Origin of the sequence: uncultured Algoriphagus sp. (assembly GCF_963974365.1) — a bacterium.
In the GTDB taxonomy this organism is placed as follows: Bacteria; Bacteroidota; Bacteroidia; order Cytophagales; family Cyclobacteriaceae; genus Algoriphagus.
Window position 1 is genome coordinate 1 of record NZ_CAXBBX010000007.1, and the last position, 57,671, is coordinate 57,671.

Genomic DNA, 57,671 nt, shown 5'->3' on the forward strand with positions numbered 1-57,671 from the left:
ATTGAATAGAAAAGGCTATTTTAAATTATGAAAATCAATATGAGACAGCCTCATTCATCTATGCTTAAATAAATTTATGCCGCGTTTCTAGCCGCATTGATAATTCCGAACATACTTCTCAAGATTAGCTTTTGAAGCACATCTGTAGATTTACCTGTTTCAAGGATTTGCTGAATGGCGTATTGCTGCACTGTAATCAATGGCAATACAATTCGCTCACGGATTTCAATTGACTTTTTGATCACTTTATTATCTCCCATCAATTCGTCCATGGAAGAAACTTCTTTGAGTTTTTCGATGGATCTCAAGTATTCATCGTACATGATCTCCCAGAATTCCCCGTAGTTTTTATCCTGCTTTAAATAAGCCGTTGCTGGATAGAAACACTTGGTCAATGACTGCATAGAGTTGCCAAGAAGGGCTCTGAAGAAAAGACTGTCATTGTACAGAGCTTTCAATTCACCCAGTTTCCCTTTCTTTTCCAAGACTTCCACTGCCGCTCCCACTCCATAGAAACCTGGAATATTTTGTTTCATTTGCGCCCAAGAACCTACGAAAGGAATTGCGCGAAGATCTTCAAATTTCAATCCTTCACCTTTCCCTCTTTTCAAAGGTCTGGAGCCAATATTGGTCATCCCAAAATACTTCAGCGGAGTTACATGCTCCAGGTATGGAACGAACTTCGGATGGCTCTTGAATTTTTTATAGGACTCATAAGCCTCTCCGGCTAATTCATCGATCAAAGCACGCTGCTCTGTATTTAGATTCTTGTCAGCTCCACCATATAGGTGATTTTCCAAGCCTGCACTCAGCAGTTGTTCAAAGTTATAAGTACAAGAAGCCTGCTTACCGTAATTAGCAGAAATCGTCTGACCTTGAATCGTAACCTGGATCTCAGAGTTCTCTACTTTTTCACCTAAGGAAGCGTAGAAATTATGCATGTTTCCTCCACCACGAGCGGGAGGCCCACCTCTACCATCGAAGAACACGACTTCAATGCCATTCTCTCTGGAAACTCTGGTCATCTCCTCTTTTGCTCTTAGAATCGACCAGTTCGCCTGAAGGTATCCTCCATCCTTTGTTCCGTCAGAGAATCCAAGCATGATTGTTTGCTTATTTCCTCTGAATTCCAAATGCTTTTTGTACTCAGGCATATTGTAAAGACTGGTCATGATCTCTGGCGCTTCCGCCAAATCATCAATCGTCTCGAAAAGAGGGACAATATCCAAAGGCATATTTTCCTTGCCTTTACCCAGCGATAATTTATTTAATTTAAATACTTCAAGGAGGTGCTTTCTGGATTGACAATTGGAAATAATGTACCTATTCATGATTTCCTCACCACTTTCCTGCTGAATTGAGTCAATCACACCCATGGACTTCAATATCTCTTGGTTGAATTCATCCTGCAAAGAATCGATTTCTGGCAGTTCAGTAAGGCTCATGATCTGAGCGATTTGCTCATCTTCTGTACCCTGAAGTTCCTTTCCTTGAAGTGCAAAAATCTCTTCAATCAATGCATCGTGCTTGCGGCTATCCTGACGCATGTCCATGCAGGCGAAATGGAAACCAAAGATCTTTACTTTAAGAATAAACTGATCCAAAACATCCAAGAATAGTCCTTCATGGTATTTGATCAAGCCCTCTCTTGCAGCAAGCAAATCTGCTAGCAATTGGTCTTTGGTTTGATAAACAGGATTATTTTCAAAAAGAGTGGAGTAAAGACCACGCTCAATTTTTATCAATATCTCTTCAACATGCTTGAAAGTAAGTCTTCTGCGCACCTTACGAACATCTTTGTAATAGCATTTTATAACCCATTTTTTCAAGCGAGCTGCTACTTGCTTAGTGATCTCGTGCGTCACAAATGGATTACCATCTCTATCTCCTCCTGGCCAAAATCCGACTTTAAGCAGACCTGGATTGTCCCAATCGTGAAGTGGAATATCCAATGATCCAAGTAAACGAACCATGATGTCCGAAATGCTCTCGTAGAATATGTTTTCGAGGAACCAGATCAAACTCACTGCTTCATCGTATGGAGTTGGTTTTTCACGCTTGGTGAAGCCTGTTTTCCCAAGTTGCTGTAACAGTGAATTGATCTTACCTAGATCATCTGTACGGATGGCATTCTCCAGATCAGTGATTATTGCCAGGACATTGCCAGGATAAAACTGTGTAGGATGGGCAGTAAGTGTAAGACGTACCGAGAAAGTTTTCAACTTTTCAATCAGCTCTTCGCGCTTATTGTCATTATCAGTTCTATCGACCAAAGCTTTGATCGTTCCTTTACCTTTCAGATCATGGATTTTCTCATAAGCAGCATCCTCAATGGAGTCAAACAAAACAACTTGACGCTCCACGTACTGAATCATCTGAAACAGCAAATCAGATTGCTGCTCTGCAGTAGAATCCGGCATCAATTCATCGAAAAACCCTGCAATAATTTCCTTGGGCGTCAACCCCTTTTGGAAACCATTTTGACATGCTGTACCTAAAATCGGAAGTAGAGTTCCGGTTCGGTAGATGTCATTGAAGGGAAGATCTAAAAATAAACTGTTGTAAATGGTGAAGCGCTTGGCTACTTGGGTATCATAGGTTTTATACATTATTCATCTTCCGTTTTAATGGTTAAGCAAATTAATAAAAATTCTAAAAACTGAAATAACTATTGTGTTTTCATTAACAAATAATCTCATTCTCTTACTTTTTAGCAATCAAAAGCTCAATTTTCCGATAAAAACACAAAATCATCATTTCATATAATTCAATATCTTTCGGTTATGCAACGATCACTTTTAGCGGCAGTCATACTCGCCATCTCTTTCTCCTGTAATACGGAAAAAACAACTGAAATAATAGAAACACCTATGACGTACTCCTTTCTGGTAGGCACCTATACTGACGATGCTAGTCAGGGACTCAATCAACTCGATTTTACTCCTTCGGAAAACAAATTAGAAATCAGAACGATTTTTCCAGGAATCCAAGGCCCTTCATTTGTTGTGGTAAACTCAGCCGGAGACAAGGTCTTTACTTTAGAGGAAATAGACAATGGTCCAGGCGGAAATATTATTAGCCTGAATCGTAGCACTGACAAGCCAACACTTTCGAAAATAAGTGAATTACCGAGCTTTGGAGATCATCCGTGTTATTTGGCTCTTTCTCCAAATGAAAAATTCCTGACTGCCGCCAACTACAGCGGCGGAAATTTTAGCGTTTATAAAGTTGATGAAAAAGGTAATTTAAGCCATCTACAGTCCATTCAACATGAAGGAAGCAGTGTTAATAAAGGCAGGCAAAGCTCGCCACATGTACACAGTACCGTGTTTAGTCCGGATGGCAAATACTTACTTGTGGCAGACTTAGGAACTGATGAGGTATATGTTTATAATTTTGATGCAAATTCTCCTGAGCCTCTGACGCTGAACAATGCCTATAAAGTAACCCCCGGAGATGGGCCGAGACACTTAGTTTTTTCTGCAGATGGAAAAGAGATCATGCTTGTACAGGAGATGACAGCAGCCCTAGATATTCTCAATTTTGATAAAGGAAAAATAATTCTAAAACAGCGCATTTCATTGATTGCTGATGATTATGAAGGAGCTGTGGGAGCCGCTGAAGTCCGACTTTCTTCAGACGGAAAAAACATCTATGTATCCAATCGTGGAGACGCTAATAGCCTTTCGGTTTTCGCTAAAAAAGATGATGGGAATTATTGGCTGATACAGCAAACAACATCAGGAGGTATCATGCCTAGAAACTTCAATCTAACATCTGATGGCAAATACCTACTTGCAGCACATCAGGCAAGTGATGATATTGTTGTTTTTGAAAGAGACGAAGAAACAGGAAAGCTGACACAAACAGATTGGAAAGTAAGTGTACATAGCCCCGTATACCTATTTAGACTAGGTGACTAAGAAGGTTGCTCCCAAACAATCTGGGAATTGTAGCGAATGTGGCCTTGATCGATTTCGAGTGGAGATTTCAGGTTATTTTGATACAATTTTCCTGTGCCCAGACCTTGTGGAATCGAAGCTCCCAAACTATCAGCAAGTTGTGCGATTGCATTTAAACCAATATTGCTTTCCAAGGCAGAAGTCATCCACCAGCCAATGTTACGCTCTTCAGCAATCGTTATCCATTCTTTGGTTTCTAAGATCCCTCCTAGCAAGGTTGGCTTTAGAATAATATGCTGAGGCCGAATTGCGTCTAATAATTCACCTTTATTTTCCACACCAATCAATTCCTCATCCAGTGCGATTGGTAATGGAGTAGCTTCGCAAAGCTTACTCATTGCCCCCCAATTCCCCGCTGCTATAGGTTGCTCTATGCTGTGCAGATCAAACTCTGCTAATTCATTTAGTTTAGCTAAAGCCTCCTCAGGCGAAAAAGCGCCATTTGCATCTACCCGAAGTGTGATTTGATCTTTTGAATATCGTTCTCTGATATAAGAAAGAAGCTCCAATTCCTGCTGAAAATCAATGGCTCCAATTTTCATTTTGATGCAATCAAAACCTTGCTCAAACTTTTCATTGATCTGCTCAAGCATAAAATCTTTTTCTCCCATCCATATCAATCCATTGATTGAAATAGTTCTATTTCCTTCAAAAAAATCCTGGCCTAGGATCTTCTTTTTTCCTCCATTGAGAAGATCAAGAATTGCTGTTTCTAATCCGAATCTAATGCTTGGTAAATAGACAGGAATTAATTGTCCCAATTGGCTGAGCACTTCGTTTTCATTTTGGCTCCATGCGATAGTTGCCATCTGCTCAAGAGTTTGCTGCAATATATTCTCAAAATCCGGACGGTCATCCAAACTTAATTTCACGAGGGGCGCAGCTTCCCCCCAGCCAGCAATTTCTGGCTGATCTGGATAAAAGGCTTTTATCCAAAACACGTCCTTTGTCTTCAAAATACCTCTGGATGTTCCCGCATCAAACTTAAAAATCAGTGTTCGTTTCAGGTATTCAAAAGTGATCTTAGATGTGCTATGCATCGATAAAGAAAGGTTTTGGAAGGTAGTTGAAATGACTTGGGCTATATTTGCAGGCAGAATTAGAGACCATATGCAAATCCCAGCAATTGATTTACGCGATTACGAATATACATTACCCGAGGAAAAAATCGCGAAGTTCCCATTGGAAAAGCGTGATGCATCGAAGCTATTACATTATAAAGACGGGCAAATTTCGCATTTGAATTTTTCCAATATCGTGGACTTGCTTCCTTCAGACACGCTACTTGTCTATAATGATACCAAGGTGATTCCTGCACGTTTGATTTTTCAGCGGGAAACTGGCGCCCGGATAGAGATTTTTTTACTACAACCAATTTCACCTACGACTGTAATTTCAGAAATCATGCTAGCAAAGCATCCGGTGATCTGGGAAACGATGATAGGAAATTCTAAAAAGTGGAAGGATGGAGAAATCCTAAAAGGTCAAATCCCATTTCAAGGAAGCGCAATCAATCTTTTTGCAAAATTAATCGACCGGGAAAGTCGCAGAGTAGAATTCTCTTGGGATAACGCCGATATAGCATTTGTAGATGTAGTAGAAGCGAGCGGAGAAGTCCCTCTTCCACCCTATTTGAATCGCAAGCCTATTGACGAAGATAAATCCCGATATCAGACGGTTTATTCGGTGAGAGAAGGCGCAGTCGCTGCTCCAACAGCCGGCTTGCATTTCACTCCTGAGATTCTTGAAAAACTACGGGAGAAAGGAATCAAAGAAGCTCAAGTAACACTTCATGTGAGCGCGGGTACTTTCCAACCTATAAAAGCAAGCCAGGTTACTGAGCACCCGATGCATAGTGAACAGATTCATGTCAACCGGGAAACGATAGAAAAGATTCTGTTGAATCTTGGAAATGTGGTGACTGTAGGGACTACCTCAGTCCGAACTTTAGAGACTCTTTATTGGTATGGAGTAAAATTACTTGAAGGAAAAGGAGATGAATTGAAAATTGAGAAGCTTTTTCCCTATGAAAATAGAGAAAGTTTGCCTTCGGCACAAAAAGCTTATGAAGCGATACTTGTGTTCATGAAAGAAAAAGGAATGCAAACAATCATGGGAACCACAGAGATTTTTATTTTCCCTGGATATGAATTTAAGATTGTGAAAGGGCTAATCACCAACTTCCATCAGCCAGGTTCTACGCTTGTTTTACTAATTGCAACCATCCTCGGAGAGGACTGGAAGCGAGTTTATGGAGAGGCTTTGGCAAATGAGTACCGATTCTTGAGCTACGGAGATAGCAGTCTCCTATGGATCGCATAATCCTAACTTTCGAAATTAAAGAGTTTTATAGAAAGGCTTTGTCTAAATCCATACTTAAGCCATTTGAAGACTGAACTCTACAAATTCCGAATAGTCTATTTCCTTTACCATTAAGATCATGGCATTGGCGAATTCCTGCTTACAGGGTTGAATTTCATAGGAGTAAAATAAATCCTCAGTTAATGAGATCTCTAATGATCCAAAAAAACGATTAAGCTCATCTTGGGAATTAGAGCGAATAGACACGCATCCTTTTTTCGATTCACTTTTCTCGATAAGAAAATTTGCAGTAGAAGTCTGAATTATCATTACGTAAGCTTTGTATGGAATTCAAAATTAGGCTGTGAATAGTTGATATTTATACCCTATACAGGGTATTTTTCAATTTCCGAGACAGATTGTGCCAAATTATTTTATTTGATATTCAGTAGATTAGGTAAAAACCTCTATTCATTGAATTCCTATCTGCATATGGCTTGTTAATATCTGATCAATTGACTTATATTTGCATCGCTTTACATGATGGAGCTGAGCGAGAAATCAACCACAGTTCCTGAATTTCATTTAAAGGATGATTTTGTAAAACGAAAATTAAGCAAAATAAAAATATCTAGAGAGTTGGGTGAGTGGCTTAAACCAGCAGTTTGCTAAACTGTCGTACGTGTCAAAGCGTACCGGGGGTTCGAATCCCCCACTCTCTACATCTTAAAACCCTAACTATCTGAAATACTGATAGTTAGGGTTTTGTTTTTTTACATCAGTAGCGAAATCAGTAGCGAATTAGTTTTAATTTTGGCAAAAGGCAGGCTACTGAAAAGTTAAAGGATTTGGGTGGATAAAATTTTGTTTGAATAAGAATTGGACAAAATGTACTTCTTAGGCTTATTTTTTCCTGTGGATTACTCGAATTTTTCAAAGATTATTACAGCAGAACTCAACGGCATTAATTATCAAATTCATCTAGAACAGTTCAACTTTCATCTTAAGCAACTTCAAGAATAAAAACTCAGCTCATAGATTTTTTTAAAAAAAGGAAAGCTCTCAAAATTTCGAAATGTGGTGTAGGGTATTTTCTTAAAATCAGAATGTATAAAAGTGCTTAGAGGATGGCGCTATTTCTAATTTCTTTCCTGCCTCGAATAGTTCGTACGGTACGAGGTGTACGAACCGTACGACTGGTACGATTCCCCACTAATCTGAATATCAAACTGGAGGCACCTTCCTGAAATTCCCTTTAAGTAATGAGTTAATAGTAGAGAAGAAATTATAGCCAAAAAATTCATTGGATCGTTTTCGCTGATAGAAAAATATTAATGCATAAATAGATACGCTATTGTTCTAAAATCAGTATACATTTCCTGTGAATGTTCAGTGAATTTGTTTTGGAGATTACCATATCAAAATCCTCTCAAGTGTGGCACTTTCTTTCAAAAAAAGTAAATTTCCATGCACTCTTGATTACTGGCATTTATGTTAATGTCCGCCACATATCACCATTTCAAGTCAAAAATGAAGAGTAGGTATATTAAGAGAACATTGAGTAAAAAAATCCACTATTCTACCGAGTAAGAATATTAGTATCAATACTAAACAGATGATGTTTTGACATATTTTTTCAAGCTTTTGGTTGCTAAAACTATCAACGCAATTGCCAATACAAAAAGAAGTGCTGCTATGATTGAAAGGACATAAACTTCGTCTTTGAAGTTTTTCCAGGCAAAAAGTGCCAATGATGATAGCGTAACGGTAAACATGAAAAACATTGGAATGGTCACGAAGAGTGCGTTGATATTTTTCTTGATCAACCAAACGGCGATGGTCAAAAGGGCAAGAGCAGCAAGCAGCTGGTTTGCTGAGCCGAAGATTGGCCAAAGTGTGGTGAACTCACCTGAAAGCAATAAAAGAATAGAAAAGACTACTACAATACATGTAGAAACGTAGCGGTTTTTGGCCAAGAACTGACCAGCCGGCTGAGGAACATCTTCGAAGTATTCCTGTAATGTAAACCGAGCCAGTCGAGTACATGTATCCAAAGTAGTAAGTGCGAAAGCTGATACAGTCAATGCCAGAAATCCGACTGCAAAATCCTCAGGAATCCCCAGACTAGCGATCATCGCTCCCAATCCGGTGGAAAAAAGTGCCACAGGGCCTTCAGTAGATAATCTGTCTATATATTCTGACCTAGTCAAAATGACAACGGCAATTACCGAGATGATTGCCAGAAATGATTCTATGAGCATCCCGCCAAATCCTACCAACTTGGCCTCCGAGACTTTATCGAGTTGTTTAGAAGTAGTGCCTGAGGCGACTAATGAATGAAAGCCACTGATCGCCCCACAGGCAATCGTCACAAAGAGAACAGGGAAAATGTATCCAAGATTTTCGTCCGCAACATGGATTTCATTTGTCATTTGCATTTCCGGACTAGAGATGAATACCCCTAACACAGCAGCAATGATCATCCCGTAGAGAAGAAAACTATTAAGATAATCTCTTGGCTGAAGAAGCATGCTGACGGGTGTCACCGAAGCAATAAATGCATAAGCCAATAATACCAAAACCCATATTTTATAATCTAAAACAAATGGCAGTTTCATACCCAGAAACACGAAAAAATACATCAAAGCCACACCAATTACGGTGATTGCAATAAATGTTATTTTCCTACTTCCCACAAATCTGTTTACCCAACCAAAAACTATCGCTAATAGAATAAAAAATATAGAGGCTGAGGCTACGCCCGGATTTGTAACAAAAGTTTTGGCGATAATGTCCGCAAAAACTCCAATAATCAGAATTAAGGTAGAAAAACTGAAAATAATGAAGAGTTGCTTGCCCCTCATTCCAATTTGGTTTCTGATAATTACGCCAATAGATTTTCCTTCAGTTTTCAGAGATGTGGCCAAACTTCCTAAATCATGTACAGCTCCAAAAAATATACCTCCAACCAAAATCCATATCACGGCTGGAATCCAGCCAAATGTTACAGCGATAATAGGGCCTACTATCGGGCCAGCACCTGCAATGGAGGCAAAGTGGTGTCCTAGAACTACAATGGGCTTACTTGGCTCGTAATCCACACCATCCCTGTGCGTATGTGATGGAGCTGGTTTTTCATCACTTAAGCCGAATTTTCGGTACACGTATTTGCCGTAAATTTTATAAGCTAAGAATAATATAACAGCAGAAATGAGAAGAAGAACGGTAAGGTTCATGAGTGGATGTTTGGGTATTGATAGGGTTTTCGGAGTAAAAATCTACCCTAATTACTTGATGTCAAAATAAGATCCTTTATAGTTCTTTCTAAAAGGAAGGATCTGTTTTTAACCACTTTGAGACTTTTGAGCATGGTTTTAAAACTCAATAAATCAGCATGTTTTATTTTTTCATTAGGTATATCCATTTTATGCCAATAACATACTGCTAATCAATTGATACTGGCTAGCTAGGCTATAAATAATGGAGTATATTAATATGGAAGGAAAAAATGCGGAATTACCGCACTTTTCCCTCCTCTTTCAAGAATGATATAATGGTTATTTAATTTGATCCACTATATTCAATACTTGTCCATCTTTCATTAATTGATCTTTCAAATTCTCATAAGGAAGATCCTGCACGCTGATTCCTTGATCCAGTGCCATTACCGCAGCAGTAGCACCGGATTGCCCCAAGATCATAAATACTGGTTCCATACGAATGGAACCAAATGCAATATGACTCGCCGAAACAGCCACTGGAACTACCAGGTTTTTGATTTCTTCTTTTTTGGGTATGATAGATCCATAAGCTATCTCATAGGCTTCTGGCAGTCCTACCCCTATATCCCCTTCGTTTTGAACATGCCCTTTCTCATCGACAAAGCGCTGGATATTATGAGAATCAATGGTGTAAGAACCCATTCCCACTGACTGTGGAGTGGGCTTTTTTTGGAGCAATTCATTCTCGGTCATTACGTAATTGCCGATCATCCGGCGTGCTTCTCTCACATAGATTTGATGAGGCCAGTTTCCATTATCGATAAATTCATCTTTGGCCAGTCCCCAATTCTGAAATTCTTCTTGGATTTCCTGAGGCACTCTTGGATCATTAGCCACGAAGTAGAGTAATCCTTTTTGATAGTCTTCATGCTCTTTAATAATCTCCTTTCTACGTTCATAGCTAGCTTCAGGGTAGTCATAGTTCATTCCAATATTATCAGAGCTAAAAGGCCCATGGTTATTGGTATCTGTCTTTCTATTAGGAATCATATCAAATTTCCCAAACCATTCTCTCCAACCAGCATCGAAAATTCTTACCAATAGCTCATATTGAGTAGAATCATAATTATCGGGTCTTGGAAATGGCACCCTATTATCAGGATGATTAGACATACAAGTTCTAAAACAATAAGCCTGAATCTTATTATCTCCCTCTCCTTTTACTCCAGGGTCTTCACCACTGATTTTTGGAATCAAGCCTGAGGAAGGATCACCTGGAGTCCAATATGGATCAATAGGATGATCCAACACTTTGAAATGGTGACGATGGTGAAAAACGCCTGTTTGGATACCATTCCATTCCTCATTATATACGCTACTACCTTCCCTGCCCACATGATAATTTACCCCTGCTGCTGCCATCAAGTCCCCTTCATAGGTAGCATCAATAAACATTTTTCCTTTAAACTCCTTTCCGCTCAGTGTTCTTATGGAGGTGATTTCCCCATCTTCCACAGTTACGCCAGCTTCTCTATCCAACCATTCATCACGGTAAAGTTCTATCCCCAATTCTTTTACCCATTCATCAAATACTTCTTCTGCGATATGGGGTTCAAAGATCCACATCGTCCGGAATTCTCCGTCTATTGCAGGTGTTCCCTGTCCTTTATTCCCGAAATCTGACTGATCTTCCCACTTCCAGCCATCCACGGTTTGATATTTGTCATATACTCTCTGATAGAATTCACGGGAAAGCCCACCGATAACCTCTTTTTTACCTGTATCAGTCCACCCTAATCCTCCGGAAGAAAGACCTCCTAAGTGAGTATCCGGTGAAACCATAATGACAGATTTCCCCATTTTCTTTGCCTGAATCGCTGCGGTCACTGCTCCGGAAGTACCTCCATAGACAATCACATCAGTGATAGTTTCCTGTTTTTCATTTCCTTTTGGGCTACATGACCCAAAAGCATGAATTATGAAAAATGCCAAAAGGCAAATTTTTATGCTAGCTATAATTTTCATGTTTTATAATGGTTATCGATGGTCATAACTCGTCCCATGACGGAGGAAGCTAGATTGAATCTTATAGGGTTTATTTTTATCCCGCTTGGTGCAGACTTTGACCCGCCTATCTGATTCATTCAGACACGATATCATGGGATTATGTTTAAAATGGATGATCTATTCGCGTATTTGAATTACTCTATTCTTTGTTTGTTAGACACCAACGCAGATTTGAGCTTTTCATAGGACAAATCCTGTACAGAGACTTCATCGTCTATTGCCAGAGAAGCTGCAATCGCAGCAGATTGTCCTAAAACCATAAATACAGGTTCCATTCGAATAGAGCCAAAAGCTATGTGTGAGGCACTTAAGCATACAGGTACTAATAAATTATGTGCTTCCTCCTTTTTTGGCACTATGGATCTGTAACTAATCGGGTAAGGGCCTTCTACATGAGCTTCCACATTACCCTCATTTTGTACAAAGCCGTTGTGATCCACATATCTCTGGATGTTGTGTGAATCCATGCCATAAGCAGCCAGGCCGACCGCATCGTCTATTACATCCAATCTTTCACAGTGACGCTGGGTCATCACTAGGTCACTGACCATACGTCTTGCTTCACGGATGTAGAGTTGGTTTTGCCATCCATCTTCGTTCTCAAATTCATCCTTGGTAGTTCCCCATTGAGAATACACATTTCTGACATTCTCCGGAATCCTAGGGTGATTGGCAAGTGTCCACATCAATCCCTGCTGATAGGTTCGATGTGCATCAACTATTTTTTCCCGCTCTTCGTAGCTGGCTTCTGGATAATCATGGTTTTGACCAACGAAATCAGTCGAAAATCCCTGTTTATTGTTCGTGTCTGTTTTGCGGTTAGGCATAGTAGAATTAATCCAAGGCAATACAGTTTCACCTGCTTCTAAGTTTCTAAAAAGCAACTCATAATTTATTTCATCATATCCATCTGGTTTTTCGAAAGGGAGCCTGTTTTCCGGATGATCTGTGAGAGTCATTCTGAAACCATATGCCTGAACTTTTTTATCACCAGAACCATCTATACCAGGGCCACCTTCGATTATATATGGAAGGAGGCCGCTATTAGGATTACCTTTCTCCACATATGGATCTACTCCAGGAACAAAATTATGATTTCGGGCATTACGGGATGCCTTGCCTTTAAGTGTCACACTCCAGTAGTTTGCTTGAACACCATTAAGTGACTCTTTGTATTCATCATTACTTTCTCTTCCCACTGTATAACTCACCCCTGCTGTAGCCAAAAGATCTCCTTCATATGTAGCGTCCATAAACATTTTTCCATCAAAAGTTTTTCCGCTTTCCATGGTAATTGAATGAATTTTTCCATCTATTTTTTTCACGCCTGCATCGGTTCTCAGGAGTTTTTCCCCATAAACTATATCTATCTTTTCGCCTTTTAGCATTTGATCATAGACTTTTAATGCCGCCGAAGGCTCAAATGTCCACATAGCATCTTCTCCTTCTTTTGTTCTGGTATTCCCGCTGTCCCTGTATTCACTTTTCTTCTCCCAATTCCAGTTTTCGGGCTGGTCGTAATAAGCTTTAATACCCTGGTAAAATTCTCTTGATATACCTCCAATCGCCTGCTTGTTGCCAATATCAGTTTGTCCAAGTCCTCCTGTAGTCAATCCTCCTAATCTATGAGAAGGCTCAATAAGCACTACTGATTTTTCCATTCTCGAAGCTTGGATCGCAGCTGCTATCCCTGCCGATGTGCCGCCATAAATAACAATGTCATATTTTTGGGAAAATGAATTTTGGGAAATAAGTGTAGTTATTAGAACACATAATGTGATTAGTGTTTTTTTCATTTTTTTTTATTTAAAGTGAGATGTTTGATATCGGAAACTCATGCCTCCGATGAAAGGGAATGGCTTTGCTTCTAAATATTTTTAAAAGTCAAGCCCTTCCATTTAAATCGATAGTTACGGGGTAAAAATCAATACCCTGGATTCTGAGTCAACGCAGTATTCGTTTCCAATTCAATTCGAGGGATCGGCCATAGATAATCCCTACTTGGATTGAATGCTCTGGTCTCGATTACAACCATTTCATCAGCATTGCTGATGTTGTCGTAATTCGGAGTTCCCATAGGATCAATCCTAGGTGGCTCATTTAACCATCCACCTGCTCCGTATCTATTCACTCTTCCTCTTAATGGACCTGGGATCACGTCCTCGGCAATTTTCCATCGTCTTATATCAAAGTATCTTAAGCCTTCCATTCCCAACTCACTTCTTCTTTCCTTTCTGATTATGTTGCGTAAATCAGCCTGTGATTTTCCTTGCGTTATTGGAGGCATTTGTACGGACTCTCTTTCCCTGATTGAATTTATAGCATCATAAACAGAAGCGTCGAGTTCGTTCATTTCCACCTTGGCTTCCGCATAGTTGAGTAATACTTCTCCAAGCCTAAAAATGGTAAGGCCTTGATCAGATGCACCTACGTTGGTTGGATAGTCAGCAACATCAACATGTTTCCTGAATAAATACCCAGTGAAGGATGAATAGGCGTGTTGAGCCTCAATATTAGGAACACGAAAGTTTTCATCACCTCGGAACTCCCATGTCTGAGTACTGTCCTTATGAGTTTCAAATATCCAATTTACCAGCCTAGAACCTGGAACTACCAAGGTGTAATCCATTCGAGGGTCCCTGTTTTCAAAAGGGTGTTGGGTGTCATAAAGAGGAGATTGATCAATCGGTAATCCGTCAATGCAATCGAACGTATCTACGAAATCCTGTGGTGGCTTCTTATTGGAATGTCCCAATGACATTCTAGACAGGAAGTCCCGAGGCGTATTATGCGTAGTAACTCCTCTTAGGTACTGTATCCTCATGATCACTTCTGGGGAATCGTCTCCTGAAAAAGTAAACATTCCCGAGTAATCCGGATCTACCTTATAAGCACCTGAATCCATCAGTTCTTTCGCCGCAGAAGCAGACTCCTCCCATCTTTCATTCCACAGAGCAACCCGGGAAATCAAAGCCAGTGCGGTGCCTTTTGTAACTCTACCTTTTTCAGAAGCATTCATAGGAAGATATTCCTTGATCTCGTTCAGTTCAGAAAGCACAAAATCTATCACTTCGCTTTTTGAAGTTCTTGGTGTTTGCGATTCATCAAGTGTAAGCGTGGTTATCACTAGTGGGATATCCCCATATAATTCTGCTAAGTAAGCATAGAAATAGGCTCGAATAAATCTCGCCTCACCTACTAAACGGTCATATTTTGCGGAATCCATTTTCTCTCTTAGTTCTTCCGAACCCGATGTAATGTAATTCACCCGGTTTATTGCTCTGTAGAATTCAGACCAGAATCCATTGGTATAACCATTGTCAGCATTTTGCTCTCCCCTTCCTAGTGCTTGAAGAGAACTACCATTTCTATCCCATCCGTCATCTGAAGCGAAATCAAATGAAAGGAACCAAACAGCACCTTGTGATTTATACCAAAGTCGATTATAGACCCCTGTTACTGCCATTTCAAGTTCAGTTTCATTAGCGAAAAATGTTTCACTTGAAGGCGAATCAAGAGGTAATCGTTCCAGATATTGATCGTCACATGATTGGATAAAGATCAGAATAGAAATTATACCTATATATTTTATTAGCTTATTCATAGTTATAAGAGTTTAGAAGTTGAGATTTAATCCCATAGTATAGGTGGCCATTTGTGGATACCATCCACCATCACTTACTGGAGCTTCCGGATCATATCCTTCGTAAAAATCTGTAACTGTAAGCAAGTTTCTTCCACTTAGGTAAACCCTTAAATTTTGGATTTTAAGTCTTTGGAGAATTGATTTAGGAAATGTATATCCTAACTGTACACTTTGAAGTCTTAAATAAGCAGCATTGCTCATCCAAAAACTGGAGTTCTGTTGGTTGTTGGTTTGATTCCAAGCAAGTCTAGGATACCTCGCATCTGTATTTTCAGGGGTCCATCGATCTTTATGTTGTTCTTGGACTGTTCCTCCAAGATAAAAAGGCATAATTCCCTGGCCGAATAGATATCCATCTGCTTGACCAACTCCTTGGAAAAAAATAGATAAATCAATCCCTTTATAGTTGGCATTAAGCTTTAATGCATAAGTATACCTTGGAATATTACTACCAATCACTGCAAGATCTCTATCATTGATCATTCCATCTCCATCCAAATCCTTATATCTGATATCACCTGGCGCAACATTTCCAAATTGAGTTGCATGATTGTCTACCTCTTCTTGAGTCTGAAAAAAGCCATCAGCAACGTAACCAAAAAAGGAACTTACCGGAGAACCTTCTCTATTGACAGTCAGTCCAGTGTTTTCTATTCCTTTCATGTCAACAATTTCATTTTTCACATCAGAAAAATTCACCATTACGCCATAATTAAAATCCCCAATTCTGTCACGGTAGTTAAGCATGATTTCATAACCATTATTATGAACCACCCCAGCATTTTGATAGGGAGCATTTAGACCGAGAGTCAAAGGAATGTTCAATGGTAAAAGTATGTCCTTGGTTTTTCGTTGGTAATAGTCAAAGGTCACATCCAGTTTGCCCCAAAGATTGAATTCCAATCCAATATCGGTGGTTTCTGTAGTTTCCCATTTGATATCATTGTTAGCCATGCTATTCAATGCAGATCCAGGAGAATTTACTCCATCAAATGCATAATCTTGACCACTTCCTCCTAGAGATATAAATGCAGCATAGGGATACAATCCTATGTTTTGATTTCCTAATCGACCCCAAGATGCTCTAAGTTTAAGTTGATCAATCACATTGCTTGTTCCCTTCATAAACGCTTCTTCTGATATTCTCCATCCCGCAGAAAAAGAAGGGAAAACACCAGCTCTATTTCCCTCTGCAAAACGGGATGAAGCATCTCTTCTTAGGTTAGCCTCTAATAGGTATCGTTCATCAAAATTATAAGTGGCTCTGCCAAAAACCGATTGGAGAGCCCAATGTGTTGCGGACCCACCTGTTTGCTCATTAAGCCGATTGCCTGCATTGATCTGCTGGTAATCAGGAAGTGGGAATACTTCTCTATATGCAGAAATCCATTGATTGGTTTGGTCTTCTTGCTGATAGCCTGCGGTGAATCCAAAAGTATGGATGTCATTGAAAGTTTTGTCAATGGTGACAAGTGCGCGAAAATTATTGTACCATTCTCTGGTATAACTTTCCGATAAGGAATTGCGCTGTGGTACAAAGAAAGTAGGTGTTTCTCCATCCCGGGCATAGGTCTGTGTTATATTAGAGAAGCTTTTGACATGCGGGTTCCACAATTTTGGAGCATACATCACTTCTGCCGATAACCAATCAGTGAAATTGTAATTTAGTCTAAAGTTCAAAATAGCATCAAGACTTTCTTCAGTTCTCAATCCACCATCTTTTGCTCTTGCTAAAGGATGATCCCCATTCCATCCTTCTCCGTAGAGACCATTTGACAAAACCCCAACCTCATTCGAAGGTATCCTACGCATCCAGTGAAACACATAGCCTGTACCAGAAGAGGGTTCCGTTTTGTCTGCCTTTCTTAGAAAAATGTCCATTGAAAGCTTCAATCGATCAGTAACATTAATATCAGAGTTAAATCTCAAATTGTATCTCTTAAATCCCGTATTAGGAATAATCCCATCCTGATCCAAATAACTAAAAGAGCCTAAGACTTTTGCTTTTTCATTTCCAGCATTTACACTTACATTATGGCTTTGCATAAAAGCAGAATTGCTCATGGTCAGATCTTGCCAATCGGTATCTGGATATTGGTCTGAAGGCATACCAGCCACATAGTCAGAAATAAACTGATCGGAATACTGAGGGGCATTACCAATATTGGTAAATGCTTCATTTGCTAGCATCATATGATCCAAAGCACCAACAATTTCTGGTGTTCGAGTGGGTAATTGAAAACCCGCGTACATATTATAGTTTACATTTACTCCATCTTTACCTCTTTTAGTAGTAATTAAAACCACACCATTTGCAGCTCTAGATCCATAAATAGCAGCTGAAGAAGCGTCCTTTAAAACTGAAATACTTTCTATTTCATTAGGATCCACATTATTCATGTTAGACTCTACCCCATCTACCATTATTAGTGGATTTGAATCTCCTAATGTCCCAACTCCTCTGATTCTTATATTTCCACCATCGCCTCCTGGCTGTCCGCTGCGTTGCGTTACTGTTACCCCAGGAGCAAGACCTTGTAATACCATTGATGATTGCCCAACTGGCTGATTCACAATTTCATCTGAAGAAATTGAACTGACTGCTCCAGTTAGGTTAACTTTTTTCTGAGTACCATAACCCACCACAACTACTTCGTCCAAATCTGCCAGACTTTCAGTCATGGTAACTGAAAGTTCACTTTGATTTCCAATTTCAATAGATTGTTCTTCAAAGCCTATGAAAGAGAATACTAGCGTTCCACCAGATGGTACATCAATAGTGAATTTGCCATCCACGTCAGATACTGTTCCTTGAGTAGTCCCTTGAACTATCACTGTGACGCCTGGAAGTGGAAGACCACTTTGATCTACTATTGTGCCTTTGATTTCTGCAAATTCAATAGGGTTTGAAATAGTCACATGAGGAAGTCGCGGATTCTCTTTGACATCTATCCCGTTGTTCACCTGTCTAAATCTTAAATTAGACTGAACGGATATCTGCCTCAAAAAACTTTCGACAGAGCCTGCATGTTCTTGGATGATTATAATTTTCTCTGAATCAATCTTTTCATGATCATAAAGAAAGTTGAAAGGAGTTTGTCCCTCTATTGACTTAAAAAATTGAATAAGGGACATTGACTTTGTGTCAATTTTTACATGAACCTTATCTATGGATTTATACTGACCATTAACATCTGTAGCTAATACAAAGTTAAAGACCATCATTTGTACTATAAAGCCATACAAGAAGTACTTGGACAACATATAGATTGTCTTTTGTAAGTTTAATTGCATAATTTTGAGTGGTTTATTGAAAATTTCATTAAGCTGAGTCTGAAGGTTTTTCCTATTCCCCAATAGTTTAACCGCCTTCAGGCTACCTACTAAAGCCAGCTGATCTTTTTCAGTTGGCTTTTTCTCTTAGGGTGCATTCACATAGTTCGATTTCATTTGGATTTGAGTTAGTTGTTGTTATTGAAATAAATTTTCACTTTTTTATTTTCTATTTTGTAGCTGAAATTTTCAATATTGGACATACTCTTCAATACATTCTCAAGTGTTTGATTTTCAAATTTGCCGTTAAACCGCCACTCCTCGCTGGGGTATCCTGTTATGCTAATTTCTACTCCATACCATTCTTCCAAGCCCTCCATTACTTCATGAAGTGGGGCTCTTTTGAATATTAGTTTTCCAGTTTTCCATCCTAACACATTCTCAGCATTGAATTCTGTGACTTTTCCTTGATTACTCTTTGTTTCATAGCTGAGTTCTTCCCCAGGAGTTAGTAAAAATTCCAAAGTGTCAGATTGATAGTTGATGCTAACTTTACCTGTCACTAAGGAAACTTTAATCTCCCCTGAGTTTTTTACATTAATATTAAAAGAAGTCCCGAGTGCAGTGGTAAATAGGCTATCAGAATTTACTATAAATGGCTGCTGTGCGTTTTCAGAAACTTCAAAAAATCCTTCACCTTTTAATTTGACAAGCCTAACAGTTGAGTCAAAGGTTTCGGGATATTCAAGGCTACTTCCTGAGTTCAGCCAGACAATAGTTTGATCAGGGAGTCTGAAATTCAATTTTTCACCAGGGTTTGTGGTTTTAGAAACCCAAGTAACTGTATTCAAAATTTCTTCTGTTTTGTTCTCATTTTTTAGATTGAGAAGCAATACTGAGAGCAAAAACATTCCTGTTAAAATTGCAGCTACCCTTGAAAATTGCCATGATCTTCTTTGCCAATTTTTTTGAATTGGTTTGATCAAAAGTTGCTTTTCATCGGATGCATACCCTTTATCTTTATTCCGAAGTATTCTATTAAGAACCTCCTTTTTAGTTTCGGAAGAAGCTATTGGTGCTGGGAATTGAAAACCCAGAATAATTTCTCGTGCTAGCTTAACATCTTCAATCCTATCTGGATTAGCATCTAACCAGCTTTTCCAAAAAATTGTCAATTCATTATCTGGGTATTTTACCCATCTAATAAATTCAAGATCTTCCAAAAGGTCATTTATCTCACTCATTCACGCCAGTGTTAATAATCAATTACACTAGGTAAAGGATAAAAGGCGCAAGACAACGCCAAAAAAAATTACTTATTTTTTCAAAATCTCAATATTACCTATTGAAAACAGTGAAATCCCCCTATTAAATTATTTGTCTACGGAAGGAAAGCAGTAAAAAATAGGGGGAGAAACCCCAAAGATTCCCTCAAACATTTCAGTGCCTTATAGGTTAAGTCCCTTGCAGATTTAGCGTCACACAAACCCATTAGTTCAGAAACCTGCTCATAAGACATCCCCTCATAATAAATATAATAAATAGCCTCTCTTTTCCGAGGGGAGAGGTTCTGGATTGCAAGATTGATTTTTTGAGTCATTTCAAAATCAATTTGCTTATCAATTAATGTTTGTTCGTGCGAAAAAGTGATCTCAAAACTATTAGATATTTCCTGTTCCTCTTTGAGATTTGTCCAGTTTATCAATTCTTTATAAATCCTTCGTTTTAGACATTTGAACATATAAAATTTGATGGAATCTGTTTCCCCTAAAGAAGTACTGTTCTTTTTCAAGTCCAAAAAGACATCATGAATAGCATCTTTTACCAATTCCTGGTCACTATTTATTCTTAACCCATAGCTAAACAAACTGTCAAAAAATCTTTCATAAATAGTGATAAAAGCGGAATTATTTCCAGACTTAAATGCTTTCCAGATTTCAATGTCGGATGAAAATGGCGGGTTTTCTTCATTACGACTAGTACTCATTCCCGAGTTGTCGGAAATAGAATTGGGTAAATTACTATTCATCAGATAAGAGGGATTATTGTTCTTTACAAGAAAACAATAATTTTCTTTAATTAAAAAACTGTCAAATCAGTAAGCTTTTTAATGGCTAAAACAGTAATACATCTAAATAAGTAGGTGTATTTTACAATAAAGATAGAATACACCTCACCCTCATACATTAGAAAATATGTCAGTCTCCTCAGTAAATCCAGGTCTCTAAAATGCAGATGATAAATTGCTCATTTTTCTCAAGAATTTATAAATAATGCCGAATGTCCGCACCGGGCAGATGCTTAAAACAAGCTGGTTTATACAGTGCGACATTATCAGGTTTACAGCATAATGTACCTCTACGTACTTGGTTTATCGTTTTTCTAAAGATGTCTTCAACCATGAAAATATTTTCTTATTGATATGGTAGAAAACAAAAAAGCTTATAATGAGAAAGTAATAAAGAAGGTCCTTCAGGAACACGTCAAATGAGGTAAAGGGAGTCAGAAATAGACCATTATAGCTGTAGCATCAGAATCTACCCCTCTGGAAAACACTCAGACAATTGAGAAAAATAGGCATTGTGGATGTATCAAAATGCAAGTGCTGCCAAACGTATCGACAAATTCGGCAGAAAGATTTGTTCACAAGGCGATCAACAGAAGTCTCTATTCATAAAACCTAACTACATGTATTTATATAAATACATCTTTCCGTATTTATACTTTTACACATCTTATTTTTGAAATAAAATCAAAAATTAGTATACTGTAGCCTAATCAAAATGAACTGATTATGTGGTCAGTAATAAAAATTTTAGGGACGGTTTTCATCAGCTTCATTGCGATGATAGGAGCATTGGGAGCGGAAAATCCTTTTCCTCTTTTTGCTGTCGCTTGGGGAATATGGATCATTTATATACTGAGCCTACGGTCAAAAAGAAAAAAGGAAATTGACAAAGAAAGGTTAATCAGGGAAATCCTAGATAAGCTCTAGAATCCAAAAAGGAATTTCAGGGATGCGAAAGATCCCAACAGAAAAAAGCATAAAGAACCAACACTAACCACCGTAAAGCCCATTCTGGAAAGAAAGGGCTTTTAAATATTAATACATCTAATCTTTATCACTGTTTAATGCCCCAATATATCCAATATGAACCCTACCAATCCAGGGATAAGTATCTGCTGCACCAGCATTTCCAGTTACAATTTTCACATATTTAGACTGCTTTGGCATCGAATTGATTTCGTAAGTATACTTGCCTATGGTATTATCCTTCAAACCAGAAATTGGGCTAGGGTACCCTTCTCTAAATGTTTTTTTTACGTTATTGGTGATATCCTTCCAAGACTTTCCATCCACCGAATATTCAATTGTAATTGAATCAACTTTGTCGCTAAAAACGAACAATGCTAATGATTTTAAACCATCAGCCTTATATACAATCTCTCCAGAAGAACTTTTTGAAGTTCTTTCAGCCTGAAAATAGTCTTCTTCCGTCTGTCTTAATCGTGGATAAGTTTCGGAATTGATTTTAAGGTTATCACTATGAGAATACGTCAATGAAAAATCTCGAAGATTATCCATCACTAGTTTCTTTTTTATTATAATAGGACCAATAATGTTTGAGGGAGGAGTGGTTCCTGAAACATTGGCACCTATTACTCTATAAAAATAAGACTCCCCAATTGTAGCCGTTGAGTCTGTAAACATTGGATAGAAATACAAATCATAACTAATATCAATGTTGCCACTTACTTTGTTCCAGGGACCTGATTTTGATTTAGCTCTTTCGACGAAATAATATCGGGCACCCGGAGCAACCTGCCACTTCAAAGAAGCTGTATTTTGCTCAAGGGTTTTAAAAAGAAAAGGCGGGTCAATTGGAGCTGGAAGTGGTGGAACAGGAAGCTCTCTGATTTTATAAGAATATGCCCTGATCTCCATCAAATTGTGGGCTTCATTAAAATATTCTCCACTATTAAACCCAGGCCATCTGCTCCCTCCCCAGCTATAGGCGTGAAAAAGTGCATGACCTCCTATTCCTCCATTCTGTTGGTTTTTCATTAAGCTCCAAAGTAAACCTCCCGTAGTTCCCGTTTCTACAATTTCCTCCAGAATGGGAGTGAAACGATCCATAGCTTGAAATTCATCAATGATCATAGGTCTTTTTCCTTCACATTCAGCCCATAATTCTTTCACTGTCCCTTTATAATTAGGGTATTGACGTGTCTTAACAATATCAATTTCGGGAATATTAACAAGTACATCATTAACTAATTTCGCCATATGCTCAGGACCATTTGCCCGCCGTGGATCAGCTATTAAATGGTTTGAATCAATACTTTTCAAGTATTTTGCCATTTCCGCTATCCAAGCTACTTTACTGTTAGGCACCTCATTGCCAAATTCCCAAGCTAGAATAGCTTTATCATCCTTATAGGCAACACCAGTATAAAAATTCTTCCTATTTGCCATTGCATATAACAAATCCTTAAATCCCTCCCTAACTGCTGGATCGGAATAGTAGTCCGTACCACCATGCATTTCACTAAAAACTTCAGTCCCTCCCCAGTATTTATTTTCCTTCACCAGACACAAAATCACTCTCATATTATACTGGTTACATAGTTGGAGCATTTTGTCTATCCTACGGAATGCAGTTTCATTGTAGATGCCTGGTGCTTCTACAAAAGCTTCATAATCGTCAGATCCATTTGACACTGTTATTCCCCAATTACGAAATACCGTTACCCCCATTTGATCCATATCCTTGAAATAGCTCTCCATCTCAAAGGTTAGCTCGGGCGGATCGTAAGCATATTTACTAGTTGCACTCGTGTTTCTATATCCGTCGTATGGCCCAGTAATGGAAGGTGAGTTCACTCCAACAAATCGAAAAACTTTATCTCCATCCATTAATTTATCACCACTCCGTCTTATAAAATTATCTTGCGCAAAAAGATTGGATGTAGCAATTATAAATGTTAAAAGGCTTAGTATTTTTATCATTTCGTACTTTCGTTAATATTTCGGTTTGGATAAGTCTTAAGGATAGGTTTAAATGCTTACTTAAAAATACCCTCCCTTTTTCGTTATTTCCTGAATAGTTTGTCCCTCTTGCACCCAACCAAATATTTTCTTCTCATTCTCTCTTATTTCTTCCGACCTGATCAATACATCGTAAGCTAATTCACGAGGAATGACTAGCACACCATCCACATCTCCCAAAATGATATCACCAGGTTTAATGGTAACATCTCCAATTTTTATGGGTATTTGATAATGTGTAATCAAACATCTTCCTAGACTGCCATTTGAAATTCTATATTCATAGAAAACTGGGAAATCAGCTTCTATAATCTGGTGAGTGTCCCTCACACCTCCATCAATGCATGCTGCCTTTACTTTTTTGCCTTTCGCAGTGGCCGTCATCACCCCTCCCCAAAGCGTTGCTTTCTGGTCCCTGCTGGTATCCCACATCACAAAGGCATCCTCATGCATTTCATCAAGCATAAGTGTGCGAAATTCCATTTCACCCGATATTTTTACGTTAGGGGCACTTTTCACTGTGAATGCAAGTCCCGCTACGGTTTTATACTCACGCAGCGGCAAAATTCTTCCTGGTAATGCTTGCTCCAAAAGGCAAAATTCCCGTAATACATCATTCACAGCACCTGTGTACAGCTGTTCGAAACGATTTAATATTTCTTTGTCAGGAATAGGAAATTTAACATCAGAGATCTCTTCTCTTGTCTCAATTAATTTTTCAAGGTTCATCATACTAACCTCTTTTTTATATTGATCTACACTCATTATTTCATTGTTTTAGTTCTGTTCCTAATTCATTTTAAGGCTATAAACTCATTCCCCCATCTACATAAATACTCTGGCCAGTTATATATCGTCCAGCGTCCGAGCAAAGAAGCAGAGCGAGCCCTGCACAGTCTTCTGGAAGTCCAAAATCACCAGAGGGGATTTTCCCTTTAACTAATTTGGCATATCCTTTATCATTAAGTGCCTCGGTGTTTCTTTCTGTAGCTATAACACCCGGTGCAATATTATTCACCGTAATTCCCTCAAAAGCAAACTGACTAGCTAGATTGATAGTAAGGTTTGATATAGCCGCTTTGCTAGCAGCGTATGCTAGCATCATTGAATGAGGCTTAACTTGCTGCACACTTCCTAAAAATAAGATCCTCCCCCAACCGTTTGATTTCATGGCTGGGTAAACGTGTTTGATTAATTCAACTCCAGCCCAGACGTTAGCGGACATTTGGTCATCAAATTCCTGGTGGGTGATGTCTGCCCATTGGCGTTTTATCTGAATTGATGCATTTAGTACAAGAATATCTACATTTTCCAATTCCTGCCGGATTCTTTCTATGTCTTCCATAACACCAATATCACCCGTGCAATAACCGGCAGACGCACCCATGTCCACTATCTCCTGCACCACTTGTTTACAATGGTTGGGCTGATCCTTACTATGCACAATCACGAATGCTCCAAACTCCGCCAAACTCAAGGCAATGGCTTTTCCAATACCAGTGCTGGACCCAGTAACGAAGGCTTTCCTTCCAGAAAGGTCAAGTTTACTCTTCAAGGCCACATTCATATTTGAAATTGTTTACCTTCTTCAGTAGACAAATGGACGCCAACCAGCTCTCCATTTTCAGCTTCAGTTATCACCAGCCTTTTGGGATTCTTAGGATCAAAAGCACAATTTGTAGGGTTAGAACCTGACATAAAAAGTGTGTCAATGACCTCTCCCTCCGTGTTGACCACGCGAACTTGACCAGTCCCGTAAACAGCAACATATAAGTTACCATTAGAATCAAATGCCATCCCGTCAGGACCTCCAGGACCATCAGGTCCACCAATTTCGCACCAGATTTTGGCCTCTCTCCATTCTGCTTTGTCTGCATCCCATTCGCCTTTCCAGAGTCGGTGTTTGTAGGTTTCCGCAATGATTAAACTTTTGCCGTCGTTGGTAAAGGCAAGACCATTAGGAAAATACATCTGATCCGCAATCTTTTTGACGGTTCCATCTTTATTAAGCGCACATACATAGCCAGTAGGCTCCTTACGTGAATCTCCAGGGCAAGTGAACAAAAGGCTCCCTTTTGAATCAAAAACCAGGTCATTGGGCATACTGAGTTCTTCATCATTCACTTGCGTAGCTTTCGTCTCGAAAACTCCTATGATTGGGTCATAAGTCCGGATAGATTTCTGCCCTGCATCGCAAAACCAGATGAGACCATTAGGATCAATGGCTATACCATTAGGGTTGCCATCGGTGGCAAATCTTTCCAATTTACCATCGCTAATTCGTACCAGGTTTCCACCTTTCAATTCGACCAGCCATAGGTTATTGGCCTGATCAAATGCAGGTCCTTCAGGAAAGTCAAGTCCTTCCTCAATAAGTTTCGTTTGGGTTTTCTGTGCCATCACTAAATCAAATGCCGCCAACGTTAGGAAACCAATCAGGCCTATACGGATCTTGGTGGAATCGAGCATAGTAGTCTCCTTTTTCCTCATAATATTTTTCATATCTTTTCATTTTATCTTCATCAAGCACCACACCTAATCCAGGGCCAGTTGGAACTTTAATACACCCATTTTCATACTTCATTAAGCCTCCCTGAATTATATCATCGGTCAAGTAGTGATAGTGGGCATCTCCTGCAAAGGTCATTGCCGGAATAGTAGAGGCGGTATGAATCATTGCCGCCAGCTCAATTCCAAACTCCGCCCCGCTATGCATGGCTACTCCCATATTGAAAGTATTACAAACTGCACATAGATCCTTTACACCACGTGGGCCCTCCCAATAATGGATATCGGTAAGCACAATGTCTACAGCACCTAATCTGATGGCTGGACCTAAATCGTCAAATTTATTGGGGTACATATTGGTGGCAATGGGTATGCGAACTTGCTTACGAACAGCTGCATTACCCTCCAAGCCCCACGCCGGATCCTCAAAATACTCAATACCAAGATCTTCCAGCCTTTTTCCTATTTTCACAGCAGTTGGAACTGACCATACTCCATTAGGGTCTATTCGCAATCCGTAGTCTTCGCCGAGTCTGTCACGACAAAGTTCAAGCACCCTTGCCTCCTCTGCTGGCGCCATTACACCTGCTTTAAGTTTCATCGACTTTACTCCCAACTCTTCGTGAAGTTGCTCGCAGTGATCGGCCAAGTCTTCTGCACACTCATCGTGCCCTCCCCCCGGTCGATCATAGCGCCAAAAAAGGTAGGCGATAAACGGAATCTCATCCCGAACACTGCCACCTAATAAATCACTCAATGGACGGTTCATGGCCTTGCCCTGTATATCGAGACATGCCATCTCTATGGCAGCATACAATCTGCTGTTTGAAAGGTAGTATATGCTCCTGAGGACTTTCATTTTAATCACCTCGAGCTTAAAAGGATCCATTCCGATGATTCTCGGCTTCAACTTTGTAAGTGCTGCGCGTTGATCTCCTCCCCCAACTTCACCCAGTCCAACGATTCCCTCGTCAGTAAATATTTCAAGTATTGTCCGTAAAAAATACCCTGGGTGAACACCCGTATTGTGCCTTAGTTGTGCATTTAGGGGAATAGCAACACACCGTACTCTTAGATCAATTATTTTCATGTTTACAGTAAAAATTTATTCAGTTAATCCAACACTATTACCTGCTTTGAAGCACTTTTCTTCCCAAAATCAATTACTCTTTTATATGTTTTCTTTCCTGCTTTAATAACCAACTCATATTCCCCATAAAATCCCTCGAAGGCGAGATTGTTTGAGCCAGAAATAGTACTTGTTTTCAAGCTTGTCTTCCATTCCTGATTGATCAATCGATCAAGCACCTCATAGGCTGGCTTCTTAGTAAAGTCTCTGTTCAAAAGCCCTCCCATCCATTTATCTTCGCCCAGATTCAATGAACCGTCCGGCCTCATGTACCCTGGTGCGGCTGTGTTATCTACCAAATTCCACCAGACTATAGCCTCAACATTAGGATGACTAAACCAGAGCCTATAAAGATTCTCTGTCATAATTGCCTGATATTCGGGGCCCTTTTCAGATAGGGCAGAAATTGTTATCTCTGTAACATGTAGAGGCAAATTAAAATCAGCATAAAGATCAAGCGTATGGAAGAGGCTTTCGGGGGAAAATGTCTCACCATCTAGAATCTTCCAATATTCGCTTTCATTGAAATTATGGAACTGTAATCCGATGACATCCAGTTTGGCACCTTTCAATAAGGTATTTTCAATCAATAAATAGTCAGCACTGTATTCACGTTTGTTGCTACGGTTCCAAATGGCAGTAGTAAAATTCAAAGTGAGATCATTGCTGTAAGGGAAAAGCCGCTCACTTTCCTTAAATGCTTTAAATGTGAAATCTTTCGGCATAGTTACATCTGGATGCCTATCGGTCACTTCGTTCACCACATCCCACAATTGAATATCATGGCCATACCTTTCTGCTATTTCTTCTATTCTCTTGCTGATCTTCTGCTCAATTAATTCTTCGTTTGGAGCTAGCCAGTCAGGCATCGACCATCTAGGATTGTCCCATACCAGAGTATGGCCTTTGGGCACCAAACCGTACTTTTTGCTAAACTCAAGAACCACGTCCGGAGCGGGTCGGCGATAGATGGATTTACTGGTTTTATCAAACCTCAAATTGCCTGGCTCCGGCTCAAGTTCCGGCCAATAAAAGGGAATGGTCACAAAATTGAATAGTTGGGTAAAATACTTCTCAAACAAGTCATTTTCATTTGGGTCTTCAAAGCCCTTCACCATAAACCCATTTGCACCAAAATTGAAGTCATGCTTTGTTTGTCGGAGATCAATTTCGACTTCAGTAATCGGCATACCACTGGTATCTTCAAATCGAACATTAAAATTCCCCATCCGGTTTTGTCTAATGCCATCTTCTATTCGCTGCTGAATGTAAGGATCCTCCCAATTTTCAAGATATTTTGGTGATGGCTGGGCTACAGTCTTCTCGCTAATAAAACTCAGCAGCGTAAGGATAAAAAGGTACTTCAAAATATTCATAGAGATATAATTTATACTGTTTTCATAATCTTTTACTAATAGAATTTGCAGCCTTATTCAGCGTAGCAAGTATATTTGACCGAGTCATTTCTATAAACCTACTTTCAGGCAAGTAAATACTCAAGCTAGCTACGACAGTGTTTTGTTTATAAATAGGCACTGCTATACCAACAATATGACTTTTGGTTGTTTGAGTGGCATAACCTTGTTCTTTGATCTTTTGAACCTCCTTCTTAAATCCAGCTAACGTAGCCCCTTCTTTCCAAAAATCTGCCGAAGGAATACCATATTTCTCCACATACTCTTGTAGTAAAGTATTGCTCAATGAAGCGACCAAAACCCTACCAGAAGCACTATTATAAGCTGATTTCTCTAGTGAGGATTTTACGTTCAGTTCATTATTAGCAATTACTTGGTGTATAGCTACACGAATATCTTTCTTAAGCACTCCTAGTAAACATGTTTCATTGATAGCAGCAGTCAAAAGTTCCATTTCGTGAGAGGCTGCCTTCAATAGCTCCTGTTCATAATATGTATTTCCAGCTATCTGAAAAACCATAAACCCAAGCCTGTACCCTTTCTTATGGCCTATTTGATCAATGAAATTCCTGTTAACCATAGTTTTAATAATATTGGCACATGTAGCATGATTCAACTCCAGAGCATCTGCTATCTCCGTAAGAGAATAAATCTTGTTTTTATCTTTAGCTATAAACTCAAGAATATCTAAGGCCCTATTTACAACTTGTATCATCTTTCTTTTTTAACATTAATAAATTATATTTTACAATATAAAATATAATCAAAATACTATATATCTTCATTCACTCTATCCATTATACAAATACTTTCAGTTACTATATTCAACTTAGCTAACATCAACATCGCACTTCAATATCTTATTGTTTTCTATCAAACAGAAACTACGTCTTTACGTTTACAGTAACTATGTCATTTCGATAGAAGAACCTGGAAACTATGAAGAGCAAAACAGCGCCCAAAACATAGCTCATGGACAGCATAGAAAGGCTGTTTCCCAATCCTAGAGTAGGCTTAAGAACACCAAGTAAAACAGGAGTAATAGCGCTGATAAGAAACGCTATCATGAGCATAAGTCCGGCTGCTGATGAACGATAATGAGGTGCCACAACATCGAAAAGAGATCCAAAAATATTGCAGTCAAACATACCTCTGAAAAACCCAAAAGCGGCAAGAGAAACATAAGTAATGAGTAATGAATCGGATTGTGCCATCAGATAAATAAAGGGAGCACCACAAAGCAGTCCAGTCATTTGGATAAGTGGCCGCACGTTCTGCCATTTATTAACCAACATATCGGAAAGCTTTCCACCGAAAAGAACTCCAAGGAAGGCTCCCACATGATGATAAAACATAGAGGAAAAGCCGGCGTCACTGAGTGTCATGTCGTATTTTTCATAAAGAAATGAAGGCATCCAGGTTAGGTAGCCGGTATTTACAAACACCATACAGGCGAATGCGCCGGTCAACCACCAAAAGCTTCTCGTCTGGAAAATAATTTTGGCATTACTTACTAACTGGCTGAAGGACTTAGTTTGTTCACTCCCTGAAAATACTATCCCATTTATCGCTTCTCGGCCTTTTAACCTGACTTGTATAATGATGGCAAGGAGGATACCGAAACCTCCAAAGGCATAAAATGCATTGCGCCAGCCATATTGCTCGCCGATATAGCCTGCCAGCCAACCACTAGATATTATTCCAAAATAGACGGCTGTTTGGTGTAACGACAAAGCGAAGGACCTGCTCTTGGTATGTTGCTCACTTATAAGTGAATTGGCCGTTGGAGCATAGAATGCTTCCCCACCACCTGTAGCGATGCCACGAATAAAAACAAAATACAAAACTGTGTGACCAAGCCCTGTAAACATAGTTGCAATGCTCCAAAACAGCAGACTAATAACAATAATCTTCTTCTTTCTAAAGAAGTCACCCGCAAAACCCGCAACCGGAACGAGTAACCCATATGTCCATATCAAAGCGGATGCAATTAGCCCCAGCTCCGCGTCAGAGAATTTTAAATCTTCCTTTATCAATGGTAAAACGACATTGAAGATTTGTCTGTCTGCCTGATTAAAGAAGAAAGCCAGCCAAAGTAAAATAACCAGTTCCCACTTATAAAATGTTGTTGTTTTATTCACCATTTAGTTTGTTTAGAGGGTATTCATTGTGAATTGCTCTGATCTCCTGGTTTGTAAGTGCTCGGTTAAAGACTGCAAGACCTCCAATCTTTCCAGAGTAGAAGTTGCCCATTTCATTACTTCGATCCACAGCCCCTACTGTAAAGTCCGCACCATTTTTTCCTGGACTATAAATTCCTTCGGGATAGGGATAAGGATTTCTATTGTTTCGAATGTCGAGTTCTCCGTTGTAGTAAGACTTAATCTCACGTCCATCGTAGGTCATAGCTGCAAAAGTCCAGGTATCATAGGAGATAATCTCCTTTCCAATTGCCGCATCCATACAATATTTAAACCCTGAAGTTGGCCCTCCTACTCCGGAAATATGCCCACCTACTTGATCGCCACTGTCATATATCCCCAAGTTCAAAAACATACAATATTGCCGATTTTTGTTCGTCTCATTCCACATCCCGGCTATGGTTTCACATTGGTTAAAGTCTTTGAAACGCCGATTCACCCAAGCCAGCAAGGTCATTTCCGCCTCTTTACCATGAAGATCTAAACCTTTGCACTCACTCCTTGGGATAAACAAGTATTGACCCTCACTTAAATTTATCGAGTGTCCTGCTAAAACGCCATCATTCTCTATTGGAACTTGTCCGTTCCCTTCCCTAAGAGAATAAGGGTATTCACCCTTTGCAACCAATGGATTAGTTCCTTCGAAATCCCACATAGATAACATGTTTGGAATGCTCTGGAGATAACTTACTTTTTTAGATATCTTTTCTTTCATAAAAGGCATTGTCATGGTGACCAATAAGGTTGATTGTAAAAAACCTCTTCTATTCATACATCTTTATTTATATCGACCAGCGGTACAGTTTTTTTATTTATAAACTGTAAGTCGAACTTCGTCCCCTTATTGAATTTCAATCTCATACCAGACAGTTTGATATTCTGGTTTTAACAGAATCTTAGAACCTGATCCATTTTCAAATACCGGGACTTCCATCATACGATCTCCCCTTGAATCCAAAGCATAACATTTTGTTTTCTGGGAATCAGATGGCAAATTAATTGTAGCAGGGATGCCTTCAGCCTGGATCGGACCTTCCCCCCAATCAGTTAGCTTAATTTTCGTTTCAGAAACTTCTTTTATCACCATTCCTTTGTTCTCGACCAATCCAGTGGCCGTTAAAAGGATATTCGTGGACTCACCCGACTCACCAAAACCTGAAGCATTTTTGGAGACAAATGAAATTGTCGCCCATCCCAGGCGGGTTGTTCCAATGTCAAGTGTAACACCTCCAAGTTCTATTGTTCGCCCCTCAGGGAAACCGGTAAATAATTTAGTATTGGGCGTATTAACCGTCAAATAAGCAGCATTTTCTTTTTCCCCGTTCCATACTATTTCACCAGTGCTACTAGTGATTACTTTTTGGTTTTCAATACTCTCTAAACCATTCACAGGCTTATCGACTGGACCATTTTTCAGTATGACAGCAGTTTTCTTGATCAAACTCAGCCTAGGATCAAATCCAGCAGCATCTATCCCCACCCTAACTTTCTTTGACATCGACAAGCTGTCAAAATACACCTCATGAGATATCTCTGCAGTGATGGATTCTATGGCTTCATGCACATCTCCCCTCAAAAACATCGCAGCGCACGCTGGCATGTGTGCAATCACGTCAGTACGTGCAATCATGTCGAAGAAATACGTCATTGCTTGGGGCTCAAAATCTAACCGGTGGTTATAGGTGTACTGAAATATACCATCCCACCCCTGCAATCGACCATACGCAGCCAGCATTGGCTGTGCTTCCGCACCATATTGATTGGGGAAAGGATGATTGTATTCACTAATAGTAAAGGGCTTGCTATCAACTCGCTGAACCGCCATCTCGTGGATGTTATTCATAGAATTAACCATTGAAATATTACCTATTTCCCAATCTGGACTCACCGGGCTTGGGTGACTCCAGTAGGCGTGTATGTCGACATAATCAAGATCAGACTGGATAAAGGGAGAGGTGTATCTTAGTTGTGTTCCAGAAACCAATGCCTTAACCTCAAGATCCTTTTTCAAATAATCATATAACCCAGTCCAGTAGTCTTGCTCAACCTGATAGATAAACTTGAAAAAGTCACCAACTGCCGGTGAATAAGCTGAATCTCTCCTGATAACAGGAATTGTGCTGGTTTTATAGTTCTCAGTCACATTATTTATGTCTACGCCCCAGGATTGCACCAATTCCCCTATTGAATTATAATTATTGTGTAACCACTTATTCCATTGTTTTTCAAGTTCAGTGCGATATGGGTCAGGCAGTTTGTCGATGGCTCCGTTGAGGTATTGATTGAAAAGTGCATTCTCATTGTTGATTTCCACCATCGCAATGGAAGGCTCGTCGGTGTAGGCCAAGCCAGTATATGGGTTGACGTGAGTTAGCAAATCCTTTGCATACTCTTTTTGTAGGGAAATCATGCGTGGTACAAAATTGTCAACTCCCTTATCTAATGGGGGTCTTTGGTCTATACCTGTAAATCCGTCACGATCATCGAGTTTTCTTGCTACATGCAAATTGAGGTTAACATAGATTCCTCTCTTTTTAAATTGAGCGATCATGTAGTCCATTTTGTCTATTTGCTCGGGATCCAGATTTCTCTGTGTCGTTGAATCACTAGTGAATATGCCTTGCTCTTGCTCTTCTTTGAAGTTCCCATAATTAGCATCCATATAGTGCAGGCGAACAGCGTTAAACCCAAATCTGGAAAGCCTTTCTGCCAAAAGATCCGCCTGATCGTGGGTTGGGAAATTAGCTGACCCTGTAAGGTTAGTAGCATTGAACCAAACCCGGCCTGCGTCATTAACAAAATGGCCATTTTCGGCTCTCACAAAACCATGTTTTCCAGCTGGAGCATCGAGCAAATGCGACATGTTTGTGACGTTATCTGGTCCATCGTAAGATATTACAAACGAAAACAAAGGAGATACTTCTTCTATTTTAAAATGCTGAGAACAGGAAGACAGAAAAAAGCTAGGAAAGAAAATTAGTATTGCTCGTGAAATGCATCTACAGAGCGTTAACGATTTGCTTATACTAATAAAAGGGCTTTTCATGGTTTATTTCAGGTTTATACTTTGCTCGTTGGTGTTCCAGCCTTTTGTATTCAAAAAGATATTCTTTCCTGATTTAGTCTCTCTCCACTTTACTCTAATCGCTATTTCCCGGGATTCTCCCGGAGCAAGCCAGAAATAATTATCGTCGGCATAGAAGATTCGTTTAGCACCTGCTATGTCTATGCTAGTCATAAATGCGGGGATCTTTCCAATATTTTCAACCCTTATCAATAGGCTGTTATCAGTCTCTGAGTGTGCTTCATTTGACAATAACTCCACATTCAATTTTGTAGATGACTTCGCTACAGTTGGCTTCAACCAAGGCCCCTTGTCAAGGGAAACCCATGGAATAGGTTTGTTAATATATTCCTTGTAGAAATTGGGATCGTCCAATTTCGAAAGAACACGAGGGTAATAGACCGACCTTGAAACCAAGTCCCCTGAAGCGTTCTTCAACTCAGCTATCAGAAATAAAAACTGATCTTTAGTCTCAGACGAGATTGTAAAATCTCCAAGTGAAGTTTCAGTTACAGAAGCACCTTCTGAAATTTCTATTACCTTTTCCTGCTTAGAAAGCTGGTTGAAATCCTGATCAAAAACAGATACAGAAACTATGGCATTTTCTATTTTGCCGATCGAGTTGGTGATTTTTGTCTGTAGCTTTATGTTCTCCCCAGACCTCCATAACAGTCTTTCCAAATCAATGGCTACATGGGTTTTTTCATAAGTCCTTTTCAAAAAATAGTACGGGGCAACAGGCTGTCCAAACCAGTCCATCATCTGTATAGCAATTACAGGCCAGTGACGCTTAAACACCCAGGGCATCAAACCTGCCGTAACTGGATAATTTCCCTGCATTTTTTCAGAAACTATCTGATACCATTCTCCAGCACCTATCTGGCTAGCCTCAGAAATAGACTCCAGACTTGGATCAGACATGTCATCGAAATGTGAGGCTCGGCTTAGCATCCGTGGAACCCTACCGGGCCCATACTCTGTGAAGTGATGAATAAATTCAGGGTGAGTATCGGCAAATTTCACATCCCACATTTTACCAAGCCCTGAAAACTCTTTGTTGTCTACCAGTTCATAAAACAAGCCCGCCTCAGGTATGCTGTGCATTCCAGTTTCCGACACCCAAGCTTCATACTTATAGCTCTTATCATACCAGGTTGGATCCATGTCTGGATAAATATGGACACTGCCATCATCCGGTGTACTTCGAACAAAAAGTCTGGTATTGTCAAATATTTTTAAGTTTCGCTCCAAAACACCTATTGTGGCTGCATTTCCGTATGAGTATGGATTAAATTCATTGCCCCCACACCATACCACCAAAGAAGGATGATTCCTCAACCTGACAATATTCTGAACCACCTGTGCCTCCCAAACATCCTGCGGATAGTCGGGTGTATCCTGATTACCAATCGGAAAATCTTGCCAAACCATAATACCTAGTTCATTGCAAACTTTGTAGAAGGCATCGGTTTCAAGCAGGCCGCCTCCCCATATTCTCATCATTTGCACGCCCATCTCCTTTGCTGCTGAAAGCTCCCAGCGGTAACGCTCCTCCGTCAAATCGAGTAGCACATCGGCCGGTGTGAAATTCATCCCCTTGACAAAAATCTTCCTGCCATTGACAATAAACTGCCAGTTCTCGTACCTGTCAAACAGGCGTGGGCCAGCAGTAGGTATTCTTTCAATTATGCGAATGCCATAATCGAAAGAGATTTTATCGATTACCACCCCGTTCTTTTTCAACGAAACACTTACCTCATAGAGATTAGGATCACCCAATCCAGTTGGGTTCCAAAGCTTGGGGTTGGGTATGGTCAAATCTTCTTCACTCCAATTACGCCCCTTAAACAAGTTGAGAGGGACCTCTTTAGAAAATACCGTTGTCCCCTCTGAGTCGAGTTCTATAACCAAAGATATTTTTTCATCATGAGGTGTATAAATCACCCCGTCGGCACCCGGATGGTGGATTTGAGAATTTCCCCATGGATGCAATTGAAACTGCAGTGACATTGCATCTACAAGTACTTCTACTGAAAGGTGTAGCTGTGCCTCATTCCCCTCCATAGAACGAGTCGTCAGGAAAGGACGCTCCAGATGAACATTCGGAAGGATTTCAATTCTTGCCCCCTGCCACATACCCAAACTAAAAAAAGCCTCGGTTCCCGATCCACCACTAATAATCCATGGTTTGATAATTTTGCCACTGGCTCTAGGATTGTACCCCGTTCTTTTTGAGTAATCACGTTCACCGGTTGACCCTCTAGGTAAGTCTTCAAAATCAGTGGCCTTATTGCCCCAATTCCCAGCCCGCACTTCAACAACTATTTCATTCTGGTCACCATAGTTGGCCAGCTTACTAATATCGATGACTGGCCCCCCAAACATACCTTCGTGCTCTCCTATCAGAGCGCCATTAACCCATACTTTCGAAAAATAGTCCACACCGTCAAAACTCAGTAAAACCAGCTGACCTTTAGCGGCTGATGGAATCTCAAGCTGCTTTTTATAATACCAGACTTTCTCCTCAGCCCAACGGTACTGTGTGGAGTTTTTGTGCGCATAAGGATGTGGAAGTTTCCCAGCTTTGTAAAGTGACCAATGAACCGAATTGGGTATCTGAGTGGAGAACGGGTCTTTCCTATTTTCCAGTTCTTTCAAATCACCGATAGGAGCATCCATATAAGATAGCTCCCAGGTAGTAGAAAGATCTATATGTTGAGCCGCTGATCTTGGAGAAATCCGGTAAGGCTGCCATAGCTCTTGCATATTTGTTTGTGCCGAAAGATTGCCTACCAAAAGAATTAATAGAGCACAAAGGAAATTGCATCGCTTAGTCAATATTTTAGGTATATACATTAGAAACTGAAAAGCTTTAAGGGAGTCAATATTTAATTTTTAGGCATTGGTTAAGAGGAGGGCTATTTTTGAAGCCTCTCCTCTACCAATAATTCTAACTTGCAAACTTATTAATAGCCTGGGTTTTGATCCGTTGCTGGATCTATCAAAGAATTAAAATTCAACTCAGAATTTGGAATGGGCCATAACAAATGCTTCTCAGCTACATCCTTACCTGTCGCTGCTTTTATCCTTTCTTTTACCTGTCCGGTTCGCTTCAAGTCCAGCCATCTTTTGCCTTCCATCTGGGTTTCATACCCTCTTTCCTTAATTACCAGTTCATAAAACATGGCCGCTGAATAATCGGCTAGTTCAAAATCAACTTCAGATGCCATATTTGGATCATACCCATAAGCTCTTCTGTGCACCATATTCAATTTTTCCATCGCATCAGAGGAAATGGATCCAGATGCTCGAGCATCTGCCTCAGCGTACATCAACAAAACATCAGCATATCGATAAAAAGGATAGTCATTGCCCGCAGTTCTACCGCCCCCAGCTGCATCTGGGTCACTGAATTTTTTAGAAAGCACAGAATTAGCTCCGAGCCCAATATTCCAAGGATACCACAACTGAAATCTTAGATCATCACGATCCATGGAAGCGAGTGTTGAATTGGCAACCACATCACTGTAGTGTGCGTAATATCCTCCACCACCAAATAACCCTGATCCAGGATGATGAATAAACTGAACAAAAAACCACCCCTCACTTCCGCTTAATCTAGAGAATTTAAGATAGAAGATTTCCTCTGAAGAAGTTACCACCGTAGGACCGTAGATTTTTTCAAAATCCTCCGCAACAGTAACAGGAACCAAGGAATAGTTCTCAGAAGAAATCACTTCCAAGGACTTATCCCTTGCCTGTTGATATTCCTGTCGATAAAAATGAACATCGGCCAAAACAGTTTTAGCAGCCCATAAAGAAGGTTTACCCGGAAGGGGGGCGACACCTGGAAGATTAGCTTCTGCAAAAGCCAAGTCTTCAAAAATAAGCTCATATACTTCTTCGGCGGTATTTCTTGGAATTTCGATTTCAGTCATGTTCGCTTCAGTACGAACGGGTACTCCACCCCAATTTTTTACCATCGTGAAATAAACAAATGCTCTTAAAAACTTAGCTTCAGCGATATACTTTAGTTTGTCTTCCTCGCTAAGATTAGCTCCATCCGGCACATTCAGTATAACAATATTTGCATTACGAATAGCCAGATAAAATTGGTTCCACATCGATTGGGTTCGGCCTTCATTATTCCCATCGAGTCCCTGGAATGTGGTTAAAATTCCATAGCTCCCACGTCCGAAGCTATAATCGGTATAAGCTTCCAATTGAGCAATATATAACGCTCCAAAAGCATTATCGCTTCGTAAGGGGTCATAAATGGCAGCCAAAGCTGCCTCTACTTCAGCATTGGTATTGTAGAAAGTTTCTACTGCCAAAGATTTCGGGTTTTCTTCTAATGCTTCCTGACAACTAAAAAGCAGGGAAACAATGCAAAATATACTTAGTAACTTTTTCATGATTGCTGATTTTAAAGGCCTACTTTAATTCCGAAGGTGATAGACTTTGCTGTTGGGTACGAATAATGGTCGATACCTTGGCCGATTGCATTTGAACCGCCTTGGGAATTAACCTCAGGGTCCCACCAAGAGTATTTGGTTAAAGTCAATAAATTCTGACCACTTCCGTAAATCTGCAGATTTCGCAACCAGTCAATTCCTAAATTCTGAACTGGTAGGTTATAGGCTAATTGAATATTCCGGAGTCTTACAAAAGAACCGTCCTCGACCAAACGATCAGAGTATCGCATATTGAGATTTCTTGTTATGACCGGATATTTTGCATCCGCATTTTCAGGAGTCCAATGATCATCATATACCTCCTTGAGCATATTTAGCCCAAATCCATAGTCAAGTGTATTGCCTATCGCACTGACATTAACAATATCATTTCCTTGAGATCCCTGAATAAATAGACTTAAATCGAAATTTTTATAACTCATCACTGAGTTAATACCATAATAAAAGTCAGGGTTTGGATTGCCTATAATTGCTTTATCAAATTGGTTGATAAGACCATCAGGAACTCCTTCTGCACCAGATAGATCTTTGTAAATTTCCTTTCCATTTTCATCATACCCATCATTCATATAGCCAAAGAATACGCTCATCTGTTCACCTTCACGCAAAAGGCTTGTATTATCGTTGATAAACGTCACATTTACGCTTCCTCCTAGGATATCCTGTCCTCCATACAATTTTACAACATTGGTCCTGTTGAAACTGATGTTCGCGTTGACATTCCATTTGAAATCGCTATCAAAAATTAATGCGTCAGCTGTTAACTCTAGTCCTTTATTCTGTATTTCTCCGACATTTTGAATGGTCCGGACAAATCCCAAAGAGGATGGTAACTGAACAGTATTCAAAAGATCCTTGGTATTCTTAATATAAGCGTCAACTGTCAAAATAAGGCGATTTTGCATAAAGCCAATATCAAAACCAACATCAGCCTGTTGGGTAGTTTCCCACCTTAGGTTCCCAGGAAGAGTCGTGCCGGGGGCAAAGGTGTTGTACAAAGCATCCCCGAAAACTGTTTTTCCAGAATTCAACTGGTTAAGTGTAGCATAAGCTCCAATTGCCTGACTCCCTGTGTAACCAAAACTAGTTCTAAACTTCAGTTCCGAAATTGCACTTACATCTTTAAGAAAATTTTCCTCCTTTACTTTCCAGGCAAAAGCAGCTGAGGGAAAATACCCCCATTTATTACCATCAGAGTATTTAGAGGAACCATCCGTACGCATACTTGCTGTGAAAAGGTATTTATTATCCAAAGAATAATTCACTCTAGCCAAATAGGAGATTAGTACTGAATATGAATAACCTGTCCCAGGTATTCCAGGGTTTTCAGCTGATCCAAGGTCGTAGGATTCTGTAATATCACTTAGAAATCCAGTTCCAGAACCATTTAGAAATTCAGATGAAAAATCTTGATAGGTAGCTCCAATAAGCGCAGTTAATGAATGTCGATCTGCAAATACTTTTGAATAAGTCAGGGTATTCTCACTTAACAAACTCAAATTTCTACTAGAGGAAACACTTGCACTTCCTTGAGAATTGATATAGTTCAAAGTAGTGTAATTATTTGACCTGCTATCGTTATTTTCCACCCCTCCATAAATTCTCAATGTCAAGCCTTCTATTGGCATAAAATTCAAAGCCGCATTTGCCAAAACTATATTTGCTTCTGATTCACTGGTCTGTTCATTGATTTGATTTAAGGGATTGATAAGCACATTTGAAATAAATGGATAAGCAGTGGCCAATACCGTATAGCTGCCATCATCATTGTAAGGTGTTAGCGTTGGTGGCGCGGATATGGCACCTCCAATCATTGATCCACCTCTATTTCCTCCTGAAGAATTTCTGGTTTCAATTGAATTTTTGGTTAATGTTGCCCCGTAGTCCAATGACAACATTTTATTGATATTCTGTGAAAAATATGCACGAATTGAATATTTCTTATAGCTACTGCCTTTGATAATTCCCTCTTGATCAAATACAGTCCCAGATACAGAAAATTGTGTCTTATCAGAACCACCATTCACGGAAAAATTAGTGTTTTTAATCGGTGCATTTGTAAACACAAGATCTTGCCAATCATATCCTTCTCCTGCATTATCAATTTCCTGTTGCGAGAAATATGGCGCTAAATTATCATTGACTGCTTGTTCATTGTAGAATTGCATATACTCTTCAGCATTCATCAAATCAAGTTTTTTACGTATTGTTTGGACCCCATAACTTGTTTCAAAATCCACCGTTGTCTTGCCAGCCTTCCCCCTTTTTGTAGTGATGATAATTACACCATTTGCTCCTCTAGATCCATATATCGCAGTAGCTGATGCATCCTTAAGGATTTCCATGCTCTCAATGTCATTATTACTTACTATAGTCGGGTTACTTCCTGTATATGGGAAACCATCGATGACATATAGCGGCTCATTACTTCCTTGAATTGAATTGGTACCACGTATTCGCACACTAACTGGCGCTCCAGGCGCTCCAGTATTTTGTTTTACTTGAACTCCAGATGCACGTCCAGATAAAGCCTGCATAACATTAGCTGCCGGAAATGCATTGATTTCTTCATTTTTAACTGAACTCACGGATCCAGTTAAATCGCTCTTTTTGACTGTTCCATAACCGACCACCACTACATCGTCCAAGGTTGTGAAATCAGGTATCATAACCACATTTATTTCTGACCTGTCTCCTACATTCACCTCCTGAGTTGCATAACCAATAAAGGAAAATACCAATATGCTACTTGGTGCAACATTCAGCTTGTATTCACCATCAATATCAGATGTTGTCCCTTGGGTAGTACCTTTAACCAGGATGCTGACTCCGGGAAGTGCCATCCCCTCCTCTGTTACTTTTCCTCGAACCTGCGCTTCTTGCGCAAGAGAGAAATGGCTCATGCCTAAAAAAAGTAGTAGGCAGCCAACTAATTGTAGATTGATATTCATGGGCAAGAATTTAGGTTTTTGTTAATTTTATATTATAAAATTGGATTTTATAATATGTAATTATAATAAAAAATTGTAATCCAATGCAAATGTTTTAAAAAATAATTCAAACGATTGCGCGCAGCATCCGAGGTATAATCGTAACAAATACAGTTAACTTGAAAGCATTTCTTGATTAAGTAAATAATAGGATCAATTTCCTATAGAGGTTAGGTTCCCTAGCTATGACTAATTGAAACGGCCCTTCTGAAAAGATTATTCCGATATTGGAATAGGAAGGAATTAAAAAAGTTGGGAACAATTCCTACCAATCAACCAGATCGCCTGTACCGAAAAATTCCGGAACTTCTAATAAGCAATAACGTGAAACTTTTTAGTTAATTCAATCTGGTTTTTCCATGGGTATGCCATGAAGGATTTGAGCATTATTAATTCGATACTGCCATCCTATCAAGAATGCTGGTAATCATAAAGGTTATACTCAAAGGAGAGAAAGGGGTAAGTAAGCTTAATTTTTAAATGCACGAAGCACATCATTTAATTTGGATAGTTTCCAAAAGGATTAGTGGTTGTAATATTCAAGACTTTTTTGAAGGTAATAGGCACCAGAAACCTATCAATCTTATCAAACCGAAAAGATCAAGCTAAATTCATCGAATTGGTGGAAACCGAACTTCTTGGGCTATATGAAGGAAATTTTGCGCGCTGCCGAATAAACCCATCAGAGTTTACAGCATTGAATAAGCGCTGTTTTATTTAATAAATTTAGATTATTGGTAGATTCTTAGCTGACTATTACCGAGCAGCTTTTCAGTCATATAATTGATTTATATAAATACATCTTTACGCATTCACACTTTTGTATTCATTAATATTGATAACGAATCATAAAGTAGATTAATCTAAAGCACATGATTATGTGGTCAACAATCAAATTTCTAGGAACCCTAATCATTAGCTTTATTGCCATGATTGGTGCGTTGGGGGCCGAAAATCCTTTTCCTCTTTTTGCTGTGGCTTGGGGAATATGGATCATTTATATTCTGAGCATAAGGTCAAAAAGAAAAAAGGAACTGGATAAGGAAAGGCTAATCAGGGAAATCCTAGATAAGCTCTAGAATCCAAAAAGGAATTTCAGGGATGCGAAAGATCCCAACAGAAAAAAGCATAAAGAACCAACACTAACCACCGTAAAGCCCATTCTGGAAAGAAAGGGCTTTTTCATGTGCGCGGTTTGGACAAGGGAAAGTAAAAATCCAGTCCCAAGAAATAAGGTGACAATCAACAGTGGCTGTAACATAATATCAGGTTCAACGATTTGAATCAAGCAAAAGCTAAGTTACAATAAACCACCATTCAATAAAAAAAGGGGATTACTCCTCCCCGCCTGATTCAATCCCAAGTATATAAATGGCTGCTTGGTGTGCCTTTTGGGCTGCATAGATCAACATTTTGGGATCATCCTTTAGAGGCTTAAGCCATCCCTTGAGATACGCCATAGAGTTTTTGAAATTGACATCTTTAATTCCTGCAAAAGCATTCAGAAAACTGGCTCCCATCTCGGCTACTAGCTCTTCTTTTGAATATTCGGCGGTTCCAAAACCAACCAAAGCCGGTCTTTCAGAAAATCTTCCCAATCTGCTTGCATTTCCTGTCGAGTGGATCATTTCATGAAAAAGCACAGAATAAAATTGCTCGTCTCCTTGAAATGCTTCTTTCTCGGGCATATTGATATAATCATTGACCGGGCTGTAATAAGCTTCATCACCTTGGTAAACGATATTAGGGCAATCGCTGTACCCTGATATAATAGCCTCGCAGGTTTCAATTGGCGAAAAAACTCTCTCCTCCTCGGTGCTTTCTATTGAAAAATCGATTCCTTCTATTTGATCGATGTTGAAAACCGTCCAGATGAAGGGAGTAAATTTTCTACCAAAAATATCCTCGTTCTCGCCTTCTTCGTTTTTCGTCTTTCCCTTGACAAATTTGGAGATCTTCCAGAATACAACCTTTGTGCCTTTTTCATCCTTCTTCACATTTCCACCCAATTGTTTGGCCTGTTTGAAGGTCAGGAAATAAGGAGTACTAAATTTCTTCGAGCTTGTCACCCATGCAAGCCATAGCGCATTAAACCCTGTATAAGGCCGATTTGAAGCATAGTTTTTTGGGGCATTTTTAGGGTTCCAGACCTGCTCCCAAGTGAGGTTTTCATTTTGGATACCTTCAATGATTTCATTGGTTACGGACTCCGCTAGTTTGTTGAAATTTTCCCAAGCTTTCATTTTTATAGATTTTTAAGTGATAAAAAGGAATTTGTCCTAGCTAAAGCATCCACACTTATATCCAAGGATGTTAGGAAACTCGACCCGACAACTACTGAGCTTTTCCTGATAGTCAGGAGAGCATTGTTTTTCTGGGAGAGTGGGGATATTTGACTGAGAAGTGACATTTTTTTTATCCACTGGTGTTGAGGTTCCGACCGACAAGCGTCTATAGAAAACTTGGTTCTGGGTAAGGCAAAAACCTGAATGAAAAAGTCGGAGGCAGTCCGTAGGAAACCGTCTTTTTCACATCAGGGCGAAGTGAATTTTTGACGATCCCAGGTTCTGGTTTTCACCTTTGCTTGGTTGGGCGATCTTAACGCCAGTAAAAACCCCGGAACGGATTAGGCAACCCATTCGAAAGAAAAACGCTCCCTGACGGAAGGAAAGAAAAGCGGAAACGGCTTGCCCCCTAAAAGAGGCTCGGGCTACAGCTTCACGGAAAGTCCATCCCATACCCTAGGCTTGACGGGAAATGAGTAAAGGCTAAGTGAAGTGAAGTGGTAGCCGTGGAGAGTGAAAGCTCTCTGCCGAAATGAGAAGGAAAAAGAAGTCATTTAAAAAATGGCGCGAATGAAACTAAAGAGAGGAAGTGAGCGAAACGGGGAATAGGCTTAAGGATAGAAGTGGAAATCCTTTCTCAGCGAAAGCCTTATGTTCATAGATGAAAGATTGAGAGCGGATAGCCTGACCGAATGGAAGCCCCTACAAAACAATTATAATTTGGAAAATCCTCACCTTTACACTCCAAATTCAAAGCTATGTCCACTCCTATCCATGTCAGCAAAAAGCTGGAAAAACTGATCAAAAAGTATGTCACCCCTTCCATTGGTGATGAGAATACATCGATCTTGGGAAAATGGAATGCTACGGTATTTTATGTCAGCCGAAGAAAAAACTGGTTGCTATACAACCCCAAAACCCACTACTGTCTGATACTGGAAAACATCACTAGCAAAGATCTGCCACACATTCGTGAGAGAATCAACCAAGATCTTCATCTACAGCTAACAGTCGATGGAATCAATACAACCCAAGAGCAAGTCAACTGGCTCTTGGACGAGATTAGTTTCCTCCCCACTGATGGGGATCGTAGTGCATCAGGGCACATGAATCAGATTTTGTACACGGTTGAGTGCCATCTGGACGGAGACTTCTATCATAGCTTCGCTCAAATCAACACCTACCTAAACGACAGTATCTTCAGTCTCGATGGTGTCTCCAAATACACCAACATTACCAAACCGAGGAAGGAAATGGAAAAAATTCTTAAAAACTATCTAGCCTCAGGTCAGGAAAAGCCCATTGATCCAAGCCAGTTAAATTAATAATCACAAAGACCTTTACAGTTTTATATAAAAACACTTTTAAACAAATACGTTTTTAAAAACCATATCTACATCTATCTAAATACCAACAGATTAGGAATTTATTTCTTAAGACATGAATTCCCCAGCTGGACAATCTTTAAAAAGAGAGCCCTATAGCTCTCCCTCATCTGCAAAGGAATAATATCCTTCCGCGGTCATTATTACATGATCCAGTACAGGAATATCTAAGATTCTTCCAGCTTCTTTTACTCGCTGAGTTAATCTTTTGTCCTGTTCTGATGGTTGTAGATTTCCAGAGGGATGATTGTGTGCTAGAATCACAGAACTTGCATTGGCTTTAATAGCTGCAGCATAGACTAGTTTTACATCTACTACGGTTCCTGCTGTTCCTCCGGAGCTAATGGTTACAATACCTAAAACTCGGTTTGCTCTGGACAGTAGCATTACTTTAAAATCCTCTACAAACTCAATTTTATCATCTTCCCAGGCATGTGCAAATACTTCATAGACCTGTCTGGAAGAACTCACCTTAGGACGAAGGGAGTTTTTCACTTTAGCACTGTAGCTCAGCTTAATCTCAGCTACTTCAAACAAATCAATTTTTCTTTCTTGAGTCTCCATAATGTTTTTCGTTTTTGTGGAACAATGAATTATGAAGCTTCATCAGGCCGTGGGCGACAAAGACCGAAAGGAAAAGGAATAAAAAGCGCAGCGCAGCAAGCGGCTTTATGCCGGAAGCTTACGGTCGCCCAGAGCCCAAAGGACTAACTTGGCGAGGAATTCTATGTGCATAAAACACTAGGTCATTAGGAATATTCTGTCTAAAAAACTTGGCCTTGAAACGCACTTTTCCAAGTAGTAATATTTTTCGCCTATTGTACTTTCCTTTTTGCTGAATTGCTTTTTTAGTCAAAAAAAATGCATCTTGTAGTTAGTTTTTTAAGCAAGATGATACCTGAATGTCTGACAATTTTCTAAAGCCCAAGCAAGCACTCAACAAAGCATTCCTTAAAGTAAAGCCTAATCGTAATGAAATAGAGGCTTTTAAATCTAATCTCACCAAGCTGATTGATCATAGCAATGAGGTAGAATCTGAGGAGTTTCATAAGAATCTGGTCATTGATTTTCTAAAAAAGACCTACTACGACCCCAATCATTACATCAATACCAAAGGACGAAATGACCTAGTCATCCATAATGGAGACAAGGCAAAGTCCACCGTGGGGGTGATCATAGAAGCCAAAAAGCCGACCAATAAATCCGAAATGCCGAAGGCATTCGCGAACACCAATAAAAACAGAAGCGATAGTGAGCAAATGCTTAGTTCTACAAATATTAATTACAAAGCATTTCAGGAACTGGTCTTATATTACCTACGTGAGCGAATCACTCACAAGAACCTGGAAGTAAAACACTTGATCGTCACCAATATCAATGAGTGGTTTATTTTCGATTCGCAGACTTTTGACAGACATTTTGCACAGAACAAAGGATTGGTCAAGCAATTTGAAGACTTTGAAGCTGGTAGATTATCCGAGGTCAAAACTGATTTTTTCTATAAACACATTGCCGAACCGGAAATAGAGAAGGTCAAAGCACAGATTGACTTCACTTATTTCGACATCCGATCTTACGACAAACCTTTGCGTAACTCGGACAAAAAAGATGATGCAAAGCTGATCGCACTATACAAGCTTCTCTCTCCTGAGCATTTACTGAAGCTTCCTTTTGCCAATGATAGTAATAGCCTGGACAAACGATTTTATAGTGAATTGCTTCATATTATTGGGCTTACCGAAACAAAAGAAGGTGGAAAAAAGCTTATCGGGAGAAGTAAAGCTGGCGAGCGTAATTCTGGAAGTATCCTAGAAGATGCGATTATCCAATTGGATTCTTTAGATAAACTTAGCCAACTCGATAAGCCTAGTCAATATGGCGATACAACTCAGGAGCGTCTATTTAATGTCGGACTGGAACTCAGCATAACCTGGAGCAATCGAGTGCTTTTCCTAAAACTGCTTGAAGCGCAATTGATCACTTATCATAAAGGAGACAAGTCCTATGCCTTCCTCAACAAGAAAAACATTCATGATTGGGATGATTTGAACTCCCTGTTCTTCCAAGTTCTGGCCAAGAAGACTGAGGATAGAAATGAAGATGTCAAGGCACTTTTTGCGAAAGTCCCCTACCTGAATTCTTCGCTTTTTGAGCCTACGACGATGGAGCAAAAGACGATCATGATCAATTTCCTGAAGAATGAAAAAACCATTCCGGTGATTTCATCGACAGTTTTGAAAAATGAGCAAGGGAAAAAACTCACTGGACCACTCACTACACTTAATTACCTATTCAAATTCCTGGATGCTTACGACTTTGCCAGTGAAGGATCAGAGGAAATCCAAGAAGACAATAAAACGCTGATCAATGCCTCTGTACTTGGTTTGATCTTCGAAAAAATCAACGGCTACAAAGACGGCTCATTCTTTACGCCGGGATTTATCACTATGTACATGTGCAGGGAAACGATCCGAAGAGCTGTCTTGCAGAAGTTCAAAGACGAAAAAGGCTGGGAAGTAGAAAGCATAGATGAACTGTACGATAAAATCGATGACAGAACCGAGGCAAATGAACTAGTCAATTCAATCAAAATCTGTGATCCTGCAGTAGGTTCTGGGCACTTCTTAGTCTCAGCGCTCAATGAAATCATTGCAGTAAAAAATGATCTTAAAATCCTTCAGGATAGAACTGGCAAGCGACTGAAGGAATATGAAGTGGAAGTGGTGAATGATGAGCTGATCGTAACCGATGAAGATGGAGAACTTTTCGAATATCACCCTACCAACAAGGAATCCCAGCGAATTCAGGAAACAATGTTTCACGAAAAGCAAACCATCATCGAAAATTGTCTTTTCGGGGTAGATATCAATCCCAATTCCGTAAAGATCTGCCGACTTCGCCTCTGGATAGAATTGCTGAAAAGTGCCTATTACAAATCAGATGATGAGCTGGAAACCCTGCCAAACATTGATATCAACATCAAGTGTGGGAATTCTCTAGTTTCTCGTTTTGCGCTGGATGAGGATCTAAGCCAAGCATTGAAGAAAAGTAAATTCAGCATCGATGCGTATCGAATCGCTGTGGATCGCTACCGTAATGCTGAGAGTAAGGAAGAAAAGCGGGAAATGGAAAGCTTGATCAATACAATCAAATCCGACTTCCGCTCAGAAATTGCCAAGAATGATCCTAAGATCAAGAAGAAAGCGTCACTTGGTGGTGAACTCTACAACCTTACAATGCAAACAGGTCTTTTCGAAGAATCCCCAAAGGATAAAAAAGTCAGGCTGGCAAGAGTAGAAAAAGTAAGCACTGAGCTGAATAAACTAGAAACAGAAATCGAGGAAATAAGAGCCAATCAGATTTTTGAAAATGCCTTTGAATGGAGATTTGAATTTCCTGAAGTCCTAAATAACGAAGGTGATTACCTTGGTTTTGATGTGGTGATCGGAAATCCGCCATATATCAGACAGGAGGATATAAAGGAGTTCAAACCTTATTTAAAATCAAATTTCACTCTCTATACTGGCACAGCAGATGTGTATGTTTTTTTTATTGAAAAGGGATTTGATATTATGAAAGATAAAGGTGTTTTCACTTTCATTATGCCCAACAAATTTATGCAAGCCGGTTATGGACAACTAGCGCGTAAATTTCTATTAGATCATAATCTTATTGAAATTATTGACTTTGGTGATTACCAAATATTTGAAGAAGCAACCACCTACCCTTGCATTTTAACAGCAAGCAAAGAAGTTGCATCAGAAACTTTTAAAACCACAAAAATCAATTCACCTGACTTTATCTCCGATTTTCCTTCATATGTATTGAGTATTGCCAATCTTATTAATCACAATTCTCTAAATGATGAAACTTGGGTAGTATCAAATGTAAACGACCAAAACCTTCTACAAAAAGTAAGGTCTAAATGTGTAAAATTGGAAGCATACATTGGTGAAGGAGCGAAGAGAGGTGTTGTTACAGGCCTGACAGAAGCATTTATTATTGATGAATCTAAAAGAGAAGAATTAATTACATATGATTCAAAAAATAAGGAAATTATAAAACCACTACTGCAAGGAAGAGATATTAAACCTTACCACTCATTAGTTCCCAATAAATATTTACTTTTTATACCCTGGCATTTTCCCCTTCACTATGATGATACAATTTCTGGAGCTTCCAAGGAAGCCGAAACGGAATTTCAAAAACAGTATCCAACGGTATTTGACCATTTACTTGGTTTCAAAGAAAAATTAAGTGCAAGAAATAAAGTAGAAACTGGTATTCGATATGAATGGTATGCAATGCAGCGTTATGCTTCAGATTATTATCACGATTTTGAAAAACCCAAAATAATGTATCAAAAATTTCAAGTTAAGCCGTGTTTCATTTTTGATAAAGAGGGGTTGTTTTGTAATGATTCCATTTGGTTTATACCTTCTGATGATAAGACGCTTTTGGGTATTTTAAATTCTAAAATGGGCTGGTGGTTAATTGGTAAATATTGTACTGCCATTCAAAGTGGTTTTCAATTGATTTGGAAGTATTTTAGTCAAATCCCTATAGCAACTGGAAAATCAATCATTAGAAAACAAATCCATGATATTGTTAGTGAAATCCTAAGACTAAAAAAAGAAAATCCAGAATCGGAAATTGCCACCCTTGAAGAAGAAATTGACAAATTGGTTTATGAGCTGTATGGATTGAGTGAGGAGGAGATTAAGATAGTAAAGGGTCAATAAAAAAATAAATTAACATAACCTAAAATAGATCACAAAATGAAATTGAAATTTAATATTGAGTCCTATAATATTGAAGATTGTGGATTTTATAAACGTGGAGAATCTTCCGCTAAATTATACAATTTAAAGAGTCTAATTGAAGACTTATCATCAACATATCAAAATATCGAATTGCAAAACACGTGTACATTCAATGCCGCTAGCTATAAAAATCAAAACCAAGTATTCTTATATGAAATAATTAATAAAGATAGATTTTCTTTTATAACGACTTGGAATAAAGTTGATTCTGACTCAAATCAAGTCATCGGGATCAAAGGTTCTGGAAAAGTAGGGTCAAGTATCGAAACTATTAAGTCTAATTTTGGAGATGATTTTATCCCTGGCTATGCAACTTATTTTTTGATAGACAAGCTGAATGAAAAAGTGTTTAGTATTAGACCTCAATTCACTCTTGCTAATGGTATTAGAGGATTTCAAACCTATGCACAGAATTTCATCTGTTATTTTTCGAGACATGTAGAAAGCATTGTAGTCACATCTAAAAAGCTTAAAATAGTTGGTTATAAAGAATCTAGAGAAAGTGAACCATTGTCATTAATTTCCAAATTTTCCTTGAAGCTAATTTATAACCAACCTGAAATAGAGACAATTTTAAAAAATTATTCTCATATAAATAAAATTATTAAAAATGAAAAAATTAACCTTCACTCGAAGTTTGATGGACCAAGATTTATAGAGTTTATAAATTTTATTTCAGGCAATAATAATAATAATAAATCATTTGAAAACAATTTGCACCTAGAGCTTTCCGTTAGACCTTCAGAAGAAGATATTGCCTCACTTGTGGATAGGTATAAAAATTATGGCGAGAATTTTGGATTTAAGTTTGATGATAACACTAAAACTATTTGGTTGGATAATACAAAAATATCTGAAGGAATAGACCTTGATGTTGATTTCACAACTGGAAATATATTTGATGGAAATGATTTAATGCAAAAAGTAATTAGTCAAAGCAGGTCTATAAATTGAAATATTATGAAACAATTATTGACACCTTTATTTTTTTCTTTAATAATTTCTAGCACATTTATATATTTGGAAATATCTATTTCTCTTGTATTTATTAGCAAATTATTCGAAATTTCTCTGGTTGTATCCTCAATTCTATTTGGAGTTCTTGGGATCTGGCTGTCAACTGTGTATAATGAATCACTTAAAGTTTTTTTAAAAAAGGACAGTTCAATTGAGGATTTGAAGACCATTAATGGAGAAATCAAGAGGCTTTTATATCCTCTTTTCTTTTCATTTATCTCAGTATCTTGTTCTCTATTATATTTCACAAGCTTACTTTTTGTTGATGAAGTGAAAAATCTTAATTTTAATTATACTTATTTAAAAACTATATCCGTTTGTATTTATATATTTATTACATTTTTTCAAATCAATTTTCTGACTATCATTTTTAAACCTTTACTTGAAGTATTTACTTCCATTTGGCTTAAATCAAACTATAAAGAATTAAGTGATAAGATTTTCAATTCTAGCAAAAATAATCTGAAGTAGTATTAGCTATTTTAATAAATGAAAGCAACCGAACTCCAAATAATCAACTTTCTACAAGCACCCAAAGTACAGTTCGTGATTCCTATCTATCAGCGGAATTACGATTGGACTATTTCTGAATGTCGAGAATTACTGAAAGATATCATCCAAGTTGCTGAAGAGAACAGAGCCTCCCACTTTATAGGAAGCATCGTCTTTATTCATGATGGAGTGTATAGCTCCAGTAATGAAGTAAAGGAGTTGGTGATCATTGACGGTCAGCAGCGATTAACTACTATCAATATTCTTTATGTAGCCTTGTACCGATTTGCAAAGGAAAATGGAATTGCCAATGATGCCAATATGGTATTTGATATGTTCCTGACGAATCAATACGTGCAAAAAGAAACATCCAAACTAAAGCTGAAGCAAACAGATCGAAATGGGGATGCATTTAAAGCTATTCTATATGGAAACGAGAAATCTTTCCCTGAATATTCCAATGTGACAGAGAACTTTACCTTTTTCAGTGGAGAGATTACTTCAGAGAACTTCCATATCATATTGGATGGATTGAATCGTTTGATATTTGTAGAAGTCTCCTTGGAAAGAGGGAAAGACGATCCACAGCGAATTTTCGAAAGTTTGAACTCCACTGGTTTAGATCTTTCGCAGTCTGACTTGATCCGGAATTTCATTTTGATGGACTTACCTCCAATTGAGCAAGACAGAATCTTTGAGTCCATATGGAGTCCTATAGAAGAAAACGCAAAGGATCTGGCTAAGAAGACCTCCTTGGTTTCTGACTTTATCAGAGATTACCTGACCCTTAAAAACAAGAAAATACCGAACAAGAATAAGGTTTACCAAGAATTCAAAATCCTATTCCGTGACAAAAATCAGGATGGGTTTTACCAAGAATTAGAGGACATCAAATCACTTTCTGTTCATTACAGGAAGCTTGTCAATCCGAGTACAGTTGCAGATAAACAAGTTCGGAAAGAGCTTGAATATATCAATAGGCTGGAAATTAACGTAGCTTACCCTTTCCTGCTGCAGGTGTTTGAAGATTTGGAAAATGGATTGATCGAGCTTCCCGAGCTTGTTTCTATTCTGAAGCTGATCCAAAGTTTTGCCTGGAGAAGGTTTATTGTGGGCTTACCTACGAATTCCCTCAATAAAGTCTTTATGACTTTGTATTCAGAAATCGACACAGAAGACTATGTAGAATCCATAGAGAAAGCTCTGATGCGCAAAGGAGGTAGTTCAAAATTCCCAACCAATGATGATATCAGATTGGCTTTGAAAGACAAAGATCTTTACAATATCCAGTCAAAAAACAGATCCTATTTCTTTGAGTTGCTGGAAAACTACAATAACAAGGAATATGTGGATACCTCAAACGAGGCGATTACCATTGAGCATATTTTCCCTAGAACTCCAACAGATGAATGGAAAGCACAGCTGACAAGAGAGCAATTTGCTGAGTTCAAGGATAAGTATCTGAATACCATTGCCAATCTTACGCTGTCTGGAAACAATGGTGCGCTTAGCAATAAGACCTTCCAGGAGAAGAAAAACATGAATGTGAATGGAAACGAGCAAGGTTATATTCACAGCAGACTTTGGCTTAATTCCTATCTTCAGAAACTTGAGGAATGGACGGTTCCGCATTTGGAGGAAAGATTTGAAATCATCTATGAACGATTTCTGAAAATCTGGAAACTGCCTGAAGTTATAGTCTTTGAAGGTCAAAGCGATGAAGAGCAAAATATCTTTGATGCTGAAAAACCAACATTTAAGAAGTTAGAATATTTCATTTTTGAAAACAATAAAGTGGAAGAGGATGCCATTGCACAGATGTATTTCTATGTGTTGAGAAGCCTTTTCAAGAAAAACTCAGAAGTGATGGTAAGTGGTCAGGAAATTTTGAAAATAACCCGAAATCAAACTGACTTTAGAGAGGCCAGAGAATTGGATAATGGTTGGTTTTTCGAATCAAATATTGACAGTAACACTAAGTTTAGCGTGCTGAAAAAGCTTCTGACGCTTTTCGAAATGGAAGAAGAGCTAATCATTAAATACCAGACTGGATCAACCAATAATGGGGAAACTGGAACTGCAATGATCAGGAAGAAATACTGGCTTCAACTCTTACCATTACTTCAGAAAATCAAACTTTTCGAAAACATTAATGCAACGAAAGATCCTTGGATAAGTGAAGGAGCTGGAATTGCATGTGTGCAATACACTCTTTCAAATACTAAGTCCTGTGCAAGAATTGAATTAGGTATAATTTCTTCACAAAAAGATCTGAATAAAGCCTATTTCAAAAGACTACATACAAATAGAAATCAGATAGAATCAGCACTGGGACAAGAAATTGAATGGCAAGAGCTCCCAAATAGCAAAATGTGTCGAATAAAAATCGAATTACATGGCATCGATTTTCTTGATGAATATTCATGGGGTATTCGAAACGATTTTTATACTGAAATGCTACCAAGATTTAAAAATGCGTTTCACCCCTATGTAATGGCATTGAAATAGAAACAACAACTTTTAAAATGATAATAGTAAAACACAGATTTTCTAATCATACAATAAGTCCTGATACAGAGACTTTGATACTCGGCACATTTAACCCTGATACTCCAAGAAATAGCGCTGAATTTTTCTACGGAAGAACCAGGAATCATTTATGGAGACTGTTGCCTACAGCCTTTGGAGAGGATGATCTAAAAGGCGCTCCTAAGACTGGAAAACTTCAATTCATCAAAAAATTTAAAATCGATTTGATTGATTTGATAAAAGAAATAAAAGTTGGGGAAGGTCAAGAAGCAAATTACGATGATGTGTATATAGACAATAAGGTGAGCATCTGGCAGAACGTAATTGGTGAAATAGATAAGTTGCCAAACCTGAAGCGTGTTTGCTTCACGAGAAAGACCTTTACAGGTATTCCAAATATGAAAAAACAAGTAGCTGAAATTCAAGCATACTGTGAAAACAGAGGTGTTTTATTCAAAGCTTTAACTACTCCATCACGTTTTTACAGTAATGATAAACAAGCTGTTTGGAATGATTTCCTTAATAGCAAATAGTTATAAGATCATTGAAAAAGCTATAACATGTACCCCACTGATTTTGCCTCAGTAGTTGCATAATTTAATTAATGTTTCATAAGCATATACCAATTTGATTAACTAACCAATTTATTATTATCTATTTGATGGCTGAAAATTCTATTATTAAAAACCAACAGAGGCATCTTGACATGAAAAAATTTGCCAGTAGGTTAAAATTTTCAATGTTTTATTCAGGTTATAACCAAACACGATTAGCGAATGAAGTTGGCCTTACTCAACCAGAGATTTCCTACTACTGTAATGATAAAAGTTTTCCTAGACTTGAAATAATTCAAAGACTTGCATTTACTCTAAATGTGAGTTACCGCTGGTTAAAGTTTGGTGATGGTGATTATGAGTTAAAAGATTCTGACCAGTTATTGGAAGAATTTCATTCAACCTTTAGTGATAGGATAATTTGGCTTATGTGGACAAGAGGTTACAATTCCTTAAAAATAGGAGAAGCATGTGGATTTTCTTCTACAGCTGTCACCTATTGGATGGAAGGAAAAAGGAGCCCATCCGAACAAAATATCGAAAAACTTTGCCAGTTATTAGAAATCAAAAGGAAATGGCTCGAAGGTTAAGTTATTTTATGGTAGCATGTTTAGTAAGACTACCCAGTTCTGAATTTTGTAAATTACACACTCAACCTTTAAAGGTTAATTTATTAGATTTTTTTATTGATTATAAACTTTAAGGTATTAGATTTGCAAAATAGAAGCAACAACAAAGCTGAGGTAAATGAATTCCTCAGAAGTTTTCAGGAGAAAAGAAGGACGTTCGAAATCATTTTTATGGATCGTCCTAAAAACAAGCAAACAATGCTTGACCTGGAAATTAGACCTATTGACAGAGAAAAATTCATCGATCAATTAAGCATCGAGGATTTTTCGGAAGGACCACTGCCAGAAGAATGGCATGGAAGTAAGGAAATGTGGGTATTTGGTAAGGAAATCAAAGGTGTAGAAGTATATATCAAGATCTGCCTTGGAGCTCCAAATTCTAATGTCATTTGCATTTCCTTTCATATTGCAGAACATCCGATGAAGTACCCGTTCAGACCCTTGCGAAATGAATAGCCCTATAACAGGAAAGCCAATGGCTATCCAAACAGAAGTTCAAACCTTGACCTTTCGAAAGGAAGAGTTTACAGTAAAACAACGATTTTATCTTTGTGCAGATACCGGTGAAAGATTTACAAGCACCGAAATAGATGAATTAAATCTTTCTTTGGTTTATAATGCCTATCGTGCAAAACACCATATCCCATCTCCTGAAGAAATAAAGAAAACTCGTGAAAAATACGGTTTATCTGCGGTGAAAATGAGTGAGATTCTTGGCTTTGGACCGAATAGTTATGGTCTGTATGAAAGAGGAGAAATACCTAGTTTGGCGAATTCCAAACTGCTGAAGTTGGCTTCAGATCCTGAAAGTTTCTATCAACTAGTCACAGATTGGGAAGTCGATAATGCAAAGACAAAATCCAAACTTCTAGAAAAGGTAAATTTGAGGATTGAAGAGGAATCTAAAACAGATTTTTTTAAACTTTTCATGCTTGGAAATTCTCCAATGAGTCAGCTTACAGGATATAGAAAACCAAGTTTTGAAAGGCTTACTGAGATGGTGGTTTATTTTGCACATAAAGTCCCTTCCTATAAAACTAAGATGAACAAACTCTTATTTTATGCCGACTTTATGTGTTTTAGAGATCAGGGAGTAAGTATGAGCGGGACACAGTATAAAGCGATTCCTTATGGACCTGTTCCCAATAAGTTCCAGACCTTGTTTGAAAACCTAGCTGAAATTGATGTGATTGATATCTTCTATACACCTTTAGATAACGGTGGCAGAAAGGAACAATTAATAGGTAGAGCTGAGAGACCTTTTAAAGCAAATCTTTTTTCAAAAACAGAAATTGATATTCTGGAAGCAGTCGCAATGAAATTTAAGGACACCACTGCAAGTGAAATAGTAGATATTAGCCACAAAGAACTGGCTTGGCTAGAAAATGAAGTCAATAGGTCTTTCATTCAATATGAATATGCCTTGGATTTGAAAGCTTTGTGATATCCATATACAATTAAGTTCCCAATATTTCAATGACCAAGTTTAGGTCTACAAATAGTAAAAAAAAATAAATGGCTTTATGGTCTTAAATGAATTTACTCGAACAAAATATCAAATAAAGTCAATCCGCCCAAGAACAATGAATAAAGAATAGTTTGCGTGGGTATTTTAAAAATAAAGCAATGTCAAACTTAGAATCAATTAAAGAAAGAATCTCAAATGTAAACCCTTCATATATTGAATTATGTTCTGATTTTTTGATCCTTTATTCAAGGTTTGAATATGCATTGAAAGAATGTGGTTTTTTGCAAACAAGCACTAGAGTTATGGCAAGTATTGAAAAATATGTTAGTTCAATTAAGGATAAATTCAAACTTGAGTCTGGGTCAAAATTAGAAGTTGCTATTAATTTCATTATTGAATCTCCACCGAAAGTCTTCCAAATAAGGAATGAAAGCCTAATCTGGGAAGAAAAAAAAGAAGATGGCGAAACACTAGAAGTACTTCCTGAGTATCTTAGAAGAGTTAGAAATAATCTTTTGCATGGAGGTAAGTTTTACGGTGGGATCGAAACTGGAAGTAGAAACTTGAATTTAATTTCAAACTCCATCATAATTATCGAGTATTGGATTGATTTAAATGAAGATGTAAAGTCAAAATTTAGAGAATTTTAAACATGCAACTTATTACATTAATTACCGATGGATTTAGAAATAGAAAGAATAATAGGCGATTTTTTAAAAGGTATTGAAAATTATGACGCTCCAGCGAGTTTAGCTGAAATCCTAAATAATTCTCAATTCCCTCCCGACAACAAAAAACGTGTTTATAAAGAAATTGAGTTTGAGCTTGAAAACAGGAATCTTGTGCAATTAATACGAGGTAGAGACAACTCAACTTTGGGAGGACAATGTGAATATGTAATAAATCTCAATGGAATAAAATATTTAAAATATTTAAAAAATAAACCAATGACCCCTGAGGAACAACTTGCAGAGATAGAATCAAAAGCAAAAAAATATGAAACTGAATGGAAAAAAGGGTCAGAAGCAAGGCTAAACTCACATGAATTTATAAGTCTTTTCGATGAATGGTATTATGAATCTAGAGATATATTTAGTGACTACTTCGATTCAGAAAACATTAACTATAAAGAATTTCTAGAAGCTAATTTACAATGTAATGGCTTTACCAAAGGAAATCAATTTGGA

Annotated in this window: 41 protein-coding genes and 1 tRNA gene (1 of these 42 running past the window's edge); 15 read left to right on the forward strand and 27 right to left on the reverse strand. The window is 38.6% G+C overall.

The genetic code is table 11. The features are described from left to right. Positions 1-74 precede the first annotated feature (74 nt). Entirely contained in the window at positions 75-2,609 is a 2,535-nt protein-coding gene (locus AACZ87_RS10555; protein ID WP_339867001.1) for a phosphoenolpyruvate carboxylase, read from the reverse strand. 174 nt (positions 2,610-2,783) lie between these two features. Between AACZ87_RS10555 and AACZ87_RS10560 the strand changes: the two genes are divergently transcribed. Then, positions 2,784-3,923, forward strand: a complete 1,140-nt coding sequence (locus tag AACZ87_RS10560) for a lactonase family protein (RefSeq protein ID WP_339867003.1) — start codon at positions 2,784-2,786, stop codon at positions 3,921-3,923. Here the strand turns inward: AACZ87_RS10560 and AACZ87_RS10565 are convergent. Next, positions 3,920-5,002 (reverse strand): o-succinylbenzoate synthase, encoded by a 1,083-nt coding sequence (locus AACZ87_RS10565; RefSeq protein ID WP_339867005.1) that lies wholly within the window; start codon positions 5,000-5,002, stop codon positions 3,920-3,922. The two genes, AACZ87_RS10560 and AACZ87_RS10565, sit on opposite strands and share 4 nt — an antisense overlap. Before the next feature lie 70 nt (positions 5,003-5,072). Here AACZ87_RS10565 and AACZ87_RS10570 point away from each other — a divergent pair, with 70 nt between their 5' ends. Then, a complete protein-coding gene (locus AACZ87_RS10570; protein ID WP_339867007.1) occupies positions 5,073-6,284 on the forward strand; it encodes an S-adenosylmethionine:tRNA ribosyltransferase-isomerase in 1,212 nt (403 codons plus the stop codon). Positions 6,285-6,338: 54 nt separating this feature from the next. On the opposite strand, the gene AACZ87_RS10575 is transcribed toward AACZ87_RS10570, so the two are convergent. After that, positions 6,339-6,593 (reverse strand): hypothetical protein, encoded by a 255-nt coding sequence (locus tag AACZ87_RS10575; RefSeq protein WP_339867009.1) that lies wholly within the window; start codon positions 6,591-6,593, stop codon positions 6,339-6,341. Between the two features lie 303 nt (positions 6,594-6,896). On the opposite strand from AACZ87_RS10575, the gene AACZ87_RS10580 reads away from it, so the two are divergent. Further along, positions 6,897-6,985: transfer RNA gene (locus AACZ87_RS10580), tRNA-Ser, on the forward strand. An 885-nt stretch (positions 6,986-7,870) separates the two neighbouring features. On the opposite strand, the gene AACZ87_RS10585 is transcribed toward AACZ87_RS10580, so the two are convergent. From AACZ87_RS10585 to AACZ87_RS10615, 7 genes are all read right to left on the reverse strand, one after another. Continuing rightward, positions 7,871-9,499, reverse strand: a complete 1,629-nt coding sequence (locus AACZ87_RS10585; protein ID WP_339867010.1) for a carbon starvation protein A — start codon at positions 9,497-9,499, stop codon at positions 7,871-7,873. A gap of 321 nt (positions 9,500-9,820) precedes the next feature. Next, positions 9,821-11,509, reverse strand: a complete 1,689-nt coding sequence (locus AACZ87_RS10590) for an FAD-dependent oxidoreductase (RefSeq protein WP_339867012.1) — start codon at positions 11,507-11,509, stop codon at positions 9,821-9,823. 176 nt (positions 11,510-11,685) lie between these two features. Continuing rightward, entirely contained in the window at positions 11,686-13,347 is a 1,662-nt protein-coding gene (locus tag AACZ87_RS10595; protein WP_339867014.1) for an FAD-dependent oxidoreductase, read from the reverse strand. Positions 13,348-13,475: 128 nt separating this feature from the next. Then, the gene (locus AACZ87_RS10600) at positions 13,476-15,155 is read right to left on the reverse strand and encodes a RagB/SusD family nutrient uptake outer membrane protein (protein ID WP_339867016.1); all 1,680 of its coding nucleotides are present in this window, start codon (positions 15,153-15,155) and stop codon (positions 13,476-13,478) included. Between the two features lie 12 nt (positions 15,156-15,167). Continuing rightward, the gene (locus AACZ87_RS10605) at positions 15,168-18,491 is read right to left on the reverse strand and encodes a TonB-dependent receptor (RefSeq protein WP_339867018.1); all 3,324 of its coding nucleotides are present in this window, start codon (positions 18,489-18,491) and stop codon (positions 15,168-15,170) included. 167 nt (positions 18,492-18,658) lie between these two features. After that, positions 18,659-19,714 carry a FecR domain-containing protein gene (locus AACZ87_RS10610; protein ID WP_339867020.1) on the reverse strand — a complete coding sequence of 352 codons (1,056 nt, stop codon included), beginning with the start codon at positions 19,712-19,714 and terminating at the stop codon, positions 18,659-18,661. 137 nt (positions 19,715-19,851) lie between these two features. After that, positions 19,852-20,499, reverse strand: coding sequence for a sigma-70 family RNA polymerase sigma factor (locus AACZ87_RS10615; RefSeq protein WP_339867022.1), 648 nt, complete (start codon positions 20,497-20,499; stop codon positions 19,852-19,854). Positions 20,500-21,264: 765 nt separating this feature from the next. On the opposite strand from AACZ87_RS10615, the gene AACZ87_RS10620 reads away from it, so the two are divergent. Then, a complete protein-coding gene (locus AACZ87_RS10620) occupies positions 21,265-21,465 on the forward strand; it encodes a hypothetical protein (RefSeq protein ID WP_339867024.1) in 201 nt (66 codons plus the stop codon). A 117-nt stretch (positions 21,466-21,582) separates the two neighbouring features. Here the strand turns inward: AACZ87_RS10620 and AACZ87_RS10625 are convergent, their stop codons facing one another. The 13 genes from AACZ87_RS10625 to AACZ87_RS10685 form a co-directional block, all read right to left on the reverse strand. Next, a complete protein-coding gene (locus tag AACZ87_RS10625) occupies positions 21,583-23,388 on the reverse strand; it encodes a cellulase family glycosylhydrolase (RefSeq protein ID WP_339867026.1) in 1,806 nt (601 codons plus the stop codon). 153 nt (positions 23,389-23,541) lie between these two features. Further along, positions 23,542-24,285 carry an RraA family protein gene (locus AACZ87_RS10630; RefSeq protein WP_339867027.1) on the reverse strand — a complete coding sequence of 248 codons (744 nt, stop codon included), beginning with the start codon at positions 24,283-24,285 and terminating at the stop codon, positions 23,542-23,544. A 40-nt stretch (positions 24,286-24,325) separates the two neighbouring features. After that, positions 24,326-25,087, reverse strand: a complete 762-nt coding sequence (locus AACZ87_RS10635; RefSeq protein ID WP_339867029.1) for an SDR family oxidoreductase — start codon at positions 25,085-25,087, stop codon at positions 24,326-24,328. After that, positions 25,084-26,022, reverse strand: a complete 939-nt coding sequence (locus tag AACZ87_RS10640; RefSeq protein WP_339867030.1) for an SMP-30/gluconolactonase/LRE family protein — start codon at positions 26,020-26,022, stop codon at positions 25,084-25,086. Before AACZ87_RS10640 ends, AACZ87_RS10635 begins: the two co-directional genes overlap by 4 nt. Further along, the gene (locus AACZ87_RS10645) at positions 25,928-27,118 is read right to left on the reverse strand and encodes an enolase C-terminal domain-like protein (RefSeq protein ID WP_339867031.1); all 1,191 of its coding nucleotides are present in this window, start codon (positions 27,116-27,118) and stop codon (positions 25,928-25,930) included. Before AACZ87_RS10645 ends, AACZ87_RS10640 begins: the two co-directional genes overlap by 95 nt. A gap of 23 nt (positions 27,119-27,141) precedes the next feature. Further along, a complete protein-coding gene (locus AACZ87_RS10650) occupies positions 27,142-28,533 on the reverse strand; it encodes an endo-1,4-beta-xylanase (RefSeq protein ID WP_339867033.1) in 1,392 nt (463 codons plus the stop codon). Positions 28,534-28,555: 22 nt separating this feature from the next. Continuing rightward, positions 28,556-29,287 (reverse strand): IclR family transcriptional regulator, encoded by a 732-nt coding sequence (locus AACZ87_RS10655; RefSeq protein ID WP_339867035.1) that lies wholly within the window; start codon positions 29,285-29,287, stop codon positions 28,556-28,558. A gap of 169 nt (positions 29,288-29,456) precedes the next feature. Continuing rightward, on the reverse strand, positions 29,457-30,716 hold the full coding sequence (locus AACZ87_RS10660; protein ID WP_339867037.1) for an MFS transporter: 1,260 nt from the start codon (positions 30,714-30,716) through the stop codon (positions 29,457-29,459). Further along, on the reverse strand, positions 30,706-31,545 hold the full coding sequence (locus AACZ87_RS10665) for a LamG domain-containing protein (protein WP_339867039.1): 840 nt from the start codon (positions 31,543-31,545) through the stop codon (positions 30,706-30,708). Before AACZ87_RS10665 ends, AACZ87_RS10660 begins: the two co-directional genes overlap by 11 nt. 69 nt (positions 31,546-31,614) lie before the next feature. Further along, entirely contained in the window at positions 31,615-33,636 is a 2,022-nt protein-coding gene (locus AACZ87_RS10670; RefSeq protein ID WP_339867040.1) for a beta-galactosidase, read from the reverse strand. A 186-nt stretch (positions 33,637-33,822) separates the two neighbouring features. Then, a complete protein-coding gene (locus AACZ87_RS10675; RefSeq protein ID WP_339867041.1) occupies positions 33,823-36,603 on the reverse strand; it encodes a sugar-binding domain-containing protein in 2,781 nt (926 codons plus the stop codon). Positions 36,604-36,803: 200 nt separating this feature from the next. Next, positions 36,804-38,252, reverse strand: coding sequence for a RagB/SusD family nutrient uptake outer membrane protein (locus AACZ87_RS10680; RefSeq protein ID WP_339867043.1), 1,449 nt, complete (start codon positions 38,250-38,252; stop codon positions 36,804-36,806). Positions 38,253-38,263: 11 nt separating this feature from the next. After that, positions 38,264-41,263 (reverse strand): TonB-dependent receptor, encoded by a 3,000-nt coding sequence (locus AACZ87_RS10685; protein WP_339867044.1) that lies wholly within the window; start codon positions 41,261-41,263, stop codon positions 38,264-38,266. A gap of 917 nt (positions 41,264-42,180) precedes the next feature. Between AACZ87_RS10685 and AACZ87_RS10690 the strand changes: the two genes are divergently transcribed. Next, positions 42,181-42,381, forward strand: a complete 201-nt coding sequence (locus tag AACZ87_RS10690) for a hypothetical protein (protein WP_339867045.1) — start codon at positions 42,181-42,183, stop codon at positions 42,379-42,381. Between the two features lie 255 nt (positions 42,382-42,636). On the opposite strand, the gene AACZ87_RS10695 is transcribed toward AACZ87_RS10690, so the two are convergent. Then, positions 42,637-43,545, reverse strand: a complete 909-nt coding sequence (locus AACZ87_RS10695; protein WP_339867047.1) for a zincin-like metallopeptidase domain-containing protein — start codon at positions 43,543-43,545, stop codon at positions 42,637-42,639. A gap of 285 nt (positions 43,546-43,830) precedes the next feature. Further along, entirely contained in the window at positions 43,831-44,040 is a 210-nt protein-coding gene (locus tag AACZ87_RS10700; protein ID WP_339867049.1) for a hypothetical protein, read from the reverse strand. A 305-nt stretch (positions 44,041-44,345) separates the two neighbouring features. Between AACZ87_RS10700 and AACZ87_RS10705 the strand changes: the two genes are divergently transcribed. Beyond that, on the forward strand, positions 44,346-44,912 hold the full coding sequence (locus tag AACZ87_RS10705) for a hypothetical protein (protein WP_339867050.1): 567 nt from the start codon (positions 44,346-44,348) through the stop codon (positions 44,910-44,912). A 153-nt stretch (positions 44,913-45,065) separates the two neighbouring features. Here AACZ87_RS10705 and AACZ87_RS10710 read toward each other — a convergent pair whose 3' ends face one another. Continuing rightward, positions 45,066-45,536, reverse strand: a complete 471-nt coding sequence (locus AACZ87_RS10710) for a JAB domain-containing protein (RefSeq protein ID WP_339867051.1) — start codon at positions 45,534-45,536, stop codon at positions 45,066-45,068. A gap of 338 nt (positions 45,537-45,874) precedes the next feature. Here AACZ87_RS10710 and AACZ87_RS10715 point away from each other — a divergent pair, with 338 nt between their 5' ends. Together AACZ87_RS10715 and AACZ87_RS10720 are read left to right on the forward strand one after the other, a co-directional pair. After that, entirely contained in the window at positions 45,875-49,714 is a 3,840-nt protein-coding gene (locus AACZ87_RS10715; protein WP_339867053.1) for an Eco57I restriction-modification methylase domain-containing protein, read from the forward strand. Between the two features lie 36 nt (positions 49,715-49,750). Further along, on the forward strand, positions 49,751-50,749 hold the full coding sequence (locus AACZ87_RS10720) for a hypothetical protein (RefSeq protein ID WP_339867054.1): 999 nt from the start codon (positions 49,751-49,753) through the stop codon (positions 50,747-50,749). Here AACZ87_RS10720 and AACZ87_RS10725 read toward each other — a convergent pair. Beyond that, positions 50,728-51,060: a hypothetical protein gene (locus AACZ87_RS10725; protein ID WP_339867055.1), complete on the reverse strand. Its 333-nt coding sequence runs from the start codon at positions 51,058-51,060 to the stop codon at positions 50,728-50,730. The two genes, AACZ87_RS10720 and AACZ87_RS10725, sit on opposite strands and share 22 nt — an antisense overlap. Positions 51,061-51,301: 241 nt before the next feature. Here AACZ87_RS10725 and AACZ87_RS10730 point away from each other — a divergent pair, with 241 nt between their 5' ends. The 7 genes from AACZ87_RS10730 to AACZ87_RS10760 form a co-directional block, all read left to right on the forward strand. Next, the gene (locus AACZ87_RS10730; RefSeq protein WP_339867057.1) at positions 51,302-53,812 is read left to right on the forward strand and encodes a DUF4268 domain-containing protein; all 2,511 of its coding nucleotides are present in this window, start codon (positions 51,302-51,304) and stop codon (positions 53,810-53,812) included. A 17-nt stretch (positions 53,813-53,829) separates the two neighbouring features. Next, entirely contained in the window at positions 53,830-54,366 is a 537-nt protein-coding gene (locus tag AACZ87_RS10735; RefSeq protein ID WP_339867059.1) for a hypothetical protein, read from the forward strand. 173 nt (positions 54,367-54,539) lie between these two features. After that, positions 54,540-54,977, forward strand: coding sequence for a helix-turn-helix transcriptional regulator (locus AACZ87_RS10740; protein WP_339867060.1), 438 nt, complete (start codon positions 54,540-54,542; stop codon positions 54,975-54,977). Positions 54,978-55,100: 123 nt separating this feature from the next. Further along, the gene (locus AACZ87_RS10745; RefSeq protein WP_339867061.1) at positions 55,101-55,472 is read left to right on the forward strand and encodes a hypothetical protein; all 372 of its coding nucleotides are present in this window, start codon (positions 55,101-55,103) and stop codon (positions 55,470-55,472) included. Further along, the gene (locus AACZ87_RS10750) at positions 55,465-56,460 is read left to right on the forward strand and encodes a type II TA system antitoxin MqsA family protein (RefSeq protein ID WP_339867063.1); all 996 of its coding nucleotides are present in this window, start codon (positions 55,465-55,467) and stop codon (positions 56,458-56,460) included. The genes AACZ87_RS10745 and AACZ87_RS10750 overlap by 8 nt, the downstream gene beginning before the upstream one ends. 182 nt (positions 56,461-56,642) lie before the next feature. Next, positions 56,643-57,134 carry a hypothetical protein gene (locus AACZ87_RS10755; RefSeq protein ID WP_339867064.1) on the forward strand — a complete coding sequence of 164 codons (492 nt, stop codon included), beginning with the start codon at positions 56,643-56,645 and terminating at the stop codon, positions 57,132-57,134. 27 nt (positions 57,135-57,161) lie between these two features. Further along, positions 57,162-57,671, forward strand: the 5' portion of a protein-coding gene (locus AACZ87_RS10760) for a nucleotide-binding protein (protein WP_339867065.1). Its footprint extends 507 nt past the window's final position; only the first 510 of its 1,017 coding nucleotides appear in the window; its start codon is at positions 57,162-57,164; its stop codon lies off the right edge, out of view.

Coding starts and splice junctions, on each gene's coding strand:
- AACZ87_RS10555 (WP_339867001.1), bottom strand. CDS start 2,609: ATGTATAAAACCTATGATACCCAAGTAGCCAAGCGCTTCACCATTTAC.
- AACZ87_RS10560 (WP_339867003.1), top strand. CDS start 2,784: ATGCAACGATCACTTTTAGCGGCAGTCATACTCGCCATCTCTTTCTCC.
- AACZ87_RS10565 (WP_339867005.1), bottom strand. CDS start 5,002: ATGCATAGCACATCTAAGATCACTTTTGAATACCTGAAACGAACACTG.
- AACZ87_RS10570 (WP_339867007.1), top strand. CDS start 5,073: ATGCAAATCCCAGCAATTGATTTACGCGATTACGAATATACATTACCC.
- AACZ87_RS10575 (WP_339867009.1), bottom strand. CDS start 6,593: ATGATAATTCAGACTTCTACTGCAAATTTTCTTATCGAGAAAAGTGAA.
- AACZ87_RS10585 (WP_339867010.1), bottom strand. CDS start 9,499: ATGAACCTTACCGTTCTTCTTCTCATTTCTGCTGTTATATTATTCTTA.
- AACZ87_RS10590 (WP_339867012.1), bottom strand. CDS start 11,509: ATGAAAATTATAGCTAGCATAAAAATTTGCCTTTTGGCATTTTTCATA.
- AACZ87_RS10595 (WP_339867014.1), bottom strand. CDS start 13,347: ATGAAAAAAACACTAATCACATTATGTGTTCTAATAACTACACTTATT.
- AACZ87_RS10600 (WP_339867016.1), bottom strand. CDS start 15,155: ATGAATAAGCTAATAAAATATATAGGTATAATTTCTATTCTGATCTTT.
- AACZ87_RS10605 (WP_339867018.1), bottom strand. CDS start 18,491: ATGCAATTAAACTTACAAAAGACAATCTATATGTTGTCCAAGTACTTC.
- AACZ87_RS10610 (WP_339867020.1), bottom strand. CDS start 19,714: ATGAGTGAGATAAATGACCTTTTGGAAGATCTTGAATTTATTAGATGG.
- AACZ87_RS10615 (WP_339867022.1), bottom strand. CDS start 20,499: ATGAATAGTAATTTACCCAATTCTATTTCCGACAACTCGGGAATGAGT.
- AACZ87_RS10620 (WP_339867024.1), top strand. CDS start 21,265: ATGTGGTCAGTAATAAAAATTTTAGGGACGGTTTTCATCAGCTTCATT.
- AACZ87_RS10625 (WP_339867026.1), bottom strand. CDS start 23,388: ATGGATGGAGATAAAGTTTTTCGATTTGTTGGAGTGAACTCACCTTCC.
- AACZ87_RS10630 (WP_339867027.1), bottom strand. CDS start 24,285: ATGAGTGTAGATCAATATAAAAAAGAGGTTAGTATGATGAACCTTGAA.
- AACZ87_RS10635 (WP_339867029.1), bottom strand. CDS start 25,087: ATGAATGTGGCCTTGAAGAGTAAACTTGACCTTTCTGGAAGGAAAGCC.
- AACZ87_RS10640 (WP_339867030.1), bottom strand. CDS start 26,022: ATGAAAAATATTATGAGGAAAAAGGAGACTACTATGCTCGATTCCACC.
- AACZ87_RS10645 (WP_339867031.1), bottom strand. CDS start 27,118: ATGAAAATAATTGATCTAAGAGTACGGTGTGTTGCTATTCCCCTAAAT.
- AACZ87_RS10650 (WP_339867033.1), bottom strand. CDS start 28,533: ATGAATATTTTGAAGTACCTTTTTATCCTTACGCTGCTGAGTTTTATT.
- AACZ87_RS10655 (WP_339867035.1), bottom strand. CDS start 29,287: ATGATACAAGTTGTAAATAGGGCCTTAGATATTCTTGAGTTTATAGCT.
- AACZ87_RS10660 (WP_339867037.1), bottom strand. CDS start 30,716: ATGGTGAATAAAACAACAACATTTTATAAGTGGGAACTGGTTATTTTA.
- AACZ87_RS10665 (WP_339867039.1), bottom strand. CDS start 31,545: ATGAATAGAAGAGGTTTTTTACAATCAACCTTATTGGTCACCATGACA.
- AACZ87_RS10670 (WP_339867040.1), bottom strand. CDS start 33,636: ATGTCGCATTTGCTCGATGCTCCAGCTGGAAAACATGGTTTTGTGAGA.
- AACZ87_RS10675 (WP_339867041.1), bottom strand. CDS start 36,603: ATGCAAGAGCTATGGCAGCCTTACCGGATTTCTCCAAGATCAGCGGCT.
- AACZ87_RS10680 (WP_339867043.1), bottom strand. CDS start 38,252: ATGAAAAAGTTACTAAGTATATTTTGCATTGTTTCCCTGCTTTTTAGT.
- AACZ87_RS10685 (WP_339867044.1), bottom strand. CDS start 41,263: ATGAATATCAATCTACAATTAGTTGGCTGCCTACTACTTTTTTTAGGC.
- AACZ87_RS10690 (WP_339867045.1), top strand. CDS start 42,181: ATGTGGTCAACAATCAAATTTCTAGGAACCCTAATCATTAGCTTTATT.
- AACZ87_RS10695 (WP_339867047.1), bottom strand. CDS start 43,545: ATGAAAGCTTGGGAAAATTTCAACAAACTAGCGGAGTCCGTAACCAAT.
- AACZ87_RS10700 (WP_339867049.1), bottom strand. CDS start 44,040: ATGGGATGGACTTTCCGTGAAGCTGTAGCCCGAGCCTCTTTTAGGGGG.
- AACZ87_RS10705 (WP_339867050.1), top strand. CDS start 44,346: ATGTCCACTCCTATCCATGTCAGCAAAAAGCTGGAAAAACTGATCAAA.
- AACZ87_RS10710 (WP_339867051.1), bottom strand. CDS start 45,536: ATGGAGACTCAAGAAAGAAAAATTGATTTGTTTGAAGTAGCTGAGATT.
- AACZ87_RS10715 (WP_339867053.1), top strand. CDS start 45,875: ATGTCTGACAATTTTCTAAAGCCCAAGCAAGCACTCAACAAAGCATTC.
- AACZ87_RS10720 (WP_339867054.1), top strand. CDS start 49,751: ATGAAATTGAAATTTAATATTGAGTCCTATAATATTGAAGATTGTGGA.
- AACZ87_RS10730 (WP_339867057.1), top strand. CDS start 51,302: ATGAAAGCAACCGAACTCCAAATAATCAACTTTCTACAAGCACCCAAA.
- AACZ87_RS10735 (WP_339867059.1), top strand. CDS start 53,830: ATGATAATAGTAAAACACAGATTTTCTAATCATACAATAAGTCCTGAT.
- AACZ87_RS10740 (WP_339867060.1), top strand. CDS start 54,540: ATGAAAAAATTTGCCAGTAGGTTAAAATTTTCAATGTTTTATTCAGGT.
- AACZ87_RS10750 (WP_339867063.1), top strand. CDS start 55,465: ATGAATAGCCCTATAACAGGAAAGCCAATGGCTATCCAAACAGAAGTT.
- AACZ87_RS10755 (WP_339867064.1), top strand. CDS start 56,643: ATGTCAAACTTAGAATCAATTAAAGAAAGAATCTCAAATGTAAACCCT.